59 protein-coding genes (2 of these 59 running past the window's edge) are annotated in these 55,921 nt (G+C 60.3%); 28 read left to right on the forward strand and 31 right to left on the reverse strand.

Translation table 11 applies throughout. The annotated features are described in order from the left end of the window. From CCGE531_RS10435 to CCGE531_RS10460, 6 genes are all read right to left on the reverse strand, one after another. Positions 1-182, reverse strand: partial view of a cysteine desulfurase gene (locus CCGE531_RS10435; protein WP_120666695.1) — the 5' end (the start) only. It extends 1,060 nt beyond the left edge of the window; only the first 182 of its 1,242 coding nucleotides appear in the window; the start codon lies at positions 180-182; its stop codon lies beyond the left edge, outside the window. A gap of 15 nt (positions 183-197) precedes the next feature. Then, positions 198-1,472 (reverse strand): Fe-S cluster assembly protein SufD, encoded by a 1,275-nt coding sequence (gene sufD / locus CCGE531_RS10440; protein WP_120664095.1) that lies wholly within the window; start codon positions 1,470-1,472, stop codon positions 198-200. 22 nt (positions 1,473-1,494) lie between these two features. Continuing rightward, positions 1,495-2,250: a Fe-S cluster assembly ATPase SufC gene (gene sufC / locus CCGE531_RS10445; RefSeq protein WP_120664096.1), complete on the reverse strand. Its 756-nt coding sequence runs from the start codon at positions 2,248-2,250 to the stop codon at positions 1,495-1,497. A gap of 30 nt (positions 2,251-2,280) precedes the next feature. Then, complete coding sequence (locus CCGE531_RS10450; protein WP_245458830.1) at positions 2,281-2,562, reverse strand: cytoplasmic protein; 282 nt, start codon at positions 2,560-2,562, stop codon at positions 2,281-2,283. Beyond that, positions 2,559-4,028 (reverse strand): Fe-S cluster assembly protein SufB, encoded by a 1,470-nt coding sequence (gene sufB, locus CCGE531_RS10455; protein WP_120664097.1) that lies wholly within the window; start codon positions 4,026-4,028, stop codon positions 2,559-2,561. Before sufB ends, CCGE531_RS10450 begins: the two co-directional genes overlap by 4 nt. A gap of 146 nt (positions 4,029-4,174) precedes the next feature. Then, on the reverse strand, positions 4,175-5,341 hold the full coding sequence (locus tag CCGE531_RS10460; RefSeq protein WP_120664098.1) for a cysteine desulfurase family protein: 1,167 nt from the start codon (positions 5,339-5,341) through the stop codon (positions 4,175-4,177). Positions 5,342-5,574: 233 nt separating this feature from the next. Between CCGE531_RS10460 and CCGE531_RS10465 the strand changes: the two genes are divergently transcribed. Then, positions 5,575-6,252, forward strand: a complete 678-nt coding sequence (locus CCGE531_RS10465; protein ID WP_004108794.1) for an alpha/beta hydrolase — start codon at positions 5,575-5,577, stop codon at positions 6,250-6,252. Between the two features lie 12 nt (positions 6,253-6,264). Here CCGE531_RS10465 and CCGE531_RS10470 read toward each other — a convergent pair whose 3' ends face one another. Both CCGE531_RS10470 and CCGE531_RS10475 read right to left on the reverse strand, forming a co-directional pair. Beyond that, positions 6,265-6,783: a GNAT family N-acetyltransferase gene (locus CCGE531_RS10470; protein ID WP_120664099.1), complete on the reverse strand. Its 519-nt coding sequence runs from the start codon at positions 6,781-6,783 to the stop codon at positions 6,265-6,267. Between the two features lie 166 nt (positions 6,784-6,949). Next, positions 6,950-9,442: a caspase domain-containing protein gene (locus CCGE531_RS10475; protein WP_120664100.1), complete on the reverse strand. Its 2,493-nt coding sequence runs from the start codon at positions 9,440-9,442 to the stop codon at positions 6,950-6,952. Positions 9,443-9,734: 292 nt separating this feature from the next. On the opposite strand from CCGE531_RS10475, the gene tyrS reads away from it, so the two are divergent. Continuing rightward, positions 9,735-10,991: a tyrosine--tRNA ligase gene (tyrS, locus tag CCGE531_RS10485; protein WP_120664102.1), complete on the forward strand. Its 1,257-nt coding sequence runs from the start codon at positions 9,735-9,737 to the stop codon at positions 10,989-10,991. A gap of 184 nt (positions 10,992-11,175) precedes the next feature. Beyond that, positions 11,176-11,502 carry a hypothetical protein gene (locus CCGE531_RS10490; RefSeq protein WP_120664103.1) on the forward strand — a complete coding sequence of 109 codons (327 nt, stop codon included), beginning with the start codon at positions 11,176-11,178 and terminating at the stop codon, positions 11,500-11,502. A gap of 58 nt (positions 11,503-11,560) precedes the next feature. On the opposite strand, the gene CCGE531_RS10495 is transcribed toward CCGE531_RS10490, so the two are convergent. Continuing rightward, positions 11,561-14,980: a DUF3971 domain-containing protein gene (locus CCGE531_RS10495; RefSeq protein ID WP_120664104.1), complete on the reverse strand. Its 3,420-nt coding sequence runs from the start codon at positions 14,978-14,980 to the stop codon at positions 11,561-11,563. 141 nt (positions 14,981-15,121) lie between these two features. On the opposite strand from CCGE531_RS10495, the gene CCGE531_RS10500 reads away from it, so the two are divergent. The 5 genes from CCGE531_RS10500 to CCGE531_RS10520 all read left to right on the forward strand — a co-directional run bounded on the left by CCGE531_RS10500 (position 15,122) and on the right by CCGE531_RS10520 (position 20,049). After that, positions 15,122-15,604 (forward strand): peroxiredoxin, encoded by a 483-nt coding sequence (locus CCGE531_RS10500; protein WP_245458831.1) that lies wholly within the window; start codon positions 15,122-15,124, stop codon positions 15,602-15,604. A gap of 4 nt (positions 15,605-15,608) precedes the next feature. After that, positions 15,609-16,439: a ferritin-like domain-containing protein gene (locus CCGE531_RS10505; protein ID WP_120664106.1), complete on the forward strand. Its 831-nt coding sequence runs from the start codon at positions 15,609-15,611 to the stop codon at positions 16,437-16,439. A 116-nt stretch (positions 16,440-16,555) separates the two neighbouring features. Continuing rightward, positions 16,556-17,872 carry a M23 family metallopeptidase gene (locus CCGE531_RS10510; protein ID WP_120664107.1) on the forward strand — a complete coding sequence of 439 codons (1,317 nt, stop codon included), beginning with the start codon at positions 16,556-16,558 and terminating at the stop codon, positions 17,870-17,872. 197 nt (positions 17,873-18,069) lie between these two features. Next, positions 18,070-19,590: a DEAD/DEAH box helicase gene (locus CCGE531_RS10515; RefSeq protein WP_120664108.1), complete on the forward strand. Its 1,521-nt coding sequence runs from the start codon at positions 18,070-18,072 to the stop codon at positions 19,588-19,590. A gap of 36 nt (positions 19,591-19,626) precedes the next feature. Then, on the forward strand, positions 19,627-20,049 hold the full coding sequence (locus CCGE531_RS10520; RefSeq protein ID WP_120664109.1) for an NUDIX domain-containing protein: 423 nt from the start codon (positions 19,627-19,629) through the stop codon (positions 20,047-20,049). Positions 20,050-20,052: 3 nt separating this feature from the next. On the opposite strand, the gene CCGE531_RS10525 is transcribed toward CCGE531_RS10520, so the two are convergent. From CCGE531_RS10525 to CCGE531_RS10555, 7 genes are read right to left on the reverse strand one after another with little or no spacing between them, the layout of a single operon-like run. Then, on the reverse strand, positions 20,053-20,373 hold the full coding sequence (locus CCGE531_RS10525) for a TfoX/Sxy family protein (protein WP_120664110.1): 321 nt from the start codon (positions 20,371-20,373) through the stop codon (positions 20,053-20,055). A gap of 3 nt (positions 20,374-20,376) precedes the next feature. Continuing rightward, a complete protein-coding gene (locus CCGE531_RS10530; RefSeq protein WP_120664111.1) occupies positions 20,377-22,011 on the reverse strand; it encodes a molybdopterin-binding/glycosyltransferase family 2 protein in 1,635 nt (544 codons plus the stop codon). Next, complete coding sequence (locus CCGE531_RS10535; protein WP_120664112.1) at positions 22,008-22,715, reverse strand: XdhC family protein; 708 nt, start codon at positions 22,713-22,715, stop codon at positions 22,008-22,010. Before CCGE531_RS10535 ends, CCGE531_RS10530 begins: the two co-directional genes overlap by 4 nt. Further along, positions 22,715-23,044, reverse strand: coding sequence for an XdhC family protein (locus CCGE531_RS10540; RefSeq protein ID WP_047633158.1), 330 nt, complete (start codon positions 23,042-23,044; stop codon positions 22,715-22,717). Before CCGE531_RS10540 ends, CCGE531_RS10535 begins: the two co-directional genes overlap by 1 nt. Positions 23,045-23,054: 10 nt before the next feature. After that, a complete protein-coding gene (locus CCGE531_RS10545; RefSeq protein ID WP_120664113.1) occupies positions 23,055-24,299 on the reverse strand; it encodes a VWA domain-containing protein in 1,245 nt (414 codons plus the stop codon). A gap of 3 nt (positions 24,300-24,302) precedes the next feature. Beyond that, a complete protein-coding gene (locus CCGE531_RS10550) occupies positions 24,303-25,232 on the reverse strand; it encodes a MoxR family ATPase (protein ID WP_120664114.1) in 930 nt (309 codons plus the stop codon). Positions 25,233-25,251: 19 nt separating this feature from the next. Beyond that, entirely contained in the window at positions 25,252-25,746 is a 495-nt protein-coding gene (locus CCGE531_RS10555; RefSeq protein WP_120666698.1) for a flavin reductase family protein, read from the reverse strand. Between the two features lie 168 nt (positions 25,747-25,914). On the opposite strand from CCGE531_RS10555, the gene CCGE531_RS10560 reads away from it, so the two are divergent. The 5 genes from CCGE531_RS10560 to CCGE531_RS10580 all read left to right on the forward strand — a co-directional run bounded on the left by CCGE531_RS10560 (position 25,915) and on the right by CCGE531_RS10580 (position 30,318). Then, the gene (locus tag CCGE531_RS10560; RefSeq protein ID WP_120664115.1) at positions 25,915-26,994 is read left to right on the forward strand and encodes an ABC transporter substrate-binding protein; all 1,080 of its coding nucleotides are present in this window, start codon (positions 25,915-25,917) and stop codon (positions 26,992-26,994) included. 184 nt (positions 26,995-27,178) lie between these two features. Then, positions 27,179-27,865: a ribulose-phosphate 3-epimerase gene (gene rpe, locus CCGE531_RS10565; RefSeq protein ID WP_120664116.1), complete on the forward strand. Its 687-nt coding sequence runs from the start codon at positions 27,179-27,181 to the stop codon at positions 27,863-27,865. Beyond that, entirely contained in the window at positions 27,852-28,373 is a 522-nt protein-coding gene (locus tag CCGE531_RS10570) for a hypothetical protein (RefSeq protein ID WP_245458832.1), read from the forward strand. The genes rpe and CCGE531_RS10570 overlap by 14 nt, the downstream gene beginning before the upstream one ends. A 117-nt stretch (positions 28,374-28,490) precedes the next feature. After that, positions 28,491-29,792, forward strand: coding sequence for an adenylosuccinate lyase (gene purB, locus CCGE531_RS10575; protein ID WP_120664118.1), 1,302 nt, complete (start codon positions 28,491-28,493; stop codon positions 29,790-29,792). A gap of 112 nt (positions 29,793-29,904) precedes the next feature. Continuing rightward, the gene (locus CCGE531_RS10580; RefSeq protein WP_245458833.1) at positions 29,905-30,318 is read left to right on the forward strand and encodes a hypothetical protein; all 414 of its coding nucleotides are present in this window, start codon (positions 29,905-29,907) and stop codon (positions 30,316-30,318) included. 28 nt (positions 30,319-30,346) lie between these two features. Here the strand turns inward: CCGE531_RS10580 and CCGE531_RS10585 are convergent, their stop codons facing one another. Then, the gene (locus CCGE531_RS10585) at positions 30,347-30,769 is read right to left on the reverse strand and encodes a low affinity iron permease family protein (protein WP_120664119.1); all 423 of its coding nucleotides are present in this window, start codon (positions 30,767-30,769) and stop codon (positions 30,347-30,349) included. Between the two features lie 124 nt (positions 30,770-30,893). After that, positions 30,894-31,700 carry a DUF2189 domain-containing protein gene (locus CCGE531_RS10590; protein WP_120666701.1) on the reverse strand — a complete coding sequence of 269 codons (807 nt, stop codon included), beginning with the start codon at positions 31,698-31,700 and terminating at the stop codon, positions 30,894-30,896. 171 nt (positions 31,701-31,871) lie between these two features. Between CCGE531_RS10590 and CCGE531_RS10595 the strand changes: the two genes are divergently transcribed. The 7 genes from CCGE531_RS10595 (at position 31,872) to CCGE531_RS10625 (ending at position 36,090) form a co-directional block, all read left to right on the forward strand. Beyond that, the gene (locus CCGE531_RS10595; RefSeq protein WP_120666703.1) at positions 31,872-32,426 is read left to right on the forward strand and encodes an alpha/beta hydrolase; all 555 of its coding nucleotides are present in this window, start codon (positions 31,872-31,874) and stop codon (positions 32,424-32,426) included. Positions 32,427-32,688: 262 nt separating this feature from the next. After that, the gene (gene purC, locus CCGE531_RS10600; protein ID WP_120664120.1) at positions 32,689-33,453 is read left to right on the forward strand and encodes a phosphoribosylaminoimidazolesuccinocarboxamide synthase; all 765 of its coding nucleotides are present in this window, start codon (positions 32,689-32,691) and stop codon (positions 33,451-33,453) included. Positions 33,454-33,470: 17 nt separating this feature from the next. Further along, positions 33,471-33,713 carry a phosphoribosylformylglycinamidine synthase subunit PurS gene (gene purS, locus CCGE531_RS10605; RefSeq protein WP_120664121.1) on the forward strand — a complete coding sequence of 81 codons (243 nt, stop codon included), beginning with the start codon at positions 33,471-33,473 and terminating at the stop codon, positions 33,711-33,713. Positions 33,714-33,721: 8 nt separating this feature from the next. Continuing rightward, entirely contained in the window at positions 33,722-34,279 is a 558-nt protein-coding gene (locus CCGE531_RS10610; protein ID WP_120664122.1) for an RNA 2'-phosphotransferase, read from the forward strand. Next, entirely contained in the window at positions 34,276-34,947 is a 672-nt protein-coding gene (gene purQ, locus CCGE531_RS10615; RefSeq protein ID WP_120664123.1) for a phosphoribosylformylglycinamidine synthase subunit PurQ, read from the forward strand. Before CCGE531_RS10610 ends, purQ begins: the two co-directional genes overlap by 4 nt. 122 nt (positions 34,948-35,069) lie before the next feature. After that, positions 35,070-35,477: a hypothetical protein gene (locus CCGE531_RS10620; RefSeq protein ID WP_120664124.1), complete on the forward strand. Its 408-nt coding sequence runs from the start codon at positions 35,070-35,072 to the stop codon at positions 35,475-35,477. Between the two features lie 82 nt (positions 35,478-35,559). Continuing rightward, positions 35,560-36,090, forward strand: a complete 531-nt coding sequence (locus CCGE531_RS10625) for an AAA family ATPase (RefSeq protein ID WP_120664125.1) — start codon at positions 35,560-35,562, stop codon at positions 36,088-36,090. Here the strand turns inward: CCGE531_RS10625 and CCGE531_RS10630 are convergent. Then, a protein-coding gene (locus CCGE531_RS10630) for an IS5 family transposase (protein ID WP_120663716.1) occupies positions 36,087-36,856 on the reverse strand; the annotation gives its coding sequence in 2 pieces (ribosomal slippage) (positions 36,087-36,542 and positions 36,545-36,856; 768 coding nt in all). The genes CCGE531_RS10625 and CCGE531_RS10630 overlap by 4 nt on opposite strands. A 188-nt stretch (positions 36,857-37,044) precedes the next feature. Further along, positions 37,045-37,290, reverse strand: a complete 246-nt coding sequence (locus CCGE531_RS10635; RefSeq protein WP_120666705.1) for a DUF1127 domain-containing protein — start codon at positions 37,288-37,290, stop codon at positions 37,045-37,047. 105 nt (positions 37,291-37,395) lie between these two features. Here CCGE531_RS10635 and CCGE531_RS10640 point away from each other — a divergent pair, with 105 nt between their 5' ends. Together CCGE531_RS10640 and CCGE531_RS10645 are read left to right on the forward strand one after the other, a co-directional pair. Beyond that, the gene (locus tag CCGE531_RS10640; RefSeq protein ID WP_120664126.1) at positions 37,396-38,814 is read left to right on the forward strand and encodes a PLP-dependent aminotransferase family protein; all 1,419 of its coding nucleotides are present in this window, start codon (positions 37,396-37,398) and stop codon (positions 38,812-38,814) included. 120 nt (positions 38,815-38,934) lie between these two features. Continuing rightward, positions 38,935-39,537, forward strand: coding sequence for an acyloxyacyl hydrolase (locus CCGE531_RS10645; RefSeq protein ID WP_120664127.1), 603 nt, complete (start codon positions 38,935-38,937; stop codon positions 39,535-39,537). Between the two features lie 39 nt (positions 39,538-39,576). On the opposite strand, the gene CCGE531_RS10650 is transcribed toward CCGE531_RS10645, so the two are convergent. Continuing rightward, positions 39,577-40,566, reverse strand: coding sequence for a nitrilase family protein (locus CCGE531_RS10650; protein ID WP_120666707.1), 990 nt, complete (start codon positions 40,564-40,566; stop codon positions 39,577-39,579). Positions 40,567-40,674: 108 nt separating this feature from the next. Here CCGE531_RS10650 and CCGE531_RS10655 point away from each other — a divergent pair, with 108 nt between their 5' ends. From CCGE531_RS10655 to CCGE531_RS10665, 3 genes are all read left to right on the forward strand, one after another. Further along, complete coding sequence (locus CCGE531_RS10655; RefSeq protein WP_120664128.1) at positions 40,675-41,544, forward strand: LysR substrate-binding domain-containing protein; 870 nt, start codon at positions 40,675-40,677, stop codon at positions 41,542-41,544. Positions 41,545-41,708: 164 nt separating this feature from the next. After that, a complete protein-coding gene (gene purL, locus CCGE531_RS10660; RefSeq protein WP_120664129.1) occupies positions 41,709-43,940 on the forward strand; it encodes a phosphoribosylformylglycinamidine synthase subunit PurL in 2,232 nt (743 codons plus the stop codon). Between the two features lie 15 nt (positions 43,941-43,955). After that, the gene (locus CCGE531_RS10665; protein WP_004108912.1) at positions 43,956-44,189 is read left to right on the forward strand and encodes a BolA family transcriptional regulator; all 234 of its coding nucleotides are present in this window, start codon (positions 43,956-43,958) and stop codon (positions 44,187-44,189) included. Here CCGE531_RS10665 and CCGE531_RS10670 read toward each other — a convergent pair. Both CCGE531_RS10670 and CCGE531_RS10675 read right to left on the reverse strand, forming a co-directional pair. Beyond that, the gene (locus tag CCGE531_RS10670; protein WP_120664130.1) at positions 44,175-45,374 is read right to left on the reverse strand and encodes a hypothetical protein; all 1,200 of its coding nucleotides are present in this window, start codon (positions 45,372-45,374) and stop codon (positions 44,175-44,177) included. The genes CCGE531_RS10665 and CCGE531_RS10670 overlap by 15 nt on opposite strands. Positions 45,375-45,591: 217 nt before the next feature. After that, positions 45,592-45,894: a hypothetical protein gene (locus CCGE531_RS10675; RefSeq protein WP_120664131.1), complete on the reverse strand. Its 303-nt coding sequence runs from the start codon at positions 45,892-45,894 to the stop codon at positions 45,592-45,594. Between the two features lie 383 nt (positions 45,895-46,277). On the opposite strand from CCGE531_RS10675, the gene grxD reads away from it, so the two are divergent. The 3 genes from grxD (at position 46,278) to CCGE531_RS10690 (ending at position 49,282) form a co-directional block, all read left to right on the forward strand. Further along, the gene (gene grxD / locus CCGE531_RS10680; protein ID WP_120664132.1) at positions 46,278-46,613 is read left to right on the forward strand and encodes a Grx4 family monothiol glutaredoxin; all 336 of its coding nucleotides are present in this window, start codon (positions 46,278-46,280) and stop codon (positions 46,611-46,613) included. Positions 46,614-46,752: 139 nt separating this feature from the next. Next, positions 46,753-47,985 carry a multidrug effflux MFS transporter gene (locus tag CCGE531_RS10685; RefSeq protein WP_120666709.1) on the forward strand — a complete coding sequence of 411 codons (1,233 nt, stop codon included), beginning with the start codon at positions 46,753-46,755 and terminating at the stop codon, positions 47,983-47,985. Positions 47,986-47,998: 13 nt separating this feature from the next. Then, positions 47,999-49,282 (forward strand): multidrug effflux MFS transporter, encoded by a 1,284-nt coding sequence (locus tag CCGE531_RS10690; protein WP_120664133.1) that lies wholly within the window; start codon positions 47,999-48,001, stop codon positions 49,280-49,282. A gap of 14 nt (positions 49,283-49,296) precedes the next feature. Here CCGE531_RS10690 and CCGE531_RS10695 read toward each other — a convergent pair whose 3' ends face one another. From CCGE531_RS10695 to CCGE531_RS10730, 8 genes are all read right to left on the reverse strand, one after another. Next, entirely contained in the window at positions 49,297-50,229 is a 933-nt protein-coding gene (locus tag CCGE531_RS10695; RefSeq protein WP_120664134.1) for an adenylate/guanylate cyclase domain-containing protein, read from the reverse strand. Between the two features lie 117 nt (positions 50,230-50,346). Beyond that, positions 50,347-51,171, reverse strand: a complete 825-nt coding sequence (locus CCGE531_RS10700) for an inositol monophosphatase family protein (protein WP_120664135.1) — start codon at positions 51,169-51,171, stop codon at positions 50,347-50,349. Between the two features lie 16 nt (positions 51,172-51,187). Then, positions 51,188-52,015 carry an inositol monophosphatase family protein gene (locus CCGE531_RS10705; RefSeq protein ID WP_120664136.1) on the reverse strand — a complete coding sequence of 276 codons (828 nt, stop codon included), beginning with the start codon at positions 52,013-52,015 and terminating at the stop codon, positions 51,188-51,190. A gap of 74 nt (positions 52,016-52,089) precedes the next feature. Continuing rightward, complete coding sequence (gene ttcA, locus CCGE531_RS10710; protein WP_120664137.1) at positions 52,090-52,980, reverse strand: tRNA 2-thiocytidine(32) synthetase TtcA; 891 nt, start codon at positions 52,978-52,980, stop codon at positions 52,090-52,092. 74 nt (positions 52,981-53,054) lie between these two features. After that, positions 53,055-53,984: a glutaminase gene (locus CCGE531_RS10715; protein ID WP_120666711.1), complete on the reverse strand. Its 930-nt coding sequence runs from the start codon at positions 53,982-53,984 to the stop codon at positions 53,055-53,057. 72 nt (positions 53,985-54,056) lie between these two features. Continuing rightward, positions 54,057-54,674: a 30S ribosomal protein S4 gene (rpsD, locus tag CCGE531_RS10720; protein ID WP_120664138.1), complete on the reverse strand. Its 618-nt coding sequence runs from the start codon at positions 54,672-54,674 to the stop codon at positions 54,057-54,059. A gap of 224 nt (positions 54,675-54,898) precedes the next feature. Beyond that, on the reverse strand, positions 54,899-55,723 hold the full coding sequence (locus tag CCGE531_RS10725) for a hypothetical protein (protein WP_162943886.1): 825 nt from the start codon (positions 55,721-55,723) through the stop codon (positions 54,899-54,901). A 3-nt stretch (positions 55,724-55,726) separates the two neighbouring features. After that, positions 55,727-55,921: the 3' portion of a hypothetical protein gene (locus tag CCGE531_RS10730; RefSeq protein WP_120664139.1), read on the reverse strand. Its footprint extends 141 nt past the window's final position; only the last 195 of its 336 coding nucleotides appear in the window; the start codon falls outside the window, past its right edge; the stop codon is at positions 55,727-55,729.

Consider the following 55,921-nt stretch of genomic DNA (forward strand, 5'->3'; position numbering starts at 1 on the left):
ACATTGGCATATTCGCTCGAATAGGCATGCGAGATGGCATCGATAACGACCCGCGGCTTCTGAGCCGATGCGCCGTTGTCGAGATAGACCAGCGGCTTGCCATGCACCGTCTTCGCCAGGATCGGAAAATCCCGGCGAATGGCTTCGACGTCATAGGCCGTTGCCGGCACGATCTTGTCCACGAGCTTTGCCTCCAATCAGGCGTGCTTTTCCAGCCAGGCCGAGATAACGCCTTCCAGCGCCTCGACCAGGGCTTCGTCTTCCAGTTCCTCGACGATCTCGGCCACGAAGGCATTGACCAGCATGGCGCGGGCTTTGTTCTCCGGAATGCCGCGGGCCATCAGATAGAAGAGATGGTTGCGGTCGATATCGGCGACCGTGGCGCCGTGGCCGCACTGCACGTCGTCAGCGAAGATCTCGAGTTCCGGCTTGACCGAGAACTCGGCATCGTCGGACATCAGCAGCGTGTTGCAGGCCATTTTGGCATCGGTCTTCTGCGCATCCGTTGCGACCCGGATCATGCCTTGGAAGACACCGCGGGCTCGGTCGAACACGACATTGCGGATGACTTCCGTCGATCCGGTGTTCGGAACGTCATGACCAAGCACCATCGTCACGTCGGTATGCGTATCGCCACCGAGCAGGTTGATGCCGCGCAGCGTCAGATCGGCGCCCTCGCCCGTTACCTTGATGTACAGCTCCTGACGCACGAGCTTGCCGCCGGCGTTGATAACGAACAGCCTCAGCTTCGCGTCCGTGCCGAGATCGATGCGGAGCTGGCCGAGATGCGTATCCTCGCTGCCCTGCTCCTGCAGGATGATCCAGGTCACTTCGGCCCGTTCGCCGATCTTGACTTCGCTCACCGACGAGACGAGCGCAGCAGCGCCTTCGACAGCCTCATGACGCTCGATGACCGTCGCCTTGACGTCGGCACCGAAGGACACCGGAAGGCGGCTGTGAATCTGTCCGCCGGCATGAATGAACTGGATTTCCAGAGGCGCGTCGAGTTCTGTGCCATCGGGAAAGTCGATGACATAGCCGTCGCGCACGAAGCTCGCATTGATGCGCCCGATGGCGTCATCCTTGTCGAGCGCTTCGAGCCCGGCGGCAGCCGTGCCATTGATCAGGCTGTCGGCATAGCGTCCGACCGTCAGGTTCTTGACGGCAGCTTTTTCACTTGCCTTCCCCTGGAGAACGGCAAGAACCGAAGATCCCTCGACCGTCGGCGGCAGCGCTTCCACAAGACCCTTGCCGATGTCGTTCGGAACCAAACGCAGCAGGTTCTTGAAATCAGTATAATGCCAAGCCTCGACGCGGCGCGTCGGCAGGCCCGCGGTCTTCAGCTCGTCCAGCAGGCGATCGCGGACGGCAAAGACTTCGCCGTCACCAGGCAGATCGCCCATCTGGTCGTTATACGCCTCGATCAGCGCCGTTTCCGCTGATGTGAGGCGGTTCGTCGTCTGAATGTTCATCGACGTGTCCTTTCCGCCTCGATCAGGCTGCAGCTCCGATGATGTCGGCATAGCCGTTGGCTTCGAGTTCGTGCGCCAGCGTCTTGTCGCCGGACTTGATCACCTGACCCTTGTAGAGGACGTGAACGGTATCCGGAACGATGTAGTCGAGCAGGCGCTGGTAGTGGGTGATGACGATCACGGCGCGATCCGGAGAGCGCAGCGCGTTGACGCCGTCGGCGACGATCTTCAGCGCGTCGATGTCGAGGCCGGAATCGGTTTCGTCGAGTACGCAAAGCTGCGGTTGCAACAGAGCCATCTGCAGGATTTCGGCACGCTTCTTTTCACCGCCGGAGAAGCCGACGTTGAGCGGGCGCTTCAGCATGTCCATATTGATCTGCAGCTTGGCCGCGGCATCCTTGACGCGGCGGATGAAATCCGGCGTCGTCAGCTCGTCTTCGCCGCGCGCCTTGCGTTGCTCGTTGAGAGCAACCTTCAGGAACTGCATGGTGGCAACGCCGGGGATTTCCACGGGATACTGGAAGGCCAGGAAGATGCCCTTGGAAGCGCGCTCGGCAGCGTCAAGCTCCAGGATGCTCTCGCCGTTATAGAGGATATCGCCCTCGGTGACTTCATAGTCGTCGCGGCCAGCGAGAATGTAGGACAACGTCGACTTGCCGGAGCCGTTCGGGCCCATGATGGCGGCAACTTCGCCAGCCTTCACCGTCAGGTTCAGGCCGCGGATGATCTCGGTGCCGTCTTCGGCGATGCGGGCATGCAGGTTCTTGATTTCAAGCATTGCGAGTTCCTTCAAACAGCCAATGGCGATCTAGATGTCGAACCAACGGCTTCTCATTCTTTCCAAAAATTGCACGTCGGCTATGGCATAGCCTGACGTATCACCAATCACCGCGTCGATGCCGCATCTAGGGCACATGGCAGTGAGCAACTCATCCTCTTCCCTAGTTTCGCGGATCCATTCACAGATCTCCGCGACAGGAAAAACTTCGAGACAGTGAAAGCAACCGGACATCTTGCTTAATTCCAGCTCCGCACGGTTGCGAATGCTGTGATGATAAGCATCGACGATATCCTGCCGCTCCTTGATCACCCCACGCTGCCCTCAAGCGAGATGCCGATCAGCTTCTGCGCTTCGACGGCGAATTCCATCGGCAGCTCCTGCAGGACTTCCTTGACGAAGCCGTTGACGATCAGCGCGATCGCCGCTTCGGTCGGGATGCCGCGCTGCAGGCAGTAGAACAGCTGGTCCTCAGAGATCTTCGACGTCGTGGCTTCATGTTCGAACTGAGCCGTCGAGTTCTTAGCTTCGATGTAGGGCACTGTATGCGCGCCGCACTTGTCGCCGATGAGCAGCGAATCGCACTGCGTGAAGTTGCGTGCGTTCGATGCCTTGCGGTGAGCCGAGACCTGGCCGCGATAAGTGTTCTGCGAGACGCCGGCGGCGATGCCCTTCGACACGATACGGCTCGACGTGTTCTTGCCGAGATGGATCATCTTGGTGCCGCTGTCGACCTGCTGATGACCGTTCGAAACCGCGATCGAGTAGAACTCGCCACGGCTGTCGTCGCCACGCAGGATGCAGGACGGATATTTCCAGGTGATCGCCGAACCGGTCTCGACCTGCGTCCAGGAGATCTTGGAGCGATGGCCGCGGCAATCGCCACGCTTGGTGACGAAGTTGTAGATGCCGCCCTTGCCGTGCTTGTCGCCCGGATACCAGTTCTGGACCGTCGAATACTTGATCTCGGCGTCATCGAGCGCAACCAGCTCGACGACAGCGGCGTGCAGCTGGTTTTCGTCGCGCTGCGGCGCGGTGCAGCCTTCGAGATAGGAGACATAGGCTCCCTCTTCGGCAATGATCAGCGTGCGCTCGAACTGGCCTGTATTCTTCTCGTTGATACGGAAGTAGGTCGACAGTTCCATCGGGCAACGAACGCCCTTCGGCACGAAAACGAACGAACCGTCGGTGAAGACGGCCGAATTCAGCGTCGCATAGAAATTGTCCGTCGTCGGCACCACGGAGCCGAGATACTTGCGCACCAGATCGGGATGCTCGCGGATGGCTTCCGAGATCGACATGAAGATCACGCCGGCCTTTTTCAGTTCTTCCTTGAAGGTGGTGACGACCGAAACGGAATCGAACACCGCATCAACAGCGATCCTCGGCTTCTCGACGCCGGCGAGAATTTCCTGCTCGCGTAGCGGAATACCGAGCTTCTCGTAGGTCTTCAGAAGTTCCGGGTCCACTTCATCGAGCGACTTCGGGCCGGCGAATTTCTTCGGCGCGGCATAATAATAGATGTCGTTGAAGTCGATCTTCGGATAGTCGACGCGCGCCCATGTGGGCTCTTCCAGCGTCAGCCAGCGGCGGTAAGCCTCCAGACGCCATTCCAACATCCATTCCGGCTCTTGCTTCTTGGCGGAAATAAAGCGGACAATATCTTCGGACAGACCCTTTGGAGCCTTGTCCATTTCGATGATGGTCTCGAAACCATACTTGTACTGGTCCACGTCAATCAGGCGAACCTGATCGACCGTTTCCTGGACTGCAGGCATTTCGTTCTCCAATCTCGCCGGATCCAAGGTCCGGCAGCTTGTCAACGTTGCGGCAGACTTATGTCTACCCCCTATGTAGTCGGCCAAAAGGGACTTTTCACCCCGATTGGCAAGCGGAAATTTCGGTTTCCGCAAAATTGTGGCCGTCAGGCCGCCGCACCCGCCAGCTTGCGCCTTGCCGCGATGCGGGCAAACGCCGCGATTGCGCGATCGACATCCGCCTCGGTTGTCGTCAGCCCAAGCGAAATGCGGAGCGCCCCGAGCTTGGGATCGCATCCCATCGCCACGAGCACATGGCTCTCGCCGACCTTGCCGGACGAGCAGGCGGAACCGGCGGATATGGCAACTCCTTCGAGATCGAAGGCGATCTGTCCGGTTTCGGATTTCAGGCCCGGCAGCGTGAAAAAGCTGGTATTCGGTACGCGCGCGCCTTGCTCGCCATGAATAATGACATCGGACGCGCTCTGCCGCATGCCCTCTTCCAGCCGGCCGCGCAGTTGAGCTATTGCGGCATTCCGGCCTTCAATCCCATCGAGCGCAACGGCCGCGGCCGCGCCGAAGCCGATGATGGCAAGCGTGTTTTCCGTGCCCGAACGATGGCCCTTTTCCTGTCCGCCGCCATGGATCAACGGCTTCGGCATCAGCACCTCGCCGCGCGAGACGAGCGCACCAACGCCCTTTGGGCCGCCGATCTTGTGCGAGGACACGATCAGAAAATCCGCGCCGATCGCATTGATATCGAGCGGCACCCGACCGGCCGCCTGCACCGCATCGACCACGAAGATCCCGCCCGCAGCCTGAACAAGCTTTGCCGCTTCAACGACAGGCTGAAGAATTCCGGTCTCGTTGTTGGCGAGCATGATGGCGACCATCGGCAGACCGCTTGCCTTGTCATGGGCAGCAAGCAATGCCTCGAGCGCGGCAAGATCGACCGTGCCGTTCGGCGTCACCGGTATTTCGCTGATCCTGTCCGCCGCAAACCGTCCGCCTTCGCGCACGGCCGGATGCTCGACGGCGGATATATAAAGACGGCTGATCGCAAGCGGCGTCCGCCCCATGCGAAATTCCGGCGTCAGCACCATATTGGCCGCCTCGGTGGCGCCGCTGGTGAAAACGACATGCGCGGGCTCCGCGCCCGTCAGGCTTGCAACTTGCCGGCGTGCGGCCTCGACGGCGGCCCGCGCTGCCCTACCTTCGCCGTGAACGGAATTGGGGTTGCCTTGAATATCCATTGCACGCAACATCGCATCGCGCGCCGCCGGATGAAGCGGCGCGGTAGCATTCCAGTCGAGATAGAGGCGTGTTGCAGCCATAATCTTCTTCCTGCGCGACTTTGCTTTGTTGCGGCTGGTTCATTTTCCTTGAAATTTCAGCCGGGCATGCCTTATGACACGTTCCACAAACCGTTGCGCAAACAACGCGCGGAACACCGCATCAAGTTTCGAATTGTTCTAAACTGCGTTCTAGAAAAGATGAGCGCATTCGTCAAGTCAACTTGCTGCGTGCCGTTGGATTTGGACGCAGAAAAAGAAGAGCCGGAGTATCGATGCCCGAAGTAATTTTCAACGGCCCCGCAGGCCGCCTTGAAGGCCGCTATCAGCCCTCCAAGGAAAAAAGCGCCCCGATCGCTATTATTCTTCATCCACACCCGCAGTTTGGCGGCACGATGAACAATCAGGTGGTCTACCAGCTCTTCTATATGTTCCAGAAGCGCGGCTTCACCACACTCCGCTTCAATTTCCGCGGCATCGGCCGCAGCCAGGGCGAATTTGATCACGGCGCCGGCGAGCTTTCCGATGCGGCCTCGGCGCTCGACTGGGTGCAGAGCCTTCATCCGGACTCCAAGAGCTGCTGGGTTGCCGGCTATTCCTTCGGCGCCTGGATCGGCATGCAGCTGCTGATGCGCCGCCCTGAGATCGAAGGTTTCATGTCGATCGCGCCGCAGCCGAATATCTACGACTTCTCCTTCCTCGCGCCCTGCCCGTCATCCGGCCTGATCATCAACGGCGACGCGGATAAGGTCGCCCCGGAAAAGGACGTCAACGGTCTCGTCGAGAAGCTGAAGACGCAGAAGGGCATCCTGATCACGCACAAGGTCGTGCCGGGCGCCAATCACTTTTTCAACGGCCAGGTCGAGACGCTGCTCGGCGAATGCGAGGACTATCTCGATCGCCGCCTCAACGGCGAACTGGTGCCGGAACCGGCCGCCAAGCGTATTCGCTAAGAAAAACGGCCGTTACCGGGCCATTCTGAAAGTCGGACACGAGATCCCGTCGATCGTCATCGACGGGTGATCCTGCATGCCGATCTTCCGCAAAACCCGTTGCGATGCTGTGTTTTGCGGATGGGTGAAGGCGATGAAATGTCTGGCAAGGTCGCGCGAGAAGAACCATTGCGCCAGCGCGCCGGCAATCTCGGTCGCATAGCCATTGCCCCAAGCATCCTTCTGAATGGAATAGCCGAGCTCGAATTCGCCCCGACCGCTTTCCTGATGAAAGCGCGAGAAGCCGGCGCGGCCGATAAAGCGGCCGTCGTCGCGCCTTAACATCTTGTATTTGGTCACGCCATCGCGCGCCTGTTCATCGAACCAGCTTTTCAGCCGCTCCTCGGCCTTCTCCAGCGTCCATGGGGCGGCGCCCGAGAGATAGCGCGTCGTTTCGATCGCCGAATGCAATTGCCGAATCACTTCGGCATCACCCTTGTCCCACATCGTCAGAACGAGGCGCGGGGTTTCGAGTATGATGGTGTCACTCATCTGCCTGCCTGTTTTGGTGATGAATCTGCTGAGCCCGGTGGATCGATTAGGAACCGGTCGGCAAGTGCTAAACGCACGGCAAGATTTGAACAAGCCGGTCAAGAGACAATATCGAATCTGAAGGCCCGCCGGAGCGGGCCTTCAGATTATCGCTTGATATCATCCGTCAGTGACATGCAGGCAGACCAGGCGCGCCGCACTTCTTCTTTTCCGGAGGCTTTTGTGGCGGAGGCGGTGGTGGCCTCTTCACCTGCTGCTGCACGACCTTCGGCTGCGGCTGAGGCCTCGGTTGAGCCTGCGGCTTAGGCGCTGGCGCCCTCGCCTGTGCCACGACATGCGGCACCGGCCTGGGCTGCGCAGCAGCCGGATTGGCTTGCCGAGGCGGCGCGGCGGCGACATGAGGCTGACTATTGACCCGAGGTTGGTTGCTGGGAACCGCCTTCGGCTTCACCGGCTTCACCGGCTTCACCGGCTTCACCGGCGTCCTGGCGGCGACGGCCGGCGCTGCCGGGGCATGGGTACTGGGCTTCGGTGCAGTGGCAACCGGATTCGGTTTGCCGCTGGGCGCCGCTTGCGGCGCCGGAGTCTTGGCAATCTGGTTTTGCCCCTTCACGGCAGGCGCATTGCCAACTGCCGGCAGGGGCTGACCCTTGGCGCCGGGAAGCGCATGTGCATTGGCGTTCGGCGCAGTCTGAGGCTGTTGAGCCTGTTTCGTTTGAGCCGCGCCAGCATTGGCCGGCAGCTTGCCCTTGGCTGGCAAAGGTTGACCGTTAGCACCGGGAAGTGCGTGCGCGTTGGCATTTGTGCCTTGCTGCGCAGGTTGAGTGGCGGCAGCCGGATTATGTATCGCATTGGGTGCGGCTTGCAGCGGTTGCCCCTGCTTCGTCTGAGCCGTTCCCGGATTGCCCGGCAGCTTGCCGCCAGCCGGCAGCGGGTGAGCAGCGGCATTTCCGGCTTGCGGCTGGGCCGAAGGAGCGACCGCCGGAGCCGTTCCAGGCGCCGCCTTGGCCGCTGCGGCCGGATTCTGCTTTTGCAGAACCGCAGCTTTCTTTTGCACCGAGGGCGGCAGGGCAACATGCAACGCCGCGGCACCCGCGCCGGCAATAACGGCTGCGCCGGCGAGCTTCTGGCCCGTCGTCAGCCCGGGTGCGGCAGGCGCGGCACCATTCTCATTGACAACAGTGTTGTTGTTGATGACCGTCGCGTTGTTCACGACCGTATTGTGGATGTTATTGAAGATGATGTTGTTTTCGGGCGGCGCGATATCGCGCGGTGGCTCGACCCATTGCGGGACCGGAACGAAGACCGGCGCCGGCAGCACATAAACATCGACCGAGGGCTCCGGCGGCGCAAGCACGACGAAATCTTCTGGCGGCGGCGCCAGGAAGACGACGGGTGGCGGCGGTGCATAGCCGAAGTCGGCATCATCGAAATAAAGCGTGGGCCGGTCGACATAGACCACTTCCGGCGGTGGTGGCGGCGGCACGTCATATTCGATAACGGTGAAGGATGGCGGCGGCTCGAGGGCTGCCTCGAAATGCTCGAGACGACGGCGGGCATCCCAGACATGCGGACCGCGCGGATACCGCCTCAGATAGGACCAATAGGCCTCCGGCGTACCGGCAACCCAGGTCTCGCGCCAGGTTATCGCCTCGCGGCGGGCGGCGACGATGGCGCGCACACGTCTTGCCATGGAGTCGTTCGGATAGGCCGCGAGAAAATCCTCGTAACCCTGCAATGTGTCGCGATCGAGAGCGGCGAAATAGGCACCCCTCTCGTCGAAATCGCGGATCGCCTTCGTGCGGATCGCCGCATTGTCATAAGCGGAAACCTGGGCAGTAGGCGCATCGGGGCCGCGATCGAAGAAGGTGAAGGCGTTCTTGAATTTAGAGGCATCCCAGGAGATCTGCGCGCCCTTCGTCAGATCGCTGACCCGCAGGCGCGTGCGGTCGAAGACATCGCCGAGCGGCAGGCCGCCGACGCGGATCATTTCCGCCAGCGCATGCGCGTAGGAACCGTAAGGTCCGGCCTCCTGCGGCGCCACCGTACCGGGTGCCGCATTGAAGGCGATCAGCTGATTGGCGTCGGGCTCGACCAGCGCCAAGCCGCCGGCCAGCGGCTGACTGGATTGCACGAACGGATTAGCCCTCGCCGAGTCGAGCACGACGATGCTGCCGCGATTGTTGATGGCCGCCAGCGATTTGGTGAAATCGGTCATCCGCAGCGCCTCGACCGGAACATCCGTCGCATTGGCGATTTGAGCGTCGACGGGCACGAAATAATTGTCGCCCTGATATTGCACGCCATAACCGGCCAGATAGACGAAGACGACGGTATCGGGCCCTGACGCATTCGCTTTGGTCAGAAAATCCCTCATCGCATCGCGCAACCCGTTCTGGTCGAGGTCACGCGCGCCGATCACATCGAAACCGGCCGCCTGCAGCGTCTGCGCGATCAAGCCGGCATCATTGGCCGGCGTCGGCAAGGCACCCGCCTTGTAGGCGGCATTGCCCACCACGAAGGCTATTCTCTTTTCGGGGGAACCTTGCGCTTCGGCTGGGCTCGCAGCAGCAATGCCGGCCAAAACCAACATCATGGCAAAGAATGCCGAGATCGTCTTTTGGGATGACAATCCCATCATCGAGAGCAGAGGTGACATACCGGTTTCTTTCGCGAGATATGTGACGCGCACGGGATCAACATCAACAGGAAATGACTAGGATTTGATTTGGGCGGATGCGCGGCATATTCCCGGCGGCTTGGCGGCGATGTCACGGTCTATTCACGTTCGGACGCGCTCGTTTACAAATCCCGCCTCAATCGAAACTTGCCATCCGCGCCCACCAAAATGATGACGTGCCGGCAAATCGGTGCTAAACGCGCCTCCGCGATATTCAACAACAGCGACTTCGCCGCATCCTTCATCGACGCGGCTTCGAGAGACCAAGATCATGGCTGAGTTCAAATCCGATTTCCTGCGCACCCTGCACGAGCGCGGCTTCATTCATCAGATTTCCGATGAAGCCGGCCTCGACGACCTTTTCGCCAAGGAAACGGTAACGGCCTATATCGGCTTCGATCCGACGGCGTCGAGCCTGCATGCGGGTTCGCTGATCCAGATCATGATGCTGCACTGGATGCAGGCGACCGGCCATCGGCCCCTCTCGCTGATGGGTGGCGGCACGGGCATGGTCGGCGACCCCTCGTTCAAGGACGAGGCCCGCCAGCTGATGACCATCGATACGATCGAAAGCAACATCGCGTCGATCAAGCGCTGCTTCTCGAACTACCTCACCTATGGCGATGGCCCGAAGGAGGCGTTGATGGTCAACAACGCCGAATGGCTGCGCTCGCTCAACTACCTGGAATTCCTGCGCGACGTCGGCCGTCACTTCTCGGTCAACCGCATGCTGTCTTTCGACAGTGTCAAGACGCGCCTCGACCGCGAACAATCGCTGTCGTTCCTCGAATTCAACTACATGATCCTGCAGGCCTACGATTTCGTCGAGCTGGCCAAGCGCTATGATTGCCGCCTGCAGATGGGCGGTTCGGATCAGTGGGGCAATATCGTCAACGGCATCGACCTTGGTCACCGCATGGGGACGAAACAGCTCTTTGCTTTGACCTCGCCGCTGCTGACGACGGCATCCGGCGCCAAGATGGGCAAGTCCGCCACCGGTGCGGTCTGGCTGAATGCCGACCTGCTCTCGGCCTACGATTTCTGGCAGTACTGGCGCAATACCGAGGATGCGGACGTTTCCCGCTTCCTGAAGCTGTACACCACGCTGCCGATGGACGAGATTGCCCGTCTCTCCGCGCTTGCCGGCTCCGAGATCAACGAGGTCAAGAAGATCCTCGCGACCGAAGTGACCGCGATCCTGCATGGCCGCGCGGCAGCCGAGCAGGCAGCAGAAACGGCCCGCAAGACCTTCGAGGAAGGCGGCCTGTCCGAAAACCTGCCGACGATCGATGTTCCGACTTCCGAGCTTGAAGCCGGCATCGGGCTTCTCTCGCTGATCGTGCGTGCCGGCCTTGCCGCTTCCAACGGCGAGGCTCGCCGCCACGTTCAGGGCGGCGCGGTTCGTATCAACGATGAAGCCGTCAGCGACGAACGCAAGATCATCGGCGGCGGCGAAGTGACTGCGGATGGCATCATCAAGCTGTCGCTCGGCAAGAAGAAGCACATCCTGATCCGTCCGGCCGCCTGAGTAGCGGGAACTGCCTCAAAATAAGCAAAGCCGGCGTCCCCCGCCGGCTTTTTTGTTTCCGTGATCCCTGTACGCATGGCGCGATCAATCAAATGGCGTTGCCGGAACAATTTAACCCCTCCCAATGTCGGATCGGGACCTGCCCCATCGTCCTCTGCTAAGATCCTTATTTCGGAGGTGGATTATGGATGAACTGCCGGTCATCAAAACGAGGCGTAAAGGCAGAAGCCTTACGCAGAACATGCTGATCCCAAGCGAGGAAATGGTTGTCCGTGCTCTCTGGGCGGCGCCTGCGGGTCGACTATCGGATCTGGGCGAGTTGCGACAGTCGCTTGCCAAACAATATGGCGCCGACGCCTGTTGCCCGGTCACCGTTCAGCGACATCTGGTGCGGATCAGCGAGGCCCGCGACGCTCCATTCTGGCGCGTCGTGGATCCCGATCGACCATTCGCCCGGCGCATGAGCGGTGGATCGGAACACATACGTCAGCAATTGGCGGAAGAAAAATGATCCGTTACGCGGCGTCTTTATGAAAAGAGAGGCGGCGATCACCCTTCGAGGCACTTCGTCAATATTCGAAGATCTGCCTGAAAACACCGGGCGCGATGATCGACAACGGATTGATCTGAAGGTTCGATTTTTCCAGCGTGCCGGTCAGCCTGAAGGTGATGCCGATGAGGCCGCGGTCACTGCCGTTGCCGAGGATGAAACCGACGATCGGGAGTTCCGCGAACAGCCGATTTAGGCCGTAGGCGGGCATGAAGGTTCCGGTCATGTCCATCTTGCCGTTGGCATCCTTCAGCGTTCCCTGGAACGTCGCGCCTAGCTCCACGCCGCGCACCACGCCATTCTCGACCGACAGCGAACCGTCACGCATGACAAGCCGCGCAAAGCCCCGTTCGAAGCTCTGCGAGCGTGTATCGATATTCTGCTTCACTGCCGCATTCAGGCTCTTTCCATTCTTGCCGCTCGGGGTCGAGACGATGGTCGAGAGTTTCTTTTCATCGATGATGGCGAAGTTGCGGATATCGAGCGAGCCATCCCAATCGTCCTGCCCGGTCGAGCGCAGCGATAGATTGAGAAGCCCGCCCTTCAGGTGCTTGTAGAGATCGGCGAAGCGCGCCACCGCGCCGGCGTCGCCGCTCGTGATGCGGATCACGCCGTTGCTGCCTTTGCTCATCTGGGTGACGAGCGCCTCGCCGCTGCGGGTCACGCCGGAAAAATCCGCTGCCGTCGTCTTGCCGCCGGCGATCGAATAGACGCCCTTGACGTTGCCCATGGTCTCGTCGTTGAAACCGATGACCTTGTCGATATTGGCGCGAACGGTGGCGCTCGCCGAAGCATCGCCGTCCGAATTTTGCTGACCGCCTGACGTAGACGACTTCAGGCGGGCCAGGATCGGGCGTATGTCGGCGGAGTTGCCCGATATGGCGACATCGTAACCGCCGCTTTTGCTCCGCTTCAGGGAGAGCGCAAAATCGTCGAGCGCCGAAAGCTTGACGCTGTCGAAGTTTGCCGACGTCAGGCTCCCCTTGCTGATCATGAGGTCGCCACTAACGCCGAAACCGTCGCCCTTGAGCGTGAAGTTCTTGAGCGCAGTCTGATTTTCAGGGCCGGATGCCTCGAACTGTGCGATCGCTCCAATGCCGCTGCCCTTCGACCAGCCGATCCAGGGCACCGTCAGCGCCGCCTTGCCGAGATCGACCTTGACGCCCTGGCGATCGTCGTCGATGCGCGTCAATTCCACTTTGACGGGTCCGTCGATCAAATCGCGAAGACCGGGCAGAACCGCGCTACGCTGCGCATCGGTGAGCGTCGCCGTGATGACGCGCGCGCGCTTGACGCTCGATTTGCCGTCGGTCGGCTCCACCATATCGATCTCAGCGGGAATGCCGTCGATCTGCGCCTGTGCTTGCAGATGCACCGATTGAGGATCGGCCGAAATCTCACCGGTCAGATTGTCGATCTTGCGATTGTTCATCGGCTTCAGCAGATCGACATGGTCGAGCTCCAGCTTTGCCTGCCAGTCCGGCGGAGGCGGCTGCTGATCCCTGATCAACCCGATCCTGGCATCGACCTTGGCGACGATCTTGCCGTTGAAATCCTCCGGCTTGAACTCGGTCCGCTGCAGCACTTCAAGGGGCTTGTAGGTCAAGAGCTCGCCTATGGCGTCACCGGAGCCTGAAATTGTCAGGTCGAGATCGGCCATCAGCGGCTTGTCGTAGGTCGCCGGGATCGAGAAGCTGCTGTCGCTCAGCGTGATCGTGCGACCGGTCGAAAAATAGGAGGTCGCCGTCGCGATATTGACGGCCATATTCGGCCCGGTCAAATCGAAATGGGCCTTGGTATCGCGCAGCGGCGGGATTTCACCGGGGACGTTCATGCGCGCGCCGGCAATGTCGAAGGCGATGTGCAGCTCGTTCTTGCCGAGCTGCAGCTTGCCGCTTTGCGAAGCTTCCCTCAGTCTTCCAGCGGGAATGAAGACGGATATGACGGCATTGGTCACCGAGCCGCCAAAAAGATTGGCTTCGACCCAGGTCCTGGGTTTCGATGCCATCCAGAAAGGCCAAAGCTGCTTGATGACCGTCGTGTCCAGCTTGTCCGCGCGGCCGCCGAAGCTGATTTCCGGCGAGCTGTCGCCGAGCTTAATGTGCAGCGAACCGAACAGCGCGCCTTGCGGCGTCGATACGCCGAGGTTGTCGAACTGGAATTCCTTGGTGTCGGATAGGAAGTGCCCCATGGCGCGACCGTCGAAGCTGACGGGCTTTTCCCCCGAGATCGTTGACGCGGCAACGCCGTCCTTGATCACGAAATCGATGCCGAAGCCCTTGCCCGCTTTGGCATTGACACGATCGAGATCGATGAGCGCACCGGAGAACGGCACCACGGTGCCGACGAACTGCAACTTCGAAGGCGAAATCTCCAGCGTCTGATGATCGAAATTATAGGCGAGATTGATGTTGCCTTGCGTCAGATCCTGTATGTCGCGGTCCATATAGAGGGTGCCGGGCTGCACGTTGATCGCGGCTTCGAGGCTCGGATCGATGCCGGCATCGCCCTTGACGGCGGACAGCGTCACATCGGCAAAACTGATGACGCCCTGCCGCGGCGCGCCGTTCGCATCATAGGCCATCGTCAACGGCTTGAGATCGAGATTGGAGATTTTCGCCGTCAGCGACGAACTGTGGCCGGCTTGCTGCTGCGTCGCTTTCACATCCAGTCTCGCGACCGATCCGTTGACGGCAACCTCGCCATAGAGGTGCAACGTGTTCGGCTCGGTGCGCTCGAAGGTAAGATTGTCGACCACGAGGGAGATCGGATCGCCTTCCTGGCGCGCCAGTTTCATCGAGAATCCGGAAATGCGCACGGAATTCGTGCCGCCGCGCTGCACGAAATGCTCCAGAAAATCGAGATTGTCGAAAGCCGCGTTCAGCGCCAGCGGCAGTGCATCGACCCGCAGCTTCGTCAGATCGACGGGGTCTCCCTGGGGCAGGAGCGACGTATCGAGCGCTATGCCCTCCGCCGCCACGCTTGCAACTTCCACCCGGCCCCCGAGCAGGGCCAGCGGATCGAGCTCCATGTTGACTGCAGACATCGTCGACAGATGCTTGCCGCTATCCTGATCGACGACGTTGACGTCATGAGCTTCGAGCGTCAGCCGCAGGCCGGATGTAAATCGGACCACAGTCGCGCCGACTTCTGCCTTGTAGCGAGGGCCGATGGCACGATCGAGGGCCGTCTGCGCCTTCTTCGACAGCGGCTCGTCGAAGATGCCACCTTCGATGGTCGCGACGACGGCTCCGAGGATGATGGCGAGAAATGCAAAGAAAACCAGCGTGATGCGGCAGACATGCCAGACATGCGAGCGACGACGGCGAACGCGCTCCGGCACGTGCACGATCAACGGATCTTCGGCCTGGGCGGACGGCAGATTGTCGAGCGGCACGAGATCCTTTTTGCGGAATGTTATCTTTTCGCCTCGGATCACTCCTGCGCGTGCCTTTCGCTCTATACAATTTTGTTGGTGACGTTGCGTCCCATCGGGCGTCCCATTGGACGGCACACGTGGGCAGTATATATGGCTTCCCTCAAGTGTCATCTAAAAAACCGGCAAAAGAAAGGTTTTCCCGTGGCGGAAGTTTTTCCATTTCAACTCTGCATCGGCGACAAGGCACCGGATTTCGATCTTCCGCGCGATGGTGGCGGCCGCATTGGTCTTGCTGATTTTACTGGGAAGCCGCTGGTGGTCTATTTCTACCCCAAGGACGACACCACGGCCTGCACGACGGAATCGATTTCCTTCACTGCGCTCGCAGCCGCTTTCGCCAAGGCGGGTGTTGCCCTCCTCGGCGTGTCGCCGGACCCGGTCAAGAGCCATGACAAATTCGTCAAGAAACATGCGCTCTCCGTGCCGCTTGCCTCCGACGAGGAGAAGACCATGGCGACAGCCTATGGCGTCTGGCGGGAGAAGAGCATGTATGGCCGCACCTATATGGGTGTCGTGCGCTCCACCTTCCTGATCGGCGCCGATGGCCGGGTCGCCAGAATATGGGACAAGGTCAAGGTCGCGGGGCACGCCGAGGCCGTTCTGGCCGCCGCGACGGAACTCTGACGGCATGACGGACAATCTCGAACCGATTACCTCGCTGCGTGGCGGCGCCATCGCCGCCATCCGTTCGGCCGATCTCGATCTGAAGACCGAGCTTGCCCAGGAATCGGCAAGGCGCTGGTTTGCCCGTACCCTGTCGCTACGTTCACCGCTCGATCCGCCGCTCGCCGATCGCCCCGGCCGGCCGGAAAAACCGGAATTGGTGCCGCCTAAAAATATGGAGAAGCGTTCCCTGCATACGCTCAAGGGCCGCATCGCTCTTCTGCACGCCATCGCCCATATCGAATTGAACGCCGTCGATCTGGCGCTGGATATCGTCGCCCGCTTCGCGACGGGCCCGGTCCCCAATTCCTTCTTCGACGGCTGGATGCAGGTCGCCTTCGAGGAAGCCAAGCATTTCCGCATGGTGCGGGCGCGCCTGCGCGAACTGGGCGCCGACTATGGCGATCTTCCCGCCCATGACGGCCTGTGGCAGGCAGCCCATGCGACCCGGACCGATCTGACCGCTCGCCTCGCCGTCGTGCCGTTGATCCTCGAAGCGAGGGGCCTGGACGTGACACCGGCGCTGCAGGCGAAAATGCGCGAAACCGGCGATCTGGAGAGCGCCGCCATCCTCGACGTCATCTATAATGATGAAAAAGGCCATGTCGCCGTCGGTGCCAAATGGTTCCGATTCCTGTGCGCGCGGGAGAAGCGCGATCCGGCCCGCACCTTCCAGGAATTGGTGCGCGCCAACTTCCGCGGCTCCCTCAAGGCACCGTTCAACGACATCGCACGAGCGGAAGCAGGACTGACTCCCTCCTTCTATCGCTCGTTAACATCTACAAGCAGCGCATAATCCACTAACATTAAAGGCTTTTTCCGGTATTTGACGATGCGCCGGAAAGTATTCATTAACCATAATGCCGTGTACTTCCCAATCAATGCCACAAGGCATCCATTGGGAGATTCTCGGTGACAGCAAAGCCTCAGAATCGGGTTTTCGGCAAGCAGCAGCGACACCACACCATTATCGTCGCGAGCGGCGATACGGTGCGCCATATGACCGTGCGCCCCTGGATGGCCGCCGTTGCCGTCTGTCTGGCCGGGATCTTTTCGATCGGCTATCTGCTTGCGACGTCCTACCTCGTGCTGCGCGACGATCTGATCGGCGCGACGATGGCCCGCCAGGCGCGCATGCAATATGACTACGAGGACCGCATCGCCGCATTGCGCGCCCAGGTCGACCGCGTGACCTCCCGTCAGCTCCTTGATCAACAGGTCGTGGAGGAAAAGGTCGACAAGCTGATCGAACAACAGCAGCAGCTTTCATCCCGCAATGGCAAACTCGGCACCTTGCTCGACAGGGCAGAAAGCTCCGGCCTTACGAACAAGAGCGCGCACCCGGATGCGAACGCCGCTGCCCCCAGGAACGAGCACGCCCAGCTGACAGCGCCGAAGGCGATCGAGACGCTTCTTCAGGGGGGCAAGCCGGCCGACGCGACGCCTGACAATTCCACGCTCGCCTATGTCCCCGCGCCGGAAACAGTCGCCGATCGCGCCGATCGCGTCTTCTCGAAGGTAACGTTGTCGCTGAAGCATATCGAACAGGATCAACTGACCCGGATCAACAATCTCACGGTCGATGCTTCCGCGACTGCGAACGAAATCCAGACGATCATGCACAATGTCGGGGTCAAGGTTCCGAACGAGGTGGCGGCCGCGAAGCGCGGGGATGCCGATGACGGCGTGGGTGGACCTTATGTGCCGCCTGAAAATGTGGATCGGTTCGAACGGTCGATGGCGGACCTCGATACCGCATTGACGCATCTGGAAACCGTGCGGGGCGCGGCCGAAAGCCTGCCTTTCCGCAACCCGGCGGCGGGCAAGCTCGTCACCAGCCCCTTCGGCAATCGCAAGGACCCTTTCTTCGGCACGCTGGCGCTCCACACAGGCACGGATTTCCATTTCAGCCCTGGCGAGAAGGTCAAGGCCACCGCCCCCGGCAAGGTCATCGCGGCCGGGTGGACGGGCGGTTACGGCAATATGGTGGAGATCGAACATGGCGACGGTATCTCCACGCGCTACGGCCATATGGAGCAGGTCGTCGTCAAGGTCGGCGACAAGGTCGGCGCAGGCGACGTAGTGGGTCTTGCCGGCAGCACCGGGCGTTCGACAGGAACGCATCTGCATTACGAAGTCCGCGAGAATGGGCATCCGGTAGACCCGATGTATTTCATCAATGCCGGCACGAAACTTGCGGGTTACATCAGCGGCCTCGGCGCAATTTAGCTGCCGGAATTGTGACAAACGCGCAACAAACATGGCACTAATCCAAAAATTGCGTTATGAATGAACTTCAGGTCCGTTGAAGCACCTGCTTTCCTTGACTTCACGGACATTTGGTTCTATGTCGCGCTGCGTTGCGGCACGTTTCCATGTGTCGACTCATGGTGTTCGACTGAACCAAGACGGAACTAGATTTCCCTTTGACAACATTTGCTGACCTTGGCCTGAGCCAAAAAGTCCTTTCCGCGGTAACTGACGCGGGCTACACCACACCGACTCCGATCCAGGCCGGTGCCATCCCGTTTGCGCTTCAGCGCCGCGACATCTGCGGCATTGCCCAGACGGGAACCGGCAAGACAGCCTCTTTCGTGCTGCCGATGCTGACGCTGCTCGAAAAGGGCCGCGCCCGTGCGCGCATGCCGCGCACGCTGATCCTGGAGCCGACGCGCGAACTGGCGGCCCAGGTCGCCGAAAACTTCGAGAAGTACGGCAAGAACCATCGCCTCAACATCGCCCTTTTGATCGGCGGTGTCTCCTTCGAAGAGCAGGATCGCAAGCTTGAGCGCGGCGCCGATGTGCTGATCTGCACGCCCGGCCGCCTGCTGGACCATTTCGAACGTGGCAAACTGCTGATGAGCGGCGTCGAAATCTTCGTCATCGACGAGGCCGACCGCATGCTCGACATGGGCTTTATCCCTGATATCGAGCGCATCGCCAAGCTCATCCCCTTCACGCGCCAGACACTGTTCTTCTCGGCGACGATGCCGGCGGAAATCCAGAAGCTGGCCGACCGCTTCCTGCAGAACCCGGAACGTGTCGAAGTCGCCAAGCCGGCATCGACGGCCAAGACCGTGACGCAGCGCTTCGTTGCCTCGCATGGCAAGGATTACGAGAAGCGCGCCACGCTGCGCGACCTCGTCCGCGCACAGACGGATCTCAAGAACGCGATCATCTTCTGCAATCGCAAGAAGGATGTGGCCGATCTCTTCCGCTCGCTCGAACGGCACGGCTTCTCCGTCGGCGCCCTGCATGGCGACATGGACCAGCGTTCGCGCACGACGATGTTGCAGAACTTCCGTGACGGACAAATCCAGCTTCTCGTCGCCTCCGACGTCGCAGCCCGGGGTCTCGATCTTCCCGATGTCGGTCACGTCTTCAATTTCGATGTTCCGATTCATTCGGAAGATTATGTCCATCGCATCGGCCGCACCGGTCGCGCCGGCCGTTCCGGCGCCGCCTTCACCATCGTGACGAAGCGCGACACCAAGCACGTCGACGCCATCGAGAAGTTGATCGGCGAGGACGTGCAGTGGCTGAACGGCGATCTGTCGGCGCTGCCGCCGGCCGAAGAAGGTGGGGACGACAATCGTTCTTCTCGCCGCCGCGAGCCGAAAGGCAGAGGCCGCGAGCGTGATCGCAGCCCCAGAGGCCGGAGTGCCTCGAGTCATAAATCTGATATCGACGTCGAGGATAATGGCGTCGCAGTGATCGAAGCAGCACCAGCAAAGGCTGAAAGCGTGAGAAACGAGCGCAAGTCCGAGAGCAACAACAAATCCAACAACAGTTCTCGCAATAACAACAACCGGCCCTTCCCTGCTGCCAACGATGACAATCGCGAGCGCCGCAACCGCTACCGTGACCATGATGACGGCCCGACCCCGGTCGGCTTCGGTGATGATATCCCGGCTTTCATGCTCATCGTGGCAAGCGCCAAGGCCTGATAGCTCCCATTTAGCTGCACATCTCGGGATGTACGCATGGGTAAGCCCGGCATCGATTTCCCAGGATTAGGAACCGGTCTCGCAATATTGCGGGACGGCAAGCTTTTGCTCTATCGGCGCCTCAAGGCACCGGAAGCCGGCTTGTGGAGCATCGGCGGCGGCAAGGTCGATCACATGGAGCCTGCCGCCAAGGCCGTCGTCCGCGAGGCTGAAGAGGAGAGCGGTCTCTCCATCGGCAGGATCGACTATCTCTGCACAGAAGAAGTCATCATCGAGGCTGACCAGCAGCACTGGATTTCGCTGATCTATGTCTGCAGGGATTTTTCCGGCGAGCCTCGCCTGAGGGAACCCGACAAGCTCTCCGATTTCGGCTGGTTCGGCCGCGACGAGCTGCCGGCTCAGCTTTCCGAATTCGCCAAGGCAACCATCGCCCATCTGGGCGAAGAAGATTTCCGCTGACGTCTACTTATCCGAGCGACGTGCCGCCTCATAGGCGAGCCTGACCCATCGCGCCATCACATCCGGATCGTCGAACGCATCGTCGGGTATCGACCAATAAGGCATGTTGATCGCCTTGCCCTTCTTGCCTTCATAGGCCCAGCGCCGCGAGCCGGCTGCCTCGAATTCGGAAGCGCTGGCATCGTCCGCTTTCAGGAGAATCTCGTCGTCCACTTCGAGCGCCAGGATCCGCCCCATATGGTAGATCCCCTTGCCGCCGAACATCCGTTTGATGGTGATCGGCCCGAGAGACTGAAACATCTCCTCGATGTCGGTATTGTCCATTCCCTACCCCTTCAAAACGCCGCCGGCCGCGACGACTGCCTCGGGCGTGTCGACATCGAGATGTGCCGCCTTGCCGATCTCGACGTCGATAACCGGAAGCCCCGATGTCTCGATAATATGCCGGGCGCCCACATCGCCCTCCAGCCGCACTACGGCGTTCAAGACAGATCTCGGCAGGATGACGGGATTGCCGCGCTTGCCCGCGGACGCCGCCCGCACGATCGCCTGGCCGTTCGCCTCACGGAAAGCGGCGATCAGGGTTTTCAGATCGTCGCTGGTGACGCTAGGCATATCGGCCAGCATGACAAGAACGCCATCAGCCCTTTGCGCCGCCTGCGTGCCGACGCCCGCGACCAGCGAACTCGCCATGCCGGAGGCATAATCCGGATTGAAGACCTGCTCGACAGCGAGATCGCGCAACGCATCTTCGATCTCGTCACAGCGATGTCCGGTGACCGCGACGATATCCGATGCGCCGCTGGCAATGGCGATGGACGCCGAACGGCGAACCAGCGGAACACCGTCGAATTCCGCCAGAAGCTTGTGCGAACCGCCCTCGCCCATGCGGCTCGCCTTTCCGGCGGCCAGCAGCACGACGGCAACCGATATCCGCGCGGCTGGCTTGGCAACGATGTCGCGTGGCCGCGGCCGTGACTGAATTTCCATGAGCAATCCTCCAACGCCCATGCCGCTTATGTCCCGCGACGTCGGTCGTTCGCCGGCTAATATGCGATCCAGCACCCAGTCGAAACCATTCTCCTTCGGGCTGCGCGCGCATCCGGGTGCCCCGACGATGTGAACACCGCCTACTCTTCCAAGCACGAGAAGATTACCGGGATCGACCGGCATGCCGACCTGAATAACCTCGCCGCCGGCAAGCCTGATCGCTTCCGGAATGACATCGCCGGCATCGATGACGGCCGAGGCGCCAAAGACGACCACCAGCTTCGGCAGTTGGTCGCGCGCCTCCAGCGCACGGCAGATTGCGTCGGCAACGGCATTCGCCCGATGCGCAACCCGCTCTTCCCGCTGCAGCACGCTGCCCGATGGCTGCAGCCGCTGCGACAGGATCCGCGCCGTCTTGTCCATCACCGAAGCCTTCAGCGACGGCAGCTCCGTGGCGACGAGCGATATAGCGTGCGGCGCGAAGGGCTTGACCTCGAAGACCGGCATACGCCGCAGAATTTCGACGCCTTCGGCAACTTTGGCCCCGGGAACGGCGAGAGGAATGATCTTGAAGGTCGCCACCATGTCACCCGATCGCACCGGCACGCGATCCGCGAGACAGGCAAGGGTGATCGCCGGATCGACGCTGTTGAGCTGATCGACCGCTGCACGGTTTGCGACGAATAGGCCGTCGACTGCGCTGTGGACGTTCACCCGCCCCGTCGCCGCCTTAGAGAAGGTCAGATGATCGGGAGCGATAGCTCGCGCCAGCCGTTCGGCCGCCTCGTCCTCCATGAGGTCGCCCGGCTCGATGCGCGCGGCAATGACACGCTCTATCCCGGCGGCAGCAAGCCGTTCGATGTCTCCGCCAGCAAGCTTATGCCCCTTGGAAAAGCTGCCATCGGAGATCCGAATGGAATGCGCGAGAACGGCGCCCTCCGCCTCCACCGTCTGAAATTCGCCGAAGATCATGGTTTGGCGCCCTTTGGCGATGAGACGTCACGCCCGCGAAGGGAGCCGATGATCTCGGCCAGAATGGCGACGGCGATCTCGGCCGGGCTTGCGGCGCCGATGGGAAGCCCGATCGGCGCATGGATGCGGGTAAGATCAGTTTCCGCCACACCTTCCCGCCTCAAGCGCTCCAGACGCCCGGCATGCGTCTTGCGGCTGCCGAGCGCGCCAACGTAGAAACAGCCCGTTCTCAGTGCCTGAATGACCGGCTCGTCGTCGACCTTCGGATCGTGGGTGACGGCAATCAGTGCCATATAGCTGTCGAGCGGCCGTTCCTTCAACGCATCGGCGGGCCAATCGGCGATCAGGTCGATGCCTTCGAAGCGCTCCGGCGTTGCAAAGGCGGTGCGCGGATCGATGATCGTCACATCGAAGCCTGCAAGCGCCGCCATGCGCGCCAGGACCTGGCTGATATGCACGGCACCGATGACGACGATGCGCGGCGGCGGCAGATGGACGTTGAAGAACAGGCTCTGCCCTTCGATCTCAAGCGCCGCCGATTTGCCCGAACGGAATGCCGACGAAGCAGCATCGGCCAGAGCGCCTTCCAGCGCGTCGCCTTCGACGATGAGTCGATCTGGCCCGCCGGAGAGATCGGTGACAAGGATCGCCGCTTGTCGCTTGCGCCGCATTTCATTCAGCCGCGCCAGTATCAGACGGTCCATTAGGCGAGCCTTTCGACATAGACGCGGATGCGGCCGCCGCAGGAGAGGCCGACGCGCCAGGCCGTCTCATCAGCGACGCCGAACTCCAGCATGCGCGACTTGCCCGTTTCGATGACGTCGAGCGCCTCGGTGATGACGGCGCCTTCGACGCAGCCGCCCGAAACAGAACCATGGAAATTGCCCTCGCCGTCGATCACGAGATGACTGCCGGACGGGCGCGGTGCCGACCCCCAGGTATCGACAACGGTCGCCATGGCCACATTGCGGCCTGCTGACACCCATTCCTCCGCAATGACAAGCGGATCCAGACTTTCGGATATATCTGACATCGGAGCCTCATTATTTGCCGAGGAACCGTCGTGGATCATAGGTATCCGCGCGGCCGGCTGTGAGGGCCGATACGAGATCGGCCAGAGATAATAGATTGTGAACGGGACGGAATTCGTCAACATGCGGCAGCATTGCTTTTACGCCGCGCGCCCGCGCCTCGAAACCCTCGAACCGCAAGAGCGGATTGAGCCAGATGAGCCGCCGGCAGGAGCGATGCAGGCGATCCATCTCTTGCGCGAGCAGCTCGACGCCTTCGCGCTCCAGCCCGTCGGTAATCAAGAGCACAATCGCGCCCTGCCCCAGCACCCGGCGCGCCCATATCAGGTTGAACTCCTTCAACGTCTCGCCGATCCGCGTCCCGCCAGACCAGTCGCGCACCGCCGCCGCGCATTCGTCCAGCGCCTGATCGGGGTCCTTGTGGCGCATCGCTCTGGTGACATTGGTCAGCCGCGTTCCGAACAGGAACGTATGCACGCGCCGACGCCGTTCGGTGAGCACATGCAGGAAATGCAGGAAGATGCGCGTATATTGGCTCATCGAGCCCGAGATATCGGCAAGCACGACCAATGGCGGCTGCAATTCCCTCGGCCGTCGAAAACGCGGCAGGATCAGCGCGCCTCCCGTGCGCAAGGCGGAGCGCATCGTTGCGCGCGGATCCACTTTGCCCGGTCTAAGGGATGCCTTGAAGCGGCGCGTGCGCACGCGGTCCAGCGGCAATCGCAGCTTCTCCAGCTCCTTCCTGGCGATGGTAATCTCCGCAGCCGACATCTGCGCGAAATCCAGGTGGCGCAACACCTCGCTGCCGGAGCTGGTAAATCGCGCATCTATCTCGATATCTGGAGTCTCGCGCTGCGGGCGTCGGTCGTTGCGGTCGCTGAGTAACGCATCGCTTGCCCGGCTCTCGCCCGGCTTCGGCTTTTCCTTCTCTCGATGATCCGGGGCGACCGGCGACATCAGCGCGATCATTTTCGCGACGAGATCGCGCGAGCGCCAGAACAGCCGGAACGCCTCGTCGAATACTGCGAGATCTTCATGGCGCTTGACGAAGACGGAACAAAGGGCGGCGTGGAACTCCTCGCGGGAGCCGATGCCGATGGCCTCGACCGCTTCGATGGCATCGGCTATCGCCCCAGGCCCGATTTTCAGGCCGGCCTTGCGAAGCACCCGACCGAACAGCACGATATTATCGGCAAGGCGCCCGTCACCGGGCGGTGACGGCGCAACGATGATGCCATCCTGCGCACTCGGCTCCATGGCTCATCCCGCCGCCAGCAGTTCGGATTTCACCTCGTCCAGTACACGCCTGCCCTCGGCGCCCTGGATGCGGGCGATATCGTCCTGGTATTTCAGCAGCGTCCCCAACGTGTCCGAAACGGTCTCGGGATCGAGCGCCAGCCGATCGAGTTCGGTCAAGGCGGTCGCCCAGTCGATCGTTTCGGCAACGCCTGGATTCTTGAAGAGATCGAGCGTGCGCAGCTTCTGCACATAGGCGACGATCTGACGTGAGAGCGCCTCGTTGCAGCCTGGCACCTTGTGGCGAATGATTTCCAGCTCCTGCCCGGCCTCGGGATAATCGACCCAATGATAGAGGCAGCGCCGCTTCAACGCGTCGTGGACTTCGCGCGTGCGGTTCGTGGTGATGATAACGATGGGCGGCTCGGCAGCGCGGATCGTCCCGAGTTCCGGCACCGTCACCTGAAAATCGGACAGCACTTCCAGCAGGAATGCCTCGAAAGCCTCGTCGGTGCGATCAAGCTCGTCGATCAGGAACACCGGCGCGCGTCCACCGACACCCGACAGCGCCTGCAGCACCGGCCGGCGAATGAGATAACGCTCGGAGAAGATATCGGCCTCGATGCGGTCGCGGTCGGTGTGACCGGATGCCTCCGCGAGACGGATTTCCAGCATCTGCGCCGGATAGTTCCATTCGTAGACGGCGGAGGAGACATCCAGCCCCTCATAGCATTGCAAGCGGATCAGCGGGCGATCGAGCGCCTTCGACAGGACCTTGGCGATTTCGGTCTTGCCGACACCGGCCTCGCCCTCGAGAAAGAGCGGCCGCTTCATCTTCAATGCGAGAAACAGGACGGTGCCAAGCGCGCGTCCGGCCAGATAGTCATGCGCGCCGAGCAAAGCCATCGTCTCATCGATGGAACCCGGTAGCGAAGGTAATGTCTGATCCGCCATGATAACTCCCTTGAAGGGGTTATAGCGTGTGATAGCCCCGGTTCATATAGAGCAATGCCGGCTTTGGCTCGCTGTAGCGTACGGCCATCACCTCGCCGAAGATGATGTTGTGCGTGGAGGCCTGCTTGATCTCGATCACGCGGCAATCGAAAGCGGCCAACGCGTCGCTTAGGACAGGCGCGCCCGTCACCAGCGTCTCGAACTTGCCGGTTGCAAAGCGCTCGTCGGTGGTCAGCTGCGTCTTCCCGGAAAAGGCGTCGGCCAGGGACTGGTGATCCGCACCGAGCGTATTCAGGGCAAAAATGCCGCTATTGAAGAAGATCTCGTTCTTGGCGTTGCTGTTGTTGACGCAGATGAGAACCGTCGCAGGGCTGTCCGACACCGAGCAGGCGGCCGTGATCGTCACGCCGCGCCGCTCCGCGCCGAGCGCCGTCGTCACCAGCTGCACATGCCCCGCATAGCGGCTCATGGCATCTCGATAGAGCGCCGGATCCATACGCTGCCTGTCTAGCATCACCGTCTCCATATTCCCGTGATACCTTGTCTTTCGCTCAATATGGCGGCCAGGTATTAGCTTTTCTACAATAGCGCCATTGAAATCAGAGCCATTTTGTTGCTTTTTCTTTGACGATGCCCATCAGGCGGATAAATAGAGCAGAAAATTGTCCGGGATAATCCATCGATGAACGTTCTGCGTCGCCTTCCGCTTCTGTTCGTGCTGCTTTCTGCGGCCGGCAGCAGCTACGCCGCGGGAATCAATATCGGCGTGGTGGCACCGCAGGGCGGCAATTTCGCAACGCTGGGTGCTGAAATCACCACTGGGGCCAATTTCGAGATCCAGGCTCAAAAGGATACGGCGACCGTCATCGACGAACCCTGCACCGAGGACGGCGGCCGGGCTGTCGCCGAGGCATTGATCACGGCCAAGGCGCAGATCGCGATCGGCTTCCTGTGCACGGAAACGTTGGAAGGCGCGCTTCCGCGCCTCAAGGAAGCCGGCATCCCGGCCATTACCGTTTCCGTACGTTCCCGCATCTTGATGGAAGACGCGCTGAAGAATGGCTGGCCGCTGTTTCGCCTCGCACCCGTGGATAGCGCCGAGGCTGCCGTCGCGATCAATACTATCCTGAAAGACTGGGCAGCCGAGCCGATGGCGCTGATCGACGACGGCACCATCCACGGCCGCGAACTGGTGGGCGCGATCAGAAACGCGCTCGAGGAAAAAGGGCTGAAGCCAGTCTTCAACGACACTTACCGTCCCGGCCAGGATCAGCAGATCGCTCTTGTCCGTCGCTTGAAGAAAGCCGGCGCCACGCATGTCTTCATCGGCGGCGACCGCAGCGATGTCGCCGTCATCGCGCGCGACGCCAAGGGCGAAAACATTCCGCTGGCCCTGATGGGTGGCGACGCGATGCGTGCAGCCGATACGCCCTTGCCTTTGCTGGAAGGCGTGCAGGCGATCGCACTGCCTGACGCTGCAAGCCTGCCAGCGGCACAGCAGACTGTCCAGGCCATGCGCGCCGGCGGCATCGAACCGGACGGTTATATTCTGCCGGCCGCGGCCGCGGCACAGATCGCCAGCCAGGCAGCGGAAGGCGCGAAAGCGGAAAATAAGCCCGTTGCCGATAAGCTCGTCGGCACGGCATTCCAGACGGCAATAGGCCAGATCTCCTTCGGGCAGAACCACGAATTGACCGAAAACCCCTATCGCCTGCTGGAATGGCGCGGCAATGCCTTCGTGCCGGTGACACCGTTGAACTGAGGCGATCCGTTCGGGCGGTTGTTTGCCCGCGACAGCGGTGCTAATCCAGACGCCACTGCATAATTCCTTAAATCGGCATCGATTTTAGGATTAAATTATGCAGCAACTTTAAAGCGCTACAGCGACCTTGGCGCGTCACATGTGACGCGCGGCGCTGTAGAAATCAGTTGGAGCTCAGCCACCCATGACCTTGCCGATCCGTATCGCCCCTTCCATTCTCGCAGCCGACTTCGCCAAGCTCGGACAGGAAGTCAAGGATGTGACCGAAGCCGGAGCCGACTGGATCCACCTGGATGTCATGGACGGCCATTTCGTGCCGAACATCTCCTTCGGCGCCGATGTCATCAAGGCGCTGCGCCCCTATACGACCGCGACCTTCGACTGCCATCTGATGATCTCGCCCGCCGATCCCTATCTGGAAGCCTTCGCCAAGGCGGGTTGCGACCGCATCACGGTCCATGCCGAGGCCGGCGTGCATCTGCACCGCTCGCTGCAGACCATCCGCCATCTCGGCAAGAAGGTCGGCGTCACCCTCAATCCGGCAACGCCGCTCTCCGTGCTGGAAAACGTGCTCGACGATATCGACCTGATCCTGATCATGTCGGTCAATCCGGGCTTCGGCGGCCAGAAATTCATTCCCGCCATGGCCGACAAGATCCGCAACGCCAAGTCCCTGATCGGTGACCGCCCGATCGAACTCGAAGTCGATGGCGGCGTCTCGGTCGAAACCGCGCCTCTCATCACGGCTTCCGGCGCCAATGTCCTCGTGGCGGGCTCGGCAATCTTCAAGGGCGAATCGGTCGATGCCTACCGCCAGACAGTCGGCGGCCTCCGGGCCGCCGCCGAACGAGGCCGCGTTGGATCAAACTAGTCCGACCACTGCCATCATGGCGGCGGGCCGGCCACGGACCGTCGCATCGCGCTGCCTCGAAGTTTTCCGCAATGCAGTCTGTTGGGGCGCAGCCATGGCCGCTTCGGCGCTCGCCGCCCTCTATTGGCGCAATGGCCTTCTGACCAGTCATCTCCCGGCTCTTGCGCTGGTCTACTTCTTCGGCGGCGCCCTCGCCTGGCCCATTCTCGTGCCGCTCACCCGACGCGTCACCCGTAGCCGGCCGGCCGGCGCGCGCTTCGCCGCTTTCTTTCTGATGCTCTCCATCGGCACCGCCGCCATGACGGCGTTTCTCTTCGCCATGGACTATCGCTGGTTCTATTCGCGCTGGCATGCGCCATTCGGCTCGCTTATCTGGACATTCCAGTTCCTGTACACCGGCGCCAGCGCCGTCTACCAGTTCGCAATTCTCGGCTTACCCCTGTTTCTGCCGTTCGGCCTCCCGTGCCTGATCGCCGTTTCCGCCTATCTTGCGCGACGGACGCATTGAGGCGTACGAAGGATCGGCCCGACAAACATTGTGCCAACAAACGTTGTGATTGCCGCCCGTCTTTGTTATGGGGGCGCCGAGGTTTCCTTTCCCATTAGCCAAGAAAGCTTTGAGCCCATGATCCCGCGCTACTCCCGACCGGAAATGGTCGCCATCTGGTCGCCCGAAACCAAATTCCGTATCTGGTTCGAGATCGAGGCCCATGCCTGTGATGCGCTGGCAGCTCTCGGCGTCATTCCGAAGTCGGCGGCGGACACGATCTGGGAAAAGGGCGGCAAGGCCACCTTCGACGTTGCCCGCATCGATGAGATCGAAGCCGTCACCAAGCACGACGTCATCGCCTTCCTGACGCATCTTGCCGAAATCGTCGGACCGGACGCCCGCTTCGTACACCAGGGCATGACCTCGTCCGACGTGCTCGACACCTGCTTCAACGTCCAGCTCGTCCGCGCCAGCGACCTGCTGCTTGCCGATATCGACAAGCTGCTGGAGGCGCTGAAGCGCCGCGCCTTCGAGCACAAGGATACCGTCACCATCGGCCGCTCGCACGGCATCCATGCCGAACCCACGACCTTCGGCGTCAAGCTGGCGCTCGCCTATGCCGAATTCGAGCGCTGCAAGCAGCGCCTGATCGCGGCTCGCGAGGAAGTCGCCACCTGCGCCATCTCGGGCGCCGTCGGCACTTTCGCCAACATCGATCCCCGCGTCGAGGAACATGTCGCCGCCGCCCTCGGCCTGAAGCCTGAGCCGGTCTCCACCCAGGTCATCCCGCGCGACCGCCACGCGATGTTCTTCGCGACCCTTGGCGTCGTCGCCTCCTCGATCGAGCGCCTCGCCACCGAGATCCGCCATCTGCAGCGTACCGAGGTTCTGGAAGTGGAGGAATATTTCTCTCCAGGCCAGAAGGGCTCGTCGGCCATGCCGCACAAGCGCAATCCGGTATTGACGGAAAACCTGACGGGCCTTGCCCGCATGGTCCGCTCCTACGCCATGCCCGCCATGGAAAACGTCGCCCTCTGGCATGAGCGCGATATTTCCCATTCGTCCGTCGAGCGCATGATCGGCCCGGATGGGACCGTCACACTCGATTTCGCGCTCGCCCGCATCACCAGCGTCATCGACAAGCTGCTTGTCTACCCGGACAATATGATGAACAACTTGAACAAGTTCCGTGGACTTGTTCATTCGCAGCGGGTGCTGCTGGCCCTCACTCAGGCAGGCGTTTCCCGCGAAGATTCCTATCGCCTCGTGCAGCGCAACGCCATGAAAGTCTGGGAACAGGGCAAGGATTTCCTTGAGGAGCTGCTTGCCGACCAGGAAGTGCGCGCGGCGCTTTCCGAAGAGGATATCCGTGAGAAATTCGACCTTGGCTATCACACCAAGCATGTCGACACGATCTTCAAGCGGGTTTTCGGTTAAGGCCGACCGATCCATCGATCTGATTTTGAAGGAGCGGCGCGGAAAACGCGCCGCTCCTTGCGTTTTGCGGATAAGATCCTGGCAGTGAATATTCCAACCCGGTGTGCAAGCAATGATCTGGTTCGACGCAGCGCTGCAAAATCCCGCGGATGATGACCTGCTGAGAGGCTGCATCGCGGCGATGCTCGATCTGGGCATGCAGAGCGTGGACATCGTCCACGACATCCGCGAAATGCGCGATGCGCCCGTCACTTGCGTGGTCGGCGGCACATCGGAAGATGCCTATTCGCAAATCGTGACCATCTATCTTTCGGAAAATTTTCAACAGCCCGATATCATTGAAAGTGGTGCACGGCTGGCACGACTGCTCGGCAGGTCCTTGCTTCTTGCAAATGACGCCACCCCGGACCCCTGCTCGTTCATTCTCGTATCCGAGACCGGAGGAGCGCAGTCGGTCGTATCGGTCGATCCCGACGAGCTGGACACGCACGAACGTTACGTTATCCCGAAGCAGGGCAAGCGCTGACTGGTCGGGAGCCATGGGCTCGGCGCGTCTACCTTTCGCGTCTGATTTTCCGATGGATCGATCTTTGCGGCGATCCTCCTTCGCTGTTGCCGTCGCGCCTGGCCGCCTTCGCCACCAGACGGTCGAGGTGCTTCAAATCCTCCTCGTCCAGGTTCTCGATGCCGATGAAGCGGTTTTCCGCGGCGCTGGTCAGGATAAGCTCGTTGAGCTTGGCCTGGATGGCTCGCGTGTCGCGCGTCTGCGCGTTCTGCAACAGGAAGACCATCAGGAAAGTGACGATCGTCGTGCCTGTGTTTATGACGAGCTGCCAGGTTTCGGAAAAGCTGAAGATCGGTCCGGTGAAGCCCCAGACGACGACCGACAGCAGGGCTAGTATGAAAATGACCGGTTTTCCCGCCCCTTCCGAAACCACCGTGGCGAAACGAGCGAAGATATGTTTGAGCCTTGCCATGAACCTTATCCTCGGCTGAACTCCATCTATCCCGCAAATTTATTCCAATCGCGGGATAGACGCAGATCAACGCTGCAAGGTCACGCTGGTTCCCGCCGAATGGACGGGAACCATGAGCCGGCGTCTAGTGAGACTCGATCGGCACCACCAGCTTGCGATAGAGATGCCACGTAGCGTGGCCCAGTATGGGCATGATCACGGCCAGCCCCGCAAAGATCGGGATCGTGCCGACCACCAGCAGCGCCGCCACGATCAGGCCCCAGACCGCCACCGGTATCGGATTGATCAACGTCGCCCGGATGCTGGCGTCGATGGCGGCCACGACACCGACATCGCGGTCCAGCAGCAGCGGGAAGGTAACGACCGTGGTCGCCAGCACGACAAGCGCAAAGATGAAGCCGAGGAGATTGCCCCAGAACATCATCGCCAAACCTTGGGGCGTGGTCAGGATACTCGACACGAAGGATGTGAGCTTGGGCGGCGCACCATCGCCGAAATAGATGAAGTAGAGATTCTGCGCCACGAAGAGCCAGACGATGAAAAGGCCGAACAGCATGAGGCCGGCGACGATGATCGACGGCAAGGCTGGCGAGAAACGGACCTCGAAAGCATGGCTCCACGACGTATCCAGCCCCTTCTCCCGCCGTCGGCTGATCTCGTAAAGGCCGATTGCCGCGATGGGACCCAGCAGGGCAAAGCCCGACATCAATGGAAACAGCAGCGGCAGCAGGTTCTGGTCCGTGCTCCAGATCGCAAGCGCGATGCCCGCAATCGGATACATCAGGCACAGGAACACGTAGTGCGATGGCTTTTCGCTGAAGTCGTCCAGCCCCAGTTTCAGGGCATCGACGAGGTCAGCAATGCCGATCTTGCGGATGGCGGGGCGGGTAAATGTATGGTCCGCTCCGACCATGACGTGAAAGGCCGTCATAATGCTCTCCTCCTCAACCTCGATGTGCTCGGCTGGCGGCGCAAAATGACGGCAAAAATGGCTGCCGACATTCTCATTCGCTACCGGCAGCGGCGATATTAGCAAATTTTGCCGCAATTGTCGCCTTTCTCACTTGACAGTTGGGCTCCCCTTTTCCACATCGGCGCAATCATGAAAGCCTCCGACGCAAACATTCTCATTATCCCCGGTTATACGAATTCCGGTCCTGACCATTGGCAGACGCGCTGGGAGCAGAAGCTCTCGACAGCGCGGCGCGTGGAGCAGGCGGAATGGTCGAAGCCGGTGCGCGATGACTGGATCGCCCGCATTGCCGAGGAAGTGAACGCTTCGGATAAGCCCGTGGTGCTTGTCGCACATTCGCTGGGCGTCCCCTCTATGATCCATGCGATCCCGCATTTCCGCAACAAGGTTGCCGGCGCTTTCCTGGTGGCGCCGCCGGATGTCGCCAATTCCGGCATCCGGCCCAAGCATCTGATGACCTTCGGCCCCTATCCTCGCGATCCCCTGCCGTTTCCATCCGTCACCATCGCAAGCCGCAACGACCCCTTCGGCAGTTACGAGCATGCGGATGATGTCGCCAACAGCTGGGGCTCGCTGCTGATCGATGCCGGCGAAGCCGGCCATATCAATACCGAATCCGGGCACGGCCCATGGCCTGAAGGCACGATGGTCTTCGCCAAGTTCCTCAGCCAGCTGAAGCCTTGATTGCGCCGGAAACAACGGTGGATAGTAGTGCGCTCGCCTCACTAGCCTGTGAAGTAGCGGGCACCTTCATTCCATCGTTAGATAAAAGCCTGTAAAACAGGCTAGCAAAGGATCCCGATTCCCAGCATTGGCACCCCGTCAAGGCCGGAATTCCGAGGAAGGAGGCGCAGGCGGATTGTGAATTCGCTTCTTATCCGTTATGGGGACGCCCACATGATCCACTTGCGCTGCCCGAGAGCGCCAAAGACAGAGAACAATACCAATGAACCGTCGCCGCCGTATTTACGAGGGCAAGGCCAAGATCCTTTACGAAGGGCCTGAGCCTGGCACGCTGATCCAGTTCTTCAAGGACGACGCCACTGCCTTCAACAAGAAGAAGCACGAAGTCATCGATGGCAAGGGTGTTCTGAACAATCGCATCTGCGAGTACATTTTCAGCCATCTGAACAAGATCGGCATTCCCACGCACTTCATCCGCCGCCTCAACATGCGCGAGCAGCTGATCAAGGAAGTGGAGATGATCCCGCTCGAGATCGTCGTGCGCAACGTCGCCGCCGGCTCGCTCTCCAAGCGCCTCGGTATCGAGGAAGGCGTGGTGCTGCCGCGCTCGATCATCGAGTTCTATTACAAGTCCGACTCGCTCGAAGACCCGATGGTCTCCGAGGAGCACATTACGGCTTTCGGCTGGGCCAATCCGGCCGAACTCGACGACATCATGGCGCTTGCCATCCGCGTCAACGACTTCATGACCGGCCTTTTCCTCGGCGTCGGCATCCAGCTCGTCGATTTCAAGATCGAATGCGGCCGCCTCTTCGAAGGCGACATGATGCGCATCATCCTCGCGGACGAAATCTCGCCGGATAGCTGCCGCCTCTGGGACATCGAAACCCGCGAGAAGATGGACAAGGATCGTTTCCGCCGCGACTTGGGCGGCTTGCTGGAAGCCTATTCCGAAGTGGCGCGCCGCCTCGGCATCATCAATGAAAACGAACCCGTGCGCGGCACGGGCCCGGTTCTCGTCAAGTAAGTTCAGAAAGGACAATCGTGATCAAGGCTCGTGTAACCGTCACGCTGAAGAACGGCGTTCTCGATCCGCAGGGCAAGGCAATCGAAGGCGCGCTCGGCGCACTCGGCTTTGACGGCGTCCATCAGGTTCGCCAGGGCAAGGTCTTCGATCTCGAGCTGGAAGGCACCGACAAGGCCAAGGCGGAGGCAGACCTCAAGGCCATGTGCGAAAAGCTTCTCGCCAATACGGTGATCGAGAACTTCAGCATTTCGATCGACTGAGAGCGTTGATGGTATCCACCAAACTTCAGACCGAAGTATCCAAATTTATGAGCTACGTGCTGAGGCATGCACCGCACGAGGCTGGATTGGTCCTGGATTCGGAAGGATGGGTGCCTTTCAACGATCTAAGAAAGGCGGTCCTTGATCGCTTCGATGTCACCGAAGCCGATATTCTCGAAGTGATCGAGTCCAATCCGAAGAAACGCTTCACTTTGTTGGATCACCGTATCCGTGCAGCGCAGGGCCATAGTGTCGTGGTTGATCTGGCGTTGAGCCCGGCAACGCCGCCATCGAAGCTGTTTCACGGAACATCGCTCGAAAGCTGGCCGACGATCCAAAGTTCGGGGCTGAAGAAGATGCAACGTCATCACGTTCACCTCTCCCCCGATATCGAAACGGCCAAAGTCGTCGCGACGAGACGCAAGGGTAACTACATCATCCTTGAAATCGATGCGACCCGTATGCACGCGGAAGGTCATTCTTTCTTTGTCAGTGACAATGGAGTATGGCTCACCGATCACGTTCCAAGCCAGTATCTTTCGCCTCTCTCGGGACCAGCATCATGAAATCAGCAGTCGTCCAACTCCCCGGCCTCAATCGTGATCGCGACATGATCGCGGCACTGACCAAGATCTCCGGTCATGCGCCGGTGACGGTGTGGCAGACCGAGACCGCGATCCCGGATGTCGACCTGATCGTCATTCCCGGCGGCTTCTCCTATGGTGATTACCTGCGCTGCGGCGCGATCGCCGCCCGCATGCCGATCATGCAGGCGATCAAGGACAAGGCCGACAAGGGCGTCAAGGTTCTCGGCGTCTGCAACGGTTTCCAGATCCTGCTGGAAGCCGGCATGCTGCCCGGCGCGCTGATGCGCAACGCCTCGCTGAAATTCGTCTGCCGCGAAGTGAAGTTGGAAGTCGTCAACGCCGAGACGGATTTCACGGCTGCCTACGCCAAGGGCCAGGTCATCCGCAGCCCGGTAGCCCACCACGACGGCAACTATTTCGCCGACGCCGCAACGCTGAAGACGATCGAGGACAATGGCCAGGTGGTCTTCCGCTATGCGGAAGGTACCAACCCGAACGGCTCCGTCAACGACATCGCCGGCCTGATCAACACCAAGGGCAATGTGCTTGGCATGATGCCGCATCCGGAAAATCTGATCGAGGCAGCCCATGGCGGCAACGATGGACGCGGCCTCTTCGCCTCCGCACTCGGCGTCATCGCAGCCTGACACCAGGCCGACCCGATATTGAAATCGTAAGATCGGCGCCTTTGCGTAAAGCAGCAGGGCGCCGAATAGTGTTCCGGCACCCCTCGGACGAACAGCCTAACCGCCTCATTGGAAAGAGATCGATGCGCCCTCGCCTCCTGACAGGACTTTACTCCGCCGCTGCCATTGCGACGCTTGCGCTGCTGGTCACTTCGTGCGGCCCGCGCCCGCCGAGCATCAATGCGACGGATCGCAGCGCCCTGTCGACGATGGAGCGCGTCATGCTCAATGCCAGTGCCTGCTGGTTCAAGTCGTCCGACCCGGCCTTCACCGGTTACCAGCTCTCTCCGGAACTCAACTCCTTTACCGGTCGTCCGCGCATCCTCGTGGTCGACAAGAAACATCCGACCGGCCGGCCGTCGCTCGTTGTGCAAGCGGAAGGCAATCCCGCACAGCTGCAGGCCTTCGGTCCGATGATGAACGGCGCCTCCGGCGGCCGTATCACGGGCGACGTCAATCGCTGGTCTGGTGGCTCGAAGGCCTGCAATTAGGCCGATGGCCTGAGGCTTTTTTCCGCCTTAGCGACATCCTGCGCCGCCGCATGACGTTCCCACACTCTCAGGGATCATTGCCATGGACAGGTTTGTCATTCTTTCAGGCTGCTCCGGCGGCGGAAAATCCACCTTGCTGGAGGCGCTCAGGCGTCGTGGTCACCACGTCGTCGAAGAGCCGGGGCGACGCATCGTCGTTGAGGAACTAGCAGGCGACGGCTCTGCTTTGCCCTGGGTCGACGCATCGGCATTTGCGCGCCGCGCGATCGCCATGTCGCTCGCCGATCGCAAGGAAGCGGCGGCGATTCCAGGCACCGTCTTCTTCGACAGGGGATTGATCGACGCCGCATCGGCGCTCGAGCATTTGACGAATGAGCCCGTGCTGACTTCGCTCAGCCAATTGCATCGCTACAACAGCCACGTCTTCCTGACCCCGCCCTGGCCGGAGATATATGCCGGCGACCGCGAACGGCGGCACGATTATGCAGCGGCGGTCGCCGAATACGAACGGCTAAGCGCCGTCTATCCCGCGCTCGGCTACGAAGCCCATGTGCTGCCGAAAATCGGCGTCGAGGAACGCGCGGATTTCGTTCATTCCGTTCTGGGGCTCTAGGTCACCGACTCATAAGATCGTAGCCAGATACGAATTGAGGCGAGCTGGATAGATGCGAGGAAGTTGTCGTCGCGTTTGTCATATCGTGTTGCGATGGCCCGGAAGTGTTTGAGTTTGTTGAAGAACCGCTCGACAGCGTTGCGTTGTTTGTAGAGCCGTGAGCTGAAGGCAGGAATATTGACCCTGTTTGGCATGGGACGGATACAGCCCCATGCTCCACGTGCTTTGAGGTCTTGTCGCAGCCTGTCGCTATCATAAGCGCGATCAGCCAGAAGTATTTGACCGGGCCCGATGGTCGCAAACATATCGGTCGCCGAGCGTCCGTCATGGGCCTGTCCGGCTGTCAGCTTTAAGCGGATCGGTCGGCCATCGGCATCGACAAGAGCATGGATTTTGGTTGTCAGCCCGCCGCGCGAGCGACCCATGCAACCGGATCGCTCGTCTTTTTTTGACCGTTGGCAGCATGTTGGTGAACGCGGATCGACGAGCTGTCGATCATCTGGATGTCGCCATCGTAAGCTTCTGATATTGCATCGAGAATACGTGCCCAATGCCCCGCATGACGCCATCGGTTAAAGCGGTTGACACAGGTCGTATAAGGGCCATAGCGCGCGGGAATATCCGCCCACGGCGCACCAGTTCTCAGCCGCCAGAAGATCCCATTCAATACGCGTCGGTCATCAACGCGGGCCTTACCACGAACCTTTGTCGGCAGAAGGGGTTCGATCACCGACCATTCGAAATCCGTCAAATCAAAGCGCGCCATCTCTGCCTCCAAGCCTGACAGACAGAGAATCACAAATCATTCAAATCCAAAACTATTTTATGGGTATGTGACCTAAGGCAATTCCAGGAAAAGTGCGCAGCGGTTTTCCGTCCGGAATTGCGGCAAAGAGATAGAGCGGTTCAGAGATTCCGTGAAAAGCTGAACCGCTCTAATAGACCGGCCGCCCCTCAATCCCAGAAGAACGACCTCTTGGCCTCCGTCGCCGCCTCGCGACGCGTCAGGCCGATGTCGATCAGCTGATCGTCCGTCAGGCCCCGCAGGACCCAGCGGCTCTCGCGCTTCTCCAGCCAATGCAGATAGACGGCCCAAAGCCGAAGCACCGGATGCGGCTTTGGCTGTGCCGTCCGGACTTTTACGCCTGCTGAAGACGCATCTTGCGCCTCGGTCGAGCAGATTGCATCTATTGTACTCATCTTCATTCTCACATCATGGTGACAATTTTCGCGCATCGAGCCAAACGATACAAATTGACTCATAATCTTGACTCGATGACAGATACAATCTAGGAAATTGTCATTATGACAAATTGGCTTCCTGACATTTCAAGCGGGACCGGTCCGGTCTACATTCGCGTCGCCGACAGCATCGAGAATGCGATCACGCATGGCGTCCTGCCGCCCGGCACCAAGCTGCCGCCGCAGCGCAATCTTGCCTATGACATCGGTGTCACCATCGGCACGGTAAGCAGGGCCTATGCCCTTGTGCATGAACGCGGCCTGGTGGCGGGCGAAGTCGGCCGCGGCACCTATGTGCTGGAACGCTCGAACGGCAAGCAGATCGAGCTCGTCGATCCGATCACGCAGGCACTCGCCGGCACCCGCGGCCTGAATACGCCGGAAGCCAGGATCCGCTTCGACACGACCGCCGCCCCCGACATTGGCCAGGGCGAAATCATCGGCAGGCTCTTTGCCGACATCAGCAGCGAGCATCAGACGGAAATTTCATCCTATTCTCGGAATTTCCCGGCAAGCTGGTTTCAAGCGGGACAGATCTGGCTCGCCCGCAACGGCTGGCAGCCGGCAATCGATACAATCGTGCCGACGCTTGGCGCCCATGCCGCCGCCATCGCGGTCATTTCGGCTGTCACCTCACCGGGCGACAAGATCGTCTTCGAGAACCTCACCTATACGCAGATCAGCCGCGCCGCACGCCTCCTTGGACGCCGCTCGATCCTGGTGGATTCAGACGAGCATGGCATGATCCCGGAGGATTTCGAGCGCCTGTGCCAGCAGCAGCATCCGCGCCTCGCCTTCCTGATGCCGACGGCTCACAATCCCACACTGGTGACAATGCCGGAATCCAGACGCCGGGCAATCGCCGCCATCGCGCGCCGGCACAGCGTCTGGCTGATCGAGGACGACCTCTACGGCGGCATGACCGGCGACCCAAATCCGCTCATGGCCGCCATCGCGCCGGAACGAACTTTCGTGGTCAGCAGCCTGTCGAAGTCGGTTACCGCGGGCGTACGCGGCGGCTGGGTCGCCTGTCCGCCGCATTTTGCCCAGCGCATCAAGGTCACCCACAAGATGACGACCGGCGGCCTGCCCTTCATTCTGGCCGAAACCTGCGCCCGGCTCGTACTCGGCGGTCACGCACTGGAATTGCGCCGCAGGTCGGTGGAGGAGATCAAGGCCCGCGAACTGATCGCGCGCGGGGCGCTGGCTGGTTTCGAGTTCAACTCGCATCCGCATCTGCCGTTCCTGTGGCTGAAGCTGCCCGAGCCCTGGCTCTCGGGCACATTCAAGAACGCCGCCCTCGCCGAGGGGGTGCTGGTCGATGACGAGGACGAGTTCAAGGCAGCGCGAATCGAACGGGTTTTCCACAGGGTCCGCGTCGCCTTTTCCTCGCCGGCACAGCGAGAAGATGTCCTGGCCGGCTTCATGACGTTACGCAGGTTGTTGGAAAACGGCTCATCGACATATGATAGTCACATTTAAGCAAGCCTTATCAATTTATCGACAAGCATCTTGCGGAAATACGATTGCGTCGTCTCGACTCTTAGCATCCTACCATTCTATCAATAAGTCAGGATTCGCCCGCCACACTAGGGGGAGTGCATGGCTATTGCAGGCTATTTAAGCAAGCGTTTAGTTACGAGTTTTCTGGTAGTCAGTTCCGTATTCATAGCAGGTCAGTCCACAGCCGCCGCCGCGGACACCGTAGCGGTTGCCCCTCAAGCCAAGATCTTCGACGAATTGCGCTTCGGCGCGAGTGGATCGGTTCAGAGCGGATATGATCACGAGAATGGCGTCTTTCCGGATGTCCAGGTGCTCTTCAATCCGTTCGGCTACAATCCGACCGCCGATTGGAAGGATCAGCTGACCCATCCGCGTATCCATCTGGGAACCTCGATCGGCACGGGCGGTTCGGCGACGCAGGTCTATGGCGGCCTCTCCTGGACGCTCACGCACAGCAACGGCATCTTCACGGAAGTCGGCTTCGGCGGCACGGTGCACACCGGCAATCTCGACAATTGGCAGGATCATGGCCCGATGCTCGGCTGTCGCCTCCTGTTCCACGAATATGCCGGCCTCGGCTACAATTTCGACAACCATTGGAACGTGATGGCGCAGATTGCGCATTCGTCGCACGCCAATCTCTGCGATGGCCCCAATGGCGGCATGACGCGCGCAGGCGTCATGGTCGGCTACAAATTCTGACGCTCGGAGAGCGGCCGCGAATGGCCGCTTATATGGCGCTCACAGGGTCTCGTCTGCGCAGGGGAGCTTGCGGGTTGAGGTATCGGAAAACCGCGCGTCCATCGGCGAAAGACCTTGCGGATTGGGCTCCGTCAGGCAACCGTAAAGCTCCGGGCGGCGGCCGCGAATCCAGCGTTGCCCCGTGCATTTGTCGAGCAAACCAAGATCGATCTCAGTACTCACCATTGCGTCGGCCGCCTGCCAGGTCTCAACCAGGATCCGGCCATAGGGATCGAGGATCATGGCATTGCCTGTGCGCACCTCATCCTCGTCCTGGCCGACGCCATTGCTAAAGATCAGAAACATGCCGTTGTCGTGCGCGCGAGACGGCAGCCACCGCATAAACCATTCGCGACCATTGGGACCACGAATTTCGGCTTCGATCGCTTCCGGCTCTTCGTGGCGGCGGGTCCATTTCTCGACCGGAATTCGCTTCATTCCATGTGGGCTGACGGAGTAGCCGCCGCCCGCTTGATGCGGCGCTATCAGCATTTCCGCACCAAGTAGGGCGTTTGCTCGCGCGTTTTCGATGAGATTATTGTCCCAGCAGATCAGAATGCCGGCGCGAACACCCCAAGGCGTATCGAAGACCGTGTAGCTATTGCCGCTGGAAATGAGACGATGCTCCCAGGCATGGAGTTTGCGATGGCAATGAATCTGCCCATCCGGCATGCAGACGGCATAGCTGTTGTACAAGGATTGATCCTCGGCCAGCTCCAGGAATCCCGCGCCGATCGCAATCCCCTTCTCGCGTGCCAAGGTAGCGACATAGGAAATCGACGGGCCGGAAAGCGGTTCGGCAAGCGCATATAGGCCATCTCGATCCATCTTGGGGACATGCCAATATCCGGTGATGCACATCTCGGGGAACGCGACGAACTGGCTGCCCTCGAGAACGGCCTCATTGGTGAAATGCGCGATCCGAGCCAGATTGTAGGCCTTGTCGCTGGCCTTGTGCTGAAACTGCACGGAAGAAACTTTGAATGTCATGACCGATGCCTCCGATGAGCTGTGGCGATTGAGTGCTTGCTTATGATTTGACTGCGCCGACATCCTTTTGTAAAATGAAACTTTAGATCAAAAATATTCGGAAATAGAATGGAACTTAAACTGCTGCGATCGTTCATCGAGCTTGCCGATGCGGGTCACTACGGCAAGACCGCGGCGAAGCTGTTCATCACGCAATCGACGCTGTCGAAGCAGATACAGGCATTGGAAGAGAGCGTCGGAGGAGCGCTCTTCGAGCGCGGACGGCATGGCGCGATACTGACGCCATTGGGCATGCTGCTGAAGCGGGAAGCGCGGGCGCTCCTGCGCCTCAGCGAGGATATCGATGTCAAGATGCGTCGCGCCAATGCCGGGCTGACCGGGCAGCTGGATATTGGTTTTGGCATTTCGACGCTCGTCATCGCGCCGAAACTCATCGCTGGATTTCGCGCGGTGACGCCGGACAGCCAGATCACGCTCAATGACTTGCCGTCGCGAACACAACATGAGCGCCTGCTGAGCGGCCGGCTCGATATCGGTATTTGCCGTGCGCCGGAGGAAGGTGACGAATTGTCTTTCATGCCGCTTATCGAGGAGCAACTGGCGTTGGTGCTGCCGCAAGAGGTGGAGTTCCCTGCTCCGGATCAAATGTCGACCTTGAACCAGCTTGGCTTCGTGGCGCTTTCACCGTCCAGCGGGCCGGGATTGGATAAACAGCTCAGCCGCTGGTGCGCGGCGAACGGTTTCAAGCCGCGTATCGTTCAACATGCGGAAGATATCCTGACCGTGCATGCCGTGGTGGCCGCCGGATTGGGAGCGGCGCTTTTACCTTGGCACGGCGTCAATGCTCTAGCCGGCCGCACCCACCAGCAACCTCTTTCCGGCATAGAATCCACTTGGCCCGTCGGACTTTGCTGGCATAGGAAGCAAGCAACGCCCCTTTTGAGCCGATTTGTAGATTATGTATCGAAACATCGATGAGAGGGCGCCCTGCGGGAGTATTCCTGCCAATGGAGCGTCATGAATGCCGGCGTGTTGTGAACGCCGGTGATTTTCCTGTCGCACGACAGGGAGACTTGCGCTAAAGAGACCCCGATCCCTGACCGGCCTTCAAACCCTTTACAGGCAAGGACACTCGAGCGCCCATGACCATTTCCAATTCGATCCAGATCACCCCCGAACTGATTGCCGCCCACGGCCTGAAGCCGGATGAGTATCAGCGTATTCTGGATCTGATCGGCCGCGAGCCCACCTTCACCGAGCTCGGCATCTTTTCGGCCATGTGGAACGAGCACTGCTCATATAAGTCCTCCAAGAAGTGGCTTCGCACTCTCCCGACCAAGGGGCCGCGCGTCATCCAGGGTCCGGGCGAAAATGCCGGCGTGGTCGATATCGATGATGGCGACTGCGTCGTCTTCAAGATGGAAAGCCACAACCACCCGTCCTACATCGAGCCTTATCAGGGTGCGGCGACCGGCGTCGGCGGCATTCTGCGCGACGTCTTCACCATGGGCGCTCGTCCGGTCGCTGCCATGAACGCCCTGCGCTTCGGTGAGCCGGATCATCCAAAGACCCGTCACCTCGTCTCCGGCGTCGTTGCCGGCGTCGGCGGCTATGGCAATTCCTTCGGCGTTCCGACTGTCGGCGGCGAAGTCGAGTTCGACGCGCGCTACAACGGCAATATCCTGGTCAACGCCTTTGCGGCCGGCCTTGCCAAGTCCAATGCCATCTTCCTGTCGGAAGCCAAGGGCGTCGGCCTGCCCGTCGTCTATCTCGGCGCCAAGACCGGCCGTGACGGCGTCGGCGGCGCGACCATGGCTTCGGCGGAATTCGACGAATCGATCGAGGAAAAGCGCCCGACCGTTCAGGTCGGCGACCCCTTCACCGAAAAATGCCTGCTGGAAGCCTGCCTGGAACTGATGCAGACGGGCGCTGTCATCGCCATCCAGGACATGGGTGCCGCCGGTCTTACCTGCTCCGCTGTCGAAATGGGCGCCAAGGGCGACCTTGGCATCGAGCTCGAACTCGACAAGGTGCCGGTGCGCGAAGAACATATGACCGCCTATGAAATGATGCTGTCGGAAAGCCAGGAGCGCATGCTCATGGTGCTGCAGCCGGAAAAAGAAGCCGTCGCCAAGGCGATCTTCGTCAAATGGGGTCTGGATTTCGCCATCGTCGGCAAGACGACGGACGACCTGCGTTTCCGCGTCATCCATCAGGGCGAGGAAGTCGCCAACCTGCCGATCAAGGATCTCGGCGATCAGGCTCCGGAATATGACCGCCCCTGGCGGGAATCCGACAAGCGCGCCGCCCTGCCCGCCGATCTCGTCGCAGCTCCGGAAGATTACGGCCAGGCGCTGCTGACGCTCGTCGGCTCCGCCAACCAGTCCAGCCGTCGCTGGGTCTATGAGCAGTATGACACTCTGATCCAGGGCAATTCGCTGCAGCTTCCCGGCGGTGACGCCGGCGTCGTCCGCGTCGAGGGTCATCCGAGCAAGGCGCTGGCCTTCTCCTCCGACGTCACCCCGCGCTATGTCGAAGCCGATCCGTTCGAAGGCGGCAAGCAGGCCGTGGCCGAATGCTGGCGCAACATCACGGCGACCGGCGCCGAACCGCTGGCCGCGACAGACAACCTGAATTTCGGCAATCCGGAAAAGCCCGAGATCATGGGCCAGCTCGTCGGCGCGATCAAAGGCATCGGCGAAGCCTGCCGCGCGCTTGATTTTCCGATCGTCTCGGGCAACGTCTCGCTCTACAACGAGACCAATGGCGTCGCGATCCTGCCGACCCCCACCATCGCCGGCGTCGGCCTGCTGCCGGACTGGAAGGCGATGGCCCGCATCGGCTCCGCTTCCGAAGGCGACCGCGTGCTGATGATCGGTGTCGACGGCAGCCATCTCGGCTCCTCGATCTATCTCCGCAATATCATTGGCTCGACCGATGGCCCGGCTCCGGAAGTCGATCTCTTCGCCGAACGCCGCAACGGCGATTTCGTCCGCTCCGCCATCCGCAACGACCAGGTCACGGCCTGCCACGACATCTCGTCCGGCGGCTTGGCACTCGCTCTTGCCGAAATGGCGATGGCATCCCGCAAAGGGCTGCGCATCGACCTTGGCGAATTCAAGACCCTGCCGCATGCAGCGCTTTTCGGGGAGGATCAGGCCCGCTACGTCATCGCCGTACCGGCCGATGTCGCTGATTTCGTCTGCATCAACGCGGAAAGCGCCGGCGTGCCCTTCCGCCGCCTCGGAACCGTCGGCGGCGATGCCCTTGCCATCGATGGCCTGTTAACGCTTCAGGTTGAACAGTTGCGCGAGGCGCATGAATCGTGGTTTCCTGCCTTCATGGATGGCGGCTCGCTCGCCGCTGCTGAATAAATCGAGGTACCACTCATGCCCATGAACCCCGGCGACATCGAAGACATGATCAAGGCCGGCATTCCCGGCGCCAAGGTGACGATTCGCGACCTGGCCGGGGATGGCGATCACTATGCCGCCGAAGTTGTCGCGGAAGCCTTCCGCGGCAAGAGCCGCGTGCAGCAGCACCAGATGGTCTATGATGCCCTGAAGGGCAATATGGGCGGTGTGCTGCACGCTCTCGCGCTGCAGACGTCAGCGCCCGATTGAGAGCGCCTGCGCTTCTTCGCCGGAGTTGAACGCCAGCTCCGGCAGTTTCTTCGAGGAAAATTCCGCGAAATGCGAGGCCGGCAGCGGACCGGCTGATATCAGCGTGAAATCGAAGAAGGCCTTCACGTCGGGACCGAGCACATATTGCCGGTGAACCCGCAGGAAATCGCGCTTGATCTTGGCGTAGTGCTGCGTCGACAGCATCTGCTTGAACCGAACGAAAAGGATCGAAGCCTGTTCGGCATCCGGATGCCCGCAAACAGCGGCGACCTTCACCTTGTAAAAGTGAATCGCGTCGGTCAGACAGTGAACGTCGAGCCAGAAAATCTCCTTACAGCGCGCGATCAATCCGACACGAGAGCGCAGCACGGTTGCCGGACGCATGAGGGCGCATTGCAGGATGGCGCTGCCGAGCGTCATGAACACCACGCGCTTGCCCTCCAGCAATTCCGGTTCGCGCTCGAGCAGCAGGCCGATCACATGAGCCGCGACGGACGAGCCCATGCTATGTGAGGAAATGACGAATTCGTCGATATCAGGCTCATCCAGGGCCTGACGTACGCTGATTGCGCCCGCCTCCAGCCATTGTTTGGCACCGAGCCCGTTCAGCCCCGCCATCGCCACGGCCATTTCCCAGTCGGAGAAAAGATGCATGGTGTGCAACTTCTCCGCCTGTGGCAGAAATACATAGACGAGGAAAGCGACGGCCAGCGCAATGCTGCCGATATGGCTCCAGCCCGGCAGCCCGAGCACGAACGGCGTAAAGGCGATCGAAAGGCTGATCAGCAGCCCCGCAAGCATCAGCAGAAAGGGAAAGACGAAGAACAGGCCGAAACGCCAGGCGTGACGGAAATAGCCGACCATCCCGCCCGAAGCGGCAACCTTTGCGGCGGCAAGATAGCCTTGCATGAGCCGCGTAAAGAATGGCCTGCCATTCAAGGCCGAGACCAGGTCGTTGTGATCGACGATATGAATGCGGCTCTGCGTTTGCCAATCCGCGGCCGTCGCGGTTACATCGAAATAGGGTGCCCGACCGAAATTCTTCAGCTCGTCGACCGAGACCGAAAAATCCCAGACAGCAGCGCTCTGCCGTGCCGAACGCTCGTAACGAGCCCGATGCGCCGCCGCGTCCAACGGCTCGAAACCGGGGAAGTGGAGAACCACCCTCTTCTTGATATTATTCATCTGGCAGGCTGTCCCTGGGCACACGAGCGGCATCGAAATACTGGAAATCGCCAAGACCACGGGCTGCGGGCTTTTTCATGGCGGCGCACCAGAATTCATCTGAACATAAAAAAGATTGAAATCAAGTGTTTACGATCGTGCTCGTCGGCGGGAAGGGAAACGCTTATAGGTGTCATCGACTTATCGCCGCACCACACGGTGCCAAGAAGGCGATACGTCAGCATTCGCGGCCGGGATAGGGAGAGCTGTCGGCACAAGGGTCCGCCGGTGGCGCGATCATGATTTTTTGAACGATCTGAGGCACGGCCGGTTGCGGCGTCGGAGCAGTCGATGCGCGATAGCCGAAGGCAATGCTCAAAACGAGCACGATGGCACAAACGGTCACGGCACTGTTCAGAATGGAAGCCCTTGGCGTGCGCACATGCTCATAATATTCCCGCTCGCCCGCGCTCGCTCCCTCCGAACTGTAAAATTCCCGCTCTTCACCAACCTGCCCGTCAGAATAGTGATGGTGGCTCATGGTGTTCCGCTCCCTCAAAGTGCGAATGTAATGCCGACAAGGGACCGACACGCGCCAAATCGCATCAATCAACAGACCTTAACAAACATACCGTCCGTTTGTAAATTAAATAGCAGCCTAATATTACTCGTCCCTTGCTTCGAATTTCATGTGTGTTGTTCAGGCTCGGAGTTGAAGAGGCATTTTCAAAACGCACTGTTCAGAAAAGATTGCCAATGCGCGGTTTCAGCCATCTTTCTTAATCGCTGATGCCGGAAAACTATTCATGCGATGAAAAAGACGGCGCGTACGTTTTGCCGCTGGAAATCGCGCCGGTCGCTTGCTATTTAAGGAACAGATTTAACGCTGCGGACCTTGACCCCGCATGTGAAAGGAACTGGACAATGAGCGGCATTCACGAATTCATCGACAGCGAAGTCAAGAACAACGACGTCGTTCTCTTCATGAAGGGCACGCCCCAGTTCCCGCAGTGTGGCTTCTCCGGCCAGATAGTCCAGATTCTCGATTATGTCGGCGTCGACTACAAGGGCATCAATGTCCTTGCCGATGCCGAGATCCGTCAGGGCATCAAGGACTATTCCAACTGGCCGACCATTCCGCAGCTCTATGTAAAGGGCGAGTTCATCGGCGGCTGTGATATCGTACGCGAAATGTTCCAGGCGGGCGAGTTGCAGCAACACCTTCAGGAACACGGCATCAGCGTTCGCGGCGCCGCCTGACCGGGCACCGGGCACCTCGTCCGGTTTCCATAGTTCAATTTGATCGAAAAGGCGCTGCCGCCGGGCGGCGCCTTGACATGTTTATGGGAACAAAACCGTGACGACTACATCCAAGGTTATGTCCCATGGGCAGCTGCCCATGGGCAAACGCGAGTTCATTGCGCTCGCGGCCTTCCTGATGGCGATCAACTCGCTCGCGATCGACATCATGCTGCCCGCCTTGCAGCAGATCGGCTCCAGCCTCGGCGTGATGAACGAGAATCACCGCCAGTATGTGGTGACGGCCTATCTGATCGGCTTCGGCTCGGCTCAGCTCGTTTACGGCCCCTTATCGGATCGCTTCGGCCGCCGCTTGCCTTTGCTGATCGGCATTACCGTCTACGTCGTCTCCGCCTTCGGCATTGCCCTTATTCCGTCCTTTGCCGGCCTGCTCGCCCTGCGCTTCATCCAGGGTCTCGGATCGGCGGCAACACGCGTTATCACCATTTCGATCGTCCGCGACGTCTTCGGCGGCCGGTTGATGGCCGAAGTCATGTCGCTGATCATGATGGTCTTCATGATCGTGCCTGTTATAGCGCCTGGAAGCGGCCAGATCATCTTGCTGATCAGCACCTGGCACATGATCTTCGTCTTCATCGGCACCATGGCGACACTTGTCGGTCTCTGGATGTACTTCCGTCTTCCCGAAACGCTGAAACCGGAAAACATCCGACCCCTGACGGTCAAATCCGTCGCGGCGGGCTTCCGCATCGTCCTGACGAACCGGGTGGCGCTCTGTTACACCCTTGCCAGCACGTTCCTGTTCGGGGCGCTGTTCGGCTTCATCAACTCGGCCCAGCAGATCTACAGCGGCATTTACGGGCTCGGCGTCTATACGCCCGTCGCCTTCGGCGGCGTAGCGCTGTTCATGGCCCTGTCATCCTTCATCAATTCGCAGCTCGTCGGCCGCTTCGGCATGCGGCGGCTGTCGCATGCGGCGCTGCTCGGCTTCTCCGTCGTGACCTTCATCTGGATGATCGTGCAGCTTTACGGCCCAGCGCCGATGCCCTTCCCGCTCTTCATGATCTTTTTCGCACTGGCGATGTTCCAGTTCGGCTGGATCGGCTCCAATTTCAACTCGCTCGCCATGGAGCCGCTCGGCCACGTCGCCGGGACCGCCTCCTCGGTGCTTGGCTTCATGAGCACTGTCGGCGGCGCATCGATCGGCGCCAGCATCGGCCAGTATTTCAACGGCACCGCGACGCCGATGGTGATCGGCTATTTCACCGTCTCGCTGATCGGTTTGATGTTCGTGCTGATTGCCGAAAAGGGCCGCCTCTTCCGCCCGCACAACGCGCCGCCTCCGGCTGATCAGTCCCTCGCTTTGCATTGACAGGCATATTCCAATGACCACTTCGCCTCAATCCCAGTCGCCGGAACAGTCCGGCTCCAACCGCATCGGTCTCGGCATCGTGGAATTCATCCTCATGATCGCCCTGATGACGGCCAGCATCTCCATGGGCATCGACAGCATGCTCCCGGCGCTGCCGAACATCGGCCAATCGCTTCATGTCGCCAACCCGAATGACACGCAGCTCGTCATCGGCGTCTACTTCCTGGGCTTCGGCATCTGCCAGCTCTTCTTCGGCAGCCTGTCGGACACCTATGGCCGCCGCCGCATCCTGCTCGGCGGCCTCGCCTTCTACACGGTGACGCTGTTTGCTGCTGCCTGGAGCGGCAATCTCTTCGCGCTGCTCGTCCTGCGCTTCGCCCAGGGTGTCGGCGCCGCGGCCGTGCGCATCACGACGCTTGCCATCGTGCGCGACTGCTTCGGCGGGCGCGAAATGGCTCGCGTCATGTCCTATGTGATGATCGTCTTCATGATCATGCCGATGGTTGCGCCTTTCGTCGGCCAGGTGATCGTTGCCTATTCCAACTGGCAATGGATCTTCATCCTGATCGGGATCGCCAGCGCCGGCCTTTTCCTGGTCGCCTTCTTCCGCATGAAGGAAACGCTTCCCGCCGAGGAGCGCCTGCCGCTTTCGGTCGCCTCCGTCCTTTCCGGCTTCAAGACGGTGCTGACCAACCGCATCACCTGCGGCTACATGATCGGCCTGACGCTCTATACCGGCGTCATTTGCGCCTACATCGTCTCCGTGCAGCAGGTTTTTGGCGAAGTCTACGGCCTTGGAGACACGTTCCCGATCGCCTTTGCGGCAACGGCAGCCGGCACTGCCGTGGCGCAGTTCGCCAACGGCTATTTCGTCCGCAGCTTCGGCATGCGCCGTATTTCTCATGCCGCCATGATCGTTTTCACCGTCCTTGGTGCTGTCGGCTATATCGTCGGCATGTTCGGTCAGCCAAGCTTCACCTTCATCTATATCCTGATTTCCGTAATGCTGATGATGTTCGCCGTCATCACCACCAACTGCATGGCGATCAGCCTGGAGCCGATGGGGCATCTGGCGGGCACGGCAGCCGCCATCACAAGCTCGATCTCCACGACAGTCGGCGTTCTCATCGGCGGCGTTGTCGGCCAGATGTTCGATGGTACGGCGCAGCCGCTGCTTGCCGGCTTCACCGTCTTCGGTGCGCTATCGATCCTGGCGACGCTCTGGGCGGAACGCGGCAAGCTCTTCACTCATCCGGGCGATGCGCCGACCCTAGAGCCGGGCATGGGCCACGTCTGATCGATGTCGCGTCCTCACACGCCGCGGCGCGGACGACTGACCCAGCGCACCGCCGCGGCGATCGCGAGCCCGAACAGCGGCCAGACCGCCCACGGCGTACCGTGCCAGGTGAAGAGATTGATCGCGACGATGCCGATGCTGGTGACGACAAGGCTGGCAATCGCCATATCGACCTGCTTGCTGCCACGAAGGACGCGATACGCCGTGACCCACAAAATGATGAGTATGGGCCATTTCGCCCAGAACTCGCCGTCCCACGTCAGCCCATTGAGTACGGCAAGGCCGATACAGACGATCAACGGGGTACCGTAATTAAGCCGCCAGTCCTGCAGCACAGATCCCCTCGCCACCACCTCGGGCGCCCGTGCCGGAGCTGGCTCCGGGCTGGATCGATAGTCTGAGGTGGTGGCATCGACCACCTGCACGCGGCCGATCCGCACCGCGTAGCTCGGCACGCCGCCGTCGATATTCTTGACATCGAGCTGGCCGAGGAAATCGAAGCCGACCGCCACCTTGTTACGGACCTGGTCGTAGACCGTGTTGGAAATGACGATACCACCCGGCACCGCGCGTGACTGCAGCCGCGCGGCAATATTGACGCCATCGCCATAGAGATCGTCGCCGTCGGCGATCACATCTCCAAGATTGAGACCGATGCGGAAGAGCATCTGCTTGTCGGGATCGCTGCCGGAATTATAACCGGCAATCTCGTTTTGCGTGTCGATTGCCGCGCGCACGGCTTCGACGACACTTGGAAATTCGGCAAACACGCCATCGCCCCAGGTATTGATGACCCGGCCGCCATGCGCCTCGATCAGCCGTTTCATCGCCTCGCGGTAGCGGCGAAGGGTCGAAAGCGTCCCCTCCTCGTCTTTCCCCATGAGGCGCGAATAATCCTGCACGTCGGCGCAGAAAATGGTGGTCAGCTTGCGGCTCGTCTCGGACATTTGTCTTCATCCTCGCGGCAAGCACCGACCAAGGCTCTTGCCTGTTAGAGCAAAGATAGCCTTCCAGGTACCATTTTCCAAGTGGGGCACCCCCGGCAATCCAATCGCAAAACCCGCCTAAACGGTGAAGACCTCGCGCCGCAGCAATTCCCAGGTGTCCTTGTCCACCGCAATCAGCAGCCCGCCGTCGAGGTGATGCGGCAAATAGGGCGAACCGTCGAAACGGCGGACGTAGGCGCCCGCTTCGGCAGAGATCAGCGATCCCGCCAGATGATCCCAGGGCATCAGCTTGTTGTACATGAGATAGTGCACATAGCCGCCGGCAAGCGTGCGGTATTCATGGGCCGCGCATCGATAACTGGTCGCGTAGCGCACCTTGGCAAGATTGCCCATGATCTCGGCGCGCTTTTCCTTGGGCAGATAGCCGGTGGCTGCCATGCCGACCAGCTCTTCCAGCGCGACCGGCGGAGCCGTGTTCAGACGCAGCATCTCGCCATCGGGCCGGCGCAACCATGCGCCGCTGCCGCGCTCCGCCAGCACCCAGTCGTCGCCCATCGGATCGAAGATGATACCGGCAACCGTTTCCCCTTTGGAGATCACCGAAGCCATGACGCCGAAAGCTGGAATGCCGGCTGCGAAATTGAACGTGCCGTCGACGGGATCGACGATGATGGCAAGGTCAGCGTCCGCCAGCTTCCCTAGCAGCGCCGGATCCGCCGCGACCGATTCCTCGCCGATGAAAAGCGCCTCGGGCCACAGCCGCGAAACCTCGGCCTTTACCATGCGCTCCGCACGCTCGTCGGCTTCCGTCACCAGATCGGTCGCCTCGCTCTTGGCGCGGACATCGTCGCTGCCAAGCCGGCGGAAACGCGGCAGGATCTCCGTCTGTGCCGCGCGGCGCAGCACGTGAGCAAGGGTCGTAACGTCAACGCGCGATGTCATGCTTTGTCCTTTCCCGTCAGGCGCCGATGATGTTGCGACGAATCATCCGCCAGCTTTCCTCATCCGGCGCGGAAATAATGCCGCCCACAGTTTCACCGGGTCTGTAGGGCGTGCCATCGAATTTGGCGGTAAAGCCGCCGGCTTCCTGATGCGCCAGCACGCCGGCAAGATGATCCCAAGGCATCAGCTTGGAATGGCCGATGAAATGCCATTTGCCTGATGCCGCCATCCAATATTCGTAAGCCGAGCAATTCAGCGAGAATGCCATTCGGGTCTTCGACAGATTGGCGCTGATGCGGGACCTATCCGGCTCCTCCATATGCGCCCAGGATATGGCGCCCGTCATTGCGCTCAGTGGAGCGGGGGCGGCAACGGAAAGCCGCCTTTCCTGCCCCGTTCGCCGGCACAGGAAAGTACCCGAACCCTTCATCGCAGTTACGGTGTCGCCGAGAACGGGATCATGAATGACGCTGGCGATCGTCTCGCCATTGGCGACCACCGCCACAATCGTGCCGAATACCGGCAGGCCGGCCGCGAAATTGAACGTGCCGTCGACAGGATCGATGGTAAAGGCCAGCCCCGCATGCGCCAGCGCGGGTACGACCGATTTGTCGGCCTCATAGGCCTCTTCGCCAACGATGAGGGCATCCGGGAAACGCGCCCTCAGCGCCGCAGTGATATGCTTTTCGGCCAGCAGATCGGCCTCTGTCACCAGATCGATGGCCGAGGTCTTTTCCGATATGTCGCCAGCGGCCAAATTGCGGAAGCGCGGGAGGATTTCCTGTGCCGCGGCTTCGGCGACAATCGTCATCAGGAAATCGAAATCTGTATCGGAGAAAGTCATCGGAGGCCTTTGCTTTGGAAGGGCCCCCTCTTATGCCCGATTCGATGACGATGGTGTGGCAAAACCAACTAATCTCAGTCGGTTCGTCCTGCAGAGGATCCGTCGGTCATCAATCCAGCGAAATCAAAGAGTTTCGGGTCGAGCAGATGCGAGGGATTCACATGCGCCAGCGCGCGCAGCATCGTGTCCTTGCGCCCCGGCATGCGCCGCTCGATATCCGCCAGCATGTCCTTCATGGCGTTGCGCTGCAGCCCGTCCTGCGAACCGCAGAGATCACAAGGAATGATCGGAAACTGCATGGCCGCGGCAAACTTGGCGAGATCGTCCTCCGCCGCATAGGCCAGCGGACGCAGCAGTATCAGATCGCCTTCGTCATTGAGCAGCTTTGCCGGCATGGAGGCCAGGCGGCCGCCATGGAAAAAGTTCATGAAGAAGGTTTCGAGAATATCCTCGCGATGATGGCCGAGCACCAGCGCGTCGCAACCCTCCTCACGGGCGATACGATAGAGATTGCCGCGACGCAGGCGCGAACAGAGCGAGCAATAGGTTGCGCCCTCGGGCACCTTCTCCTTCACGATCGAATAGGTGTCGCGATACTCAATGCGATGCGGAACGCCGATCTTCGTCAGGTATTCGGGCAGAATATGCTTCGGGAAATTCGGCTGGCCCTGGTCGAGATTGCAGGCGATCAGCTCCACCGGCAGCAGGCCGCGCCATTTGAGGTCGAGCAGGAGGGACAGCAGGCCATAGGAATCCTTGCCGCCGGAAAGGCCGATCAGCCAGCGCTTCTGTCCCTTCAGCATCTGGAAATCCTCCAGAGCCTGACGCACCTGCCGCAACAGTCGCTTGCGAAGCTTGTTGAAGGAAACAGACCGGGGCGCATCGAGGAACATCGGATGCACGGCGGAGCCGCCGTCCTCAGCCTCAATATCGATTTCGTCCGTGACAACAGTCGCGATATTCATTCCGTCATCCCCAACGCGGCACAGTCATATCTCGCCACGCTGATAGCAGAAAGCGGCACGAGAAGACATGAGTATCAATCACCAAAGACGGACCAGCCGGTACGGGCCGCCAGCATTTCCAACGCCACCGCGCCGAGTTGCGAATTGCCGACCTTGTTCAGACCCGGCGACCAGACGGCGATCGAACCGATACCGGGCGCCACGGCCAATATGCCGCCGCCGACGCCGCTCTTGCCGGGAAGACCGACATGATAGGCGAAATCGCCGGAGCCGTCATAATGGCCGCAGGTCAGCATCAGCGCATTGATGCGCCGCGCCCGTTTCGGCGAGACGACGGAATGGCCCGTTATCGGATTGCTGCCGCGCGCGGCAAGATAGAGCCCGGCCTTGGCAAGCTGCTGACAGCTCATCGAAAGAGCGCATTGATGGAAATAGACGCCGAGCACATGCTCGACCGGATGATGGAGATTGCCATAGGCGCGCATGAAATTCGCGAGCGCGAAATTGCGATAGCCCGTCTGTGTCTCAGAGCGCGCCACCCTGTCGTCGATGCTGATCGCTTCGTCGTCCGCCACATAGCGCACGAAGCGCAAGAGTTCGCCGATCGCTTCCCGCGGCTCATGTCCCGCCAGCACGATATCGCTGATGGCGATAGCACCCGCGTTGATGAAGGGATTGCGAGGAATGCCCTCCTCCCGCTCGAGCTGAACGATGGAATTGAAGGCCGTGCCGGACGGTTCGCGTCCCACACGATTCCACAAGCTCTCGCCGACTTTGCCCAGCGCCAGGGTCAGCATGAAGACCTTGGAGATACTCTGGATGGAGAAGGGAACGGCGGCGTCGCCGATGCTGTAGACATCGCCGTTGACCGTGGCGATCGCCATGCCGAACTGCTTCGGATCGATCTTTGCCAGTTCCGGAATGTAATCGGCAACCTTGCCCTCGCCGATGCGCGGCGAAAGCTCCGCATGAATGCCGTCGAGAATGGCCTGCAAATCCGTCATGAGGCGCTCCAAAGACAAAAAAGCCGCTCGAATCGAGCGGCTTTTTCATTCATCAAGAAAGTTATCCGCTTATTAACGCGAATAGAATTCGACGACCAGCTGCGGCTCCATGACGACGGCGTACGGCACATCGGCAAGGGTCGGAATGCGAGCGAAAGTCGCTACCATCTTGTTGTGGTCGGCTTCGATGTAGTCCGGAACGTCACGCTCAGCGAGACCTACCGATTCCAGGACGATCACGAGCTGCTTGGACTTTTCGCGAACTTCGATGACGTCGCCAGCCTTGCAGCGGTACGAACCGATGTTGACGCGAACGCCGTTGACCGTGACGTGGCCATGGTTGACGAACTGACGGGCTGCGAAGACGGTCGGAACGAACTTGGCGCGGTAGACGATCGCGTCGAGGCGCGATTCGAGCAGGCCGATCAGGTTTTCCGAGGTGTCGCCCTTGCGGCGGTTGGCTTCGTCGAAGGTGGCGCGGAACTGCTTTTCACGCAGGTCGCCGTAGTAACCCTTCAGCTTCTGCTTGGCGCGCAGCTGCACGCCGAAGTCGGAAAGCTTGCCCTTGCGGCGCTGGCCATGCTGGCCCGGGCCGTATTCGCGGCGGTTTACCGGGGACTTCGGACGGCCCCAGATATTTTCGCCCATACGGCGGTCAATTTTATACTTGGACGATTCGCGCTTGCTCATCGCATTTCCTTTCAAATGTTATGGCGGCTCGTTACCGAACCGCGAAGGAAACACGCCCTCCTCTGAACTCCATTTTCGAGCTCTGACAGGCTTCTCGCGTTAGCGAACGGACGAAGCCACGGGACATGTCAAATGAAACACCGGACATTTCTGCCCGGCGTTGGCGCGGTCTGTAAGGGGTCGTCATGAAAATGTCAACAGCAGGATCGGCGAGAAGCGCAGTTTCATTCCACATGCCCGATGCCGCGCCATTCCTCCGGCACATCCGATAACGCCGGCATCAAATCCGGCTCGGATGTCGCCTTTCGAAACTGCACGCCGTCTTCGGTCAAAGCGGATATCTGAATGGGAATGCCGCTGGCGTTGACCGCAAGCAGACCGACTATGTCCGGCGGCGCCGATCGAATATAGCGCTCCGCTCTCTCCAGCACTTCGACAAGCCTCTCGCGAATGACACTTGCCGTTAAGTCGATCGGAAGACCTTTCACGGAATCATAATCATCAGTCGAAACCGATAGTCCTCTTCGCCTAATTTCATCGATTATCTTGATTGGAGAATAATGCGGCGGTTTTCCTGAGGCTGCAGCAACGATCGCACCAAGCGGAGACAACCTTTCGTCGATCATCAACAAATCGACGAAATCCCGCGGCTTTGTCCGGGTTGATGCCGCTAGAACCTTGTTCACGGCAAGATCTGCAGGGTGAAGCCTCGCACCCCATTCCTCGTCTCGGATAAGCGGGAAAAAACGGGTTCGAGATTCGCTCATCCATTGGATGAGCGTATTCTCTTGCGCTTTGAAGACTTCCGCCTCGACGCAGCCATAGACATTTACCTCGACATAAACACGGAAACCGTCATTCCTGAGCGTTTCCATGTCCCGCTCGGCGACAGGACCGATTTCCTCGTCAGTATCTTGAAAGATGTCGATATCGTCGGACAGGCGAGGCCAGTTCATATTGAGGACAAGCCCACCTGCGACATAGCTGGTTTCCGAGCGATTTTTCGCGATGGAAGCCATAATCTCTTTTTGCAGCTTCGTCAGCGCCATCGCTTACCGCCCCATCTCGTCAAGCATGCGACGCCCTATGGCAAAGGCGCGTGCATCGCCGCGCTCCATCAGGGCATTGGCTATCACCTTCGCCTTTTGCGCCAAATCCGGCAGTCGATCCAGATCAATATTGTCAAGAAGGCGAGTGCCGTAGCGGTCGAGCGCTTCTTCGATATCCTCACGGAGGCGTTCTTTTCT

Source organism: Rhizobium sp. CCGE531, assembly GCF_003627795.1.
In the GTDB taxonomy this organism is placed as follows: domain Bacteria; phylum Pseudomonadota; class Alphaproteobacteria; order Rhizobiales; family Rhizobiaceae; genus Rhizobium.

Coding starts and splice junctions, on each gene's coding strand:
- CCGE531_RS10640 (WP_120664126.1), top strand. CDS start 37,396: ATGACAAATTGGCTTCCTGACATTTCAAGCGGGACCGGTCCGGTCTAC.
- CCGE531_RS10580 (WP_245458833.1), top strand. CDS start 29,905: ATGATCTGGTTCGACGCAGCGCTGCAAAATCCCGCGGATGATGACCTG.
- CCGE531_RS10610 (WP_120664122.1), top strand. CDS start 33,722: ATGGTATCCACCAAACTTCAGACCGAAGTATCCAAATTTATGAGCTAC.
- CCGE531_RS10625 (WP_120664125.1), top strand. CDS start 35,560: ATGGACAGGTTTGTCATTCTTTCAGGCTGCTCCGGCGGCGGAAAATCC.
- CCGE531_RS10655 (WP_120664128.1), top strand. CDS start 40,675: ATGGAACTTAAACTGCTGCGATCGTTCATCGAGCTTGCCGATGCGGGT.
- CCGE531_RS10550 (WP_120664114.1), bottom strand. CDS start 25,232: ATGGCGGATCAGACATTACCTTCGCTACCGGGTTCCATCGATGAGACG.
- CCGE531_RS10460 (WP_120664098.1), bottom strand. CDS start 5,341: ATGGCTGCAACACGCCTCTATCTCGACTGGAATGCTACCGCGCCGCTT.
- CCGE531_RS10585 (WP_120664119.1), bottom strand. CDS start 30,769: ATGGCAAGGCTCAAACATATCTTCGCTCGTTTCGCCACGGTGGTTTCG.
- purL (WP_120664129.1), top strand. CDS start 41,709: ATGACCATTTCCAATTCGATCCAGATCACCCCCGAACTGATTGCCGCC.
- CCGE531_RS10535 (WP_120664112.1), bottom strand. CDS start 22,715: ATGGACCGTCTGATACTGGCGCGGCTGAATGAAATGCGGCGCAAGCGA.
- grxD (WP_120664132.1), top strand. CDS start 46,278: ATGAGCGGCATTCACGAATTCATCGACAGCGAAGTCAAGAACAACGAC.
- CCGE531_RS10650 (WP_120666707.1), bottom strand. CDS start 40,566: ATGACATTCAAAGTTTCTTCCGTGCAGTTTCAGCACAAGGCCAGCGAC.
- CCGE531_RS10690 (WP_120664133.1), top strand. CDS start 47,999: ATGACCACTTCGCCTCAATCCCAGTCGCCGGAACAGTCCGGCTCCAAC.
- CCGE531_RS10490 (WP_120664103.1), top strand. CDS start 11,176: ATGGATGAACTGCCGGTCATCAAAACGAGGCGTAAAGGCAGAAGCCTT.
- CCGE531_RS10715 (WP_120666711.1), bottom strand. CDS start 53,984: ATGACGGATTTGCAGGCCATTCTCGACGGCATTCATGCGGAGCTTTCG.
- rpsD (WP_120664138.1), bottom strand. CDS start 54,674: ATGAGCAAGCGCGAATCGTCCAAGTATAAAATTGACCGCCGTATGGGC.
- CCGE531_RS10560 (WP_120664115.1), top strand. CDS start 25,915: ATGAACGTTCTGCGTCGCCTTCCGCTTCTGTTCGTGCTGCTTTCTGCG.
- CCGE531_RS10685 (WP_120666709.1), top strand. CDS start 46,753: ATGGGCAAACGCGAGTTCATTGCGCTCGCGGCCTTCCTGATGGCGATC.
- CCGE531_RS10520 (WP_120664109.1), top strand. CDS start 19,627: ATGGGTAAGCCCGGCATCGATTTCCCAGGATTAGGAACCGGTCTCGCA.
- ttcA (WP_120664137.1), bottom strand. CDS start 52,980: ATGAATATCGCGACTGTTGTCACGGACGAAATCGATATTGAGGCTGAG.
- CCGE531_RS10620 (WP_120664124.1), top strand. CDS start 35,070: ATGCGCCCTCGCCTCCTGACAGGACTTTACTCCGCCGCTGCCATTGCG.
- CCGE531_RS10725 (WP_162943886.1), bottom strand. CDS start 55,723: ATGGCGCTGACGAAGCTGCAAAAAGAGATTATGGCTTCCATCGCGAAA.
- purC (WP_120664120.1), top strand. CDS start 32,689: ATGAACCGTCGCCGCCGTATTTACGAGGGCAAGGCCAAGATCCTTTAC.
- purB (WP_120664118.1), top strand. CDS start 28,491: ATGATCCCGCGCTACTCCCGACCGGAAATGGTCGCCATCTGGTCGCCC.
- CCGE531_RS10465 (WP_004108794.1), top strand. CDS start 5,575: ATGCCCGAAGTAATTTTCAACGGCCCCGCAGGCCGCCTTGAAGGCCGC.
- CCGE531_RS10695 (WP_120664134.1), bottom strand. CDS start 50,229: ATGTCCGAGACGAGCCGCAAGCTGACCACCATTTTCTGCGCCGACGTG.
- purQ (WP_120664123.1), top strand. CDS start 34,276: ATGAAATCAGCAGTCGTCCAACTCCCCGGCCTCAATCGTGATCGCGAC.
- CCGE531_RS10665 (WP_004108912.1), top strand. CDS start 43,956: ATGCCCATGAACCCCGGCGACATCGAAGACATGATCAAGGCCGGCATT.
- CCGE531_RS10475 (WP_120664100.1), bottom strand. CDS start 9,442: ATGTCACCTCTGCTCTCGATGATGGGATTGTCATCCCAAAAGACGATC.
- CCGE531_RS10505 (WP_120664106.1), top strand. CDS start 15,609: ATGACGGACAATCTCGAACCGATTACCTCGCTGCGTGGCGGCGCCATC.
- CCGE531_RS10540 (WP_047633158.1), bottom strand. CDS start 23,044: ATGTCAGATATATCCGAAAGTCTGGATCCGCTTGTCATTGCGGAGGAA.
- tyrS (WP_120664102.1), top strand. CDS start 9,735: ATGGCTGAGTTCAAATCCGATTTCCTGCGCACCCTGCACGAGCGCGGC.
- CCGE531_RS10700 (WP_120664135.1), bottom strand. CDS start 51,171: ATGACATCGCGCGTTGACGTTACGACCCTTGCTCACGTGCTGCGCCGC.
- rpe (WP_120664116.1), top strand. CDS start 27,179: ATGACCTTGCCGATCCGTATCGCCCCTTCCATTCTCGCAGCCGACTTC.
- CCGE531_RS10590 (WP_120666701.1), bottom strand. CDS start 31,700: ATGACGGCCTTTCACGTCATGGTCGGAGCGGACCATACATTTACCCGC.
- CCGE531_RS10670 (WP_120664130.1), bottom strand. CDS start 45,374: ATGAATAATATCAAGAAGAGGGTGGTTCTCCACTTCCCCGGTTTCGAG.
- CCGE531_RS10530 (WP_120664111.1), bottom strand. CDS start 22,011: ATGATCTTCGGCGAATTTCAGACGGTGGAGGCGGAGGGCGCCGTTCTC.
- CCGE531_RS10635 (WP_120666705.1), bottom strand. CDS start 37,290: ATGAGTACAATAGATGCAATCTGCTCGACCGAGGCGCAAGATGCGTCT.
- sufC (WP_120664096.1), bottom strand. CDS start 2,250: ATGCTTGAAATCAAGAACCTGCATGCCCGCATCGCCGAAGACGGCACC.
- CCGE531_RS10675 (WP_120664131.1), bottom strand. CDS start 45,894: ATGAGCCACCATCACTATTCTGACGGGCAGGTTGGTGAAGAGCGGGAA.
- CCGE531_RS10595 (WP_120666703.1), top strand. CDS start 31,872: ATGAAAGCCTCCGACGCAAACATTCTCATTATCCCCGGTTATACGAAT.
- CCGE531_RS10470 (WP_120664099.1), bottom strand. CDS start 6,783: ATGAGTGACACCATCATACTCGAAACCCCGCGCCTCGTTCTGACGATG.
- CCGE531_RS10525 (WP_120664110.1), bottom strand. CDS start 20,373: ATGGACAATACCGACATCGAGGAGATGTTTCAGTCTCTCGGGCCGATC.
- CCGE531_RS10705 (WP_120664136.1), bottom strand. CDS start 52,015: ATGACTTTCTCCGATACAGATTTCGATTTCCTGATGACGATTGTCGCC.
- CCGE531_RS10545 (WP_120664113.1), bottom strand. CDS start 24,299: ATGGAGCCGAGTGCGCAGGATGGCATCATCGTTGCGCCGTCACCGCCC.
- CCGE531_RS10645 (WP_120664127.1), top strand. CDS start 38,935: ATGGCTATTGCAGGCTATTTAAGCAAGCGTTTAGTTACGAGTTTTCTG.
- sufD (WP_120664095.1), bottom strand. CDS start 1,472: ATGAACATTCAGACGACGAACCGCCTCACATCAGCGGAAACGGCGCTG.
- CCGE531_RS10555 (WP_120666698.1), bottom strand. CDS start 25,746: ATGCTAGACAGGCAGCGTATGGATCCGGCGCTCTATCGAGATGCCATG.
- sufB (WP_120664097.1), bottom strand. CDS start 4,028: ATGCCTGCAGTCCAGGAAACGGTCGATCAGGTTCGCCTGATTGACGTG.